40 protein-coding genes and 2 pseudogenes (1 of these 42 running past the window's edge) are annotated in these 57,671 nt (G+C 33.1%); 24 read left to right on the top strand and 18 right to left on the bottom strand.

Annotated features, from left to right (window positions below; translation table 11 throughout):
* From FOF46_RS32565 to FOF46_RS16615, 4 genes and pseudogenes are all read left to right on the top strand, one after another.
* Positions 1–113: pseudogene (locus FOF46_RS32565) on the top strand (IS982 family transposase); the annotation flags it as partial.
* Positions 103–366, top strand: a complete 264-nt coding sequence (locus FOF46_RS16605; RefSeq protein WP_143917232.1) for a MotA/TolQ/ExbB proton channel family protein — start codon at positions 103–105, stop codon at positions 364–366. The pseudogene FOF46_RS32565 and the gene FOF46_RS16605, both read left to right, overlap by 11 nt.
* A 151-nt stretch (positions 367–517) precedes the next feature.
* On the top strand, positions 518–1,405 hold the full coding sequence (locus FOF46_RS16610; RefSeq protein WP_167571866.1) for a TlpA family protein disulfide reductase: 888 nt from the start codon (positions 518–520) through the stop codon (positions 1,403–1,405).
* Positions 1,406–1,411: 6 nt separating this feature from the next.
* Entirely contained in the window at positions 1,412–2,728 is a 1,317-nt protein-coding gene (locus FOF46_RS16615; protein WP_143917234.1) for a serine hydrolase domain-containing protein, read from the top strand.
* A gap of 49 nt (positions 2,729–2,777) precedes the next feature.
* Here the strand turns inward: FOF46_RS16615 and FOF46_RS16620 are convergent, their stop codons facing one another.
* The 6 genes and pseudogenes from FOF46_RS16620 to FOF46_RS16645 form a co-directional block, all read right to left on the bottom strand.
* On the bottom strand, positions 2,778–3,017 hold the full coding sequence (locus tag FOF46_RS16620; RefSeq protein ID WP_109439133.1) for a CDGSH iron-sulfur domain-containing protein: 240 nt from the start codon (positions 3,015–3,017) through the stop codon (positions 2,778–2,780).
* 117 nt (positions 3,018–3,134) lie between these two features.
* Positions 3,135–4,508: a DUF3179 domain-containing protein gene (locus FOF46_RS16625; protein WP_143917235.1), complete on the bottom strand. Its 1,374-nt coding sequence runs from the start codon at positions 4,506–4,508 to the stop codon at positions 3,135–3,137.
* Positions 4,509–4,587: 79 nt separating this feature from the next.
* Positions 4,588–6,360: an ABC transporter ATP-binding protein gene (locus FOF46_RS16630; protein ID WP_143917236.1), complete on the bottom strand. Its 1,773-nt coding sequence runs from the start codon at positions 6,358–6,360 to the stop codon at positions 4,588–4,590.
* Positions 6,361–6,369: 9 nt separating this feature from the next.
* The gene (locus FOF46_RS16635; RefSeq protein WP_143917237.1) at positions 6,370–6,915 is read right to left on the bottom strand and encodes a metal-dependent hydrolase; all 546 of its coding nucleotides are present in this window, start codon (positions 6,913–6,915) and stop codon (positions 6,370–6,372) included.
* Between the two features lie 23 nt (positions 6,916–6,938).
* A pseudogene (locus tag FOF46_RS16640) lies at positions 6,939–7,689 on the bottom strand (NYN domain-containing protein).
* A gap of 66 nt (positions 7,690–7,755) precedes the next feature.
* Positions 7,756–9,111: a DEAD/DEAH box helicase gene (locus FOF46_RS16645; RefSeq protein ID WP_143917238.1), complete on the bottom strand. Its 1,356-nt coding sequence runs from the start codon at positions 9,109–9,111 to the stop codon at positions 7,756–7,758.
* Between the two features lie 85 nt (positions 9,112–9,196).
* Here FOF46_RS16645 and FOF46_RS16650 point away from each other — a divergent pair, with 85 nt between their 5' ends.
* Both FOF46_RS16650 and pabB read left to right on the top strand, forming a co-directional pair.
* Positions 9,197–9,733 (top strand): NADPH-dependent FMN reductase, encoded by a 537-nt coding sequence (locus FOF46_RS16650; protein WP_109439119.1) that lies wholly within the window; start codon positions 9,197–9,199, stop codon positions 9,731–9,733.
* 7 nt (positions 9,734–9,740) lie between these two features.
* Complete coding sequence (gene pabB, locus FOF46_RS16655) at positions 9,741–11,048, top strand: aminodeoxychorismate synthase component I (protein ID WP_244299639.1); 1,308 nt, start codon at positions 9,741–9,743, stop codon at positions 11,046–11,048.
* A 53-nt stretch (positions 11,049–11,101) separates the two neighbouring features.
* On the opposite strand, the gene FOF46_RS31615 is transcribed toward pabB, so the two are convergent.
* Complete coding sequence (locus FOF46_RS31615) at positions 11,102–11,266, bottom strand: hypothetical protein (RefSeq protein WP_167571867.1); 165 nt, start codon at positions 11,264–11,266, stop codon at positions 11,102–11,104.
* A gap of 131 nt (positions 11,267–11,397) precedes the next feature.
* Entirely contained in the window at positions 11,398–11,916 is a 519-nt protein-coding gene (locus tag FOF46_RS16660) for a hypothetical protein (RefSeq protein ID WP_143917239.1), read from the bottom strand.
* Positions 11,917–12,185: 269 nt separating this feature from the next.
* Here FOF46_RS16660 and FOF46_RS16665 point away from each other — a divergent pair, with 269 nt between their 5' ends.
* Positions 12,186–13,298, top strand: coding sequence for a sensor histidine kinase (locus tag FOF46_RS16665; RefSeq protein ID WP_200825181.1), 1,113 nt, complete (start codon positions 12,186–12,188; stop codon positions 13,296–13,298).
* Entirely contained in the window at positions 13,295–14,032 is a 738-nt protein-coding gene (locus FOF46_RS16670) for a LytR/AlgR family response regulator transcription factor (protein ID WP_109439117.1), read from the top strand. Before FOF46_RS16665 ends, FOF46_RS16670 begins: the two co-directional genes overlap by 4 nt.
* Before the next feature lie 38 nt (positions 14,033–14,070).
* Here the strand turns inward: FOF46_RS16670 and FOF46_RS16675 are convergent, their stop codons facing one another.
* From FOF46_RS16675 to FOF46_RS16685, 3 genes are all read right to left on the bottom strand, one after another.
* The gene (locus FOF46_RS16675; protein WP_143917240.1) at positions 14,071–15,066 is read right to left on the bottom strand and encodes a PorP/SprF family type IX secretion system membrane protein; all 996 of its coding nucleotides are present in this window, start codon (positions 15,064–15,066) and stop codon (positions 14,071–14,073) included.
* A 34-nt stretch (positions 15,067–15,100) separates the two neighbouring features.
* Entirely contained in the window at positions 15,101–19,555 is a 4,455-nt protein-coding gene (locus FOF46_RS16680; RefSeq protein ID WP_143917241.1) for a T9SS type B sorting domain-containing protein, read from the bottom strand.
* Between the two features lie 405 nt (positions 19,556–19,960).
* A complete protein-coding gene (locus FOF46_RS16685; protein WP_109439114.1) occupies positions 19,961–20,662 on the bottom strand; it encodes a hypothetical protein in 702 nt (233 codons plus the stop codon).
* 159 nt (positions 20,663–20,821) lie between these two features.
* On the opposite strand from FOF46_RS16685, the gene tilS reads away from it, so the two are divergent.
* From tilS to FOF46_RS16715, 6 genes are all read left to right on the top strand, one after another.
* Entirely contained in the window at positions 20,822–22,135 is a 1,314-nt protein-coding gene (gene tilS, locus FOF46_RS16690) for a tRNA lysidine(34) synthetase TilS (protein WP_143917242.1), read from the top strand.
* Complete coding sequence (locus FOF46_RS16695; protein WP_109439112.1) at positions 22,135–24,117, top strand: protein-disulfide reductase DsbD family protein; 1,983 nt, start codon at positions 22,135–22,137, stop codon at positions 24,115–24,117. Before tilS ends, FOF46_RS16695 begins: the two co-directional genes overlap by 1 nt.
* A gap of 90 nt (positions 24,118–24,207) precedes the next feature.
* A complete protein-coding gene (locus tag FOF46_RS16700; RefSeq protein ID WP_109439111.1) occupies positions 24,208–24,846 on the top strand; it encodes a Crp/Fnr family transcriptional regulator in 639 nt (212 codons plus the stop codon).
* A 225-nt stretch (positions 24,847–25,071) separates the two neighbouring features.
* Positions 25,072–27,432, top strand: a complete 2,361-nt coding sequence (locus FOF46_RS16705; protein ID WP_143917243.1) for a spondin domain-containing protein — start codon at positions 25,072–25,074, stop codon at positions 27,430–27,432.
* A gap of 196 nt (positions 27,433–27,628) precedes the next feature.
* Entirely contained in the window at positions 27,629–29,479 is a 1,851-nt protein-coding gene (locus FOF46_RS16710) for a CocE/NonD family hydrolase (protein WP_143917244.1), read from the top strand.
* A 24-nt stretch (positions 29,480–29,503) separates the two neighbouring features.
* Positions 29,504–31,372, top strand: a complete 1,869-nt coding sequence (locus FOF46_RS16715; protein WP_143917245.1) for a DUF885 domain-containing protein — start codon at positions 29,504–29,506, stop codon at positions 31,370–31,372.
* Positions 31,373–31,459: 87 nt separating this feature from the next.
* Here the strand turns inward: FOF46_RS16715 and FOF46_RS16720 are convergent, their stop codons facing one another.
* From FOF46_RS16720 to FOF46_RS16745, 6 genes are all read right to left on the bottom strand, one after another.
* On the bottom strand, positions 31,460–32,752 hold the full coding sequence (locus tag FOF46_RS16720; protein ID WP_109439107.1) for an HlyD family secretion protein: 1,293 nt from the start codon (positions 32,750–32,752) through the stop codon (positions 31,460–31,462).
* 53 nt (positions 32,753–32,805) lie between these two features.
* Positions 32,806–35,010, bottom strand: a complete 2,205-nt coding sequence (locus FOF46_RS16725; protein ID WP_143917246.1) for a peptidase domain-containing ABC transporter — start codon at positions 35,008–35,010, stop codon at positions 32,806–32,808.
* Positions 35,011–35,217: 207 nt separating this feature from the next.
* Positions 35,218–36,666, bottom strand: a complete 1,449-nt coding sequence (locus FOF46_RS16730) for an alpha-amylase (protein ID WP_143917247.1) — start codon at positions 36,664–36,666, stop codon at positions 35,218–35,220.
* A gap of 28 nt (positions 36,667–36,694) precedes the next feature.
* Positions 36,695–37,855 carry a SusE domain-containing protein gene (locus FOF46_RS16735; protein ID WP_109439104.1) on the bottom strand — a complete coding sequence of 387 codons (1,161 nt, stop codon included), beginning with the start codon at positions 37,853–37,855 and terminating at the stop codon, positions 36,695–36,697.
* A gap of 34 nt (positions 37,856–37,889) precedes the next feature.
* Positions 37,890–39,554 (bottom strand): RagB/SusD family nutrient uptake outer membrane protein, encoded by a 1,665-nt coding sequence (locus FOF46_RS16740; RefSeq protein ID WP_143917248.1) that lies wholly within the window; start codon positions 39,552–39,554, stop codon positions 37,890–37,892.
* An 11-nt stretch (positions 39,555–39,565) separates the two neighbouring features.
* A complete protein-coding gene (locus FOF46_RS16745) occupies positions 39,566–42,493 on the bottom strand; it encodes a SusC/RagA family TonB-linked outer membrane protein (protein ID WP_143917249.1) in 2,928 nt (975 codons plus the stop codon).
* Positions 42,494–42,715: 222 nt separating this feature from the next.
* Here FOF46_RS16745 and FOF46_RS16750 point away from each other — a divergent pair, with 222 nt between their 5' ends.
* The 10 genes from FOF46_RS16750 (at position 42,716) to FOF46_RS16795 (ending at position 56,058) form a co-directional block, all read left to right on the top strand.
* On the top strand, positions 42,716–43,759 hold the full coding sequence (locus tag FOF46_RS16750; RefSeq protein ID WP_109439101.1) for a LacI family DNA-binding transcriptional regulator: 1,044 nt from the start codon (positions 42,716–42,718) through the stop codon (positions 43,757–43,759).
* 111 nt (positions 43,760–43,870) lie between these two features.
* Positions 43,871–45,241 carry an MFS transporter gene (locus tag FOF46_RS16755; RefSeq protein WP_143917250.1) on the top strand — a complete coding sequence of 457 codons (1,371 nt, stop codon included), beginning with the start codon at positions 43,871–43,873 and terminating at the stop codon, positions 45,239–45,241.
* A gap of 8 nt (positions 45,242–45,249) precedes the next feature.
* The gene (gene pgmB, locus FOF46_RS16760) at positions 45,250–45,915 is read left to right on the top strand and encodes a beta-phosphoglucomutase (protein ID WP_109439099.1); all 666 of its coding nucleotides are present in this window, start codon (positions 45,250–45,252) and stop codon (positions 45,913–45,915) included.
* A gap of 154 nt (positions 45,916–46,069) precedes the next feature.
* Entirely contained in the window at positions 46,070–48,376 is a 2,307-nt protein-coding gene (locus FOF46_RS16765; protein WP_109439098.1) for a glycoside hydrolase family 65 protein, read from the top strand.
* A 126-nt stretch (positions 48,377–48,502) separates the two neighbouring features.
* Positions 48,503–50,359, top strand: a complete 1,857-nt coding sequence (locus FOF46_RS16770; protein ID WP_143917251.1) for a glycoside hydrolase family 13 protein — start codon at positions 48,503–48,505, stop codon at positions 50,357–50,359.
* 31 nt (positions 50,360–50,390) lie between these two features.
* On the top strand, positions 50,391–51,779 hold the full coding sequence (locus FOF46_RS16775; protein ID WP_143917252.1) for an alpha-amylase family glycosyl hydrolase: 1,389 nt from the start codon (positions 50,391–50,393) through the stop codon (positions 51,777–51,779).
* A gap of 289 nt (positions 51,780–52,068) precedes the next feature.
* On the top strand, positions 52,069–52,800 hold the full coding sequence (locus FOF46_RS16780; protein ID WP_143917253.1) for a T9SS type A sorting domain-containing protein: 732 nt from the start codon (positions 52,069–52,071) through the stop codon (positions 52,798–52,800).
* 269 nt (positions 52,801–53,069) lie between these two features.
* Positions 53,070–54,056: a 6-phosphofructokinase gene (pfkA, locus tag FOF46_RS16785; protein ID WP_143917254.1), complete on the top strand. Its 987-nt coding sequence runs from the start codon at positions 53,070–53,072 to the stop codon at positions 54,054–54,056.
* A gap of 54 nt (positions 54,057–54,110) precedes the next feature.
* Positions 54,111–55,112: a type I glyceraldehyde-3-phosphate dehydrogenase gene (gene gap / locus FOF46_RS16790; RefSeq protein ID WP_109439093.1), complete on the top strand. Its 1,002-nt coding sequence runs from the start codon at positions 54,111–54,113 to the stop codon at positions 55,110–55,112.
* Positions 55,113–55,188: 76 nt separating this feature from the next.
* Complete coding sequence (locus FOF46_RS16795; RefSeq protein ID WP_109439092.1) at positions 55,189–56,058, top strand: BadF/BadG/BcrA/BcrD ATPase family protein; 870 nt, start codon at positions 55,189–55,191, stop codon at positions 56,056–56,058.
* Positions 56,059–56,071: 13 nt separating this feature from the next.
* Here the strand turns inward: FOF46_RS16795 and FOF46_RS16800 are convergent, their stop codons facing one another.
* Positions 56,072–57,671, bottom strand: partial view of a PAS domain-containing sensor histidine kinase gene (locus FOF46_RS16800; protein WP_143917255.1) — the 3' portion only. It continues 212 nt past the right edge of the window; the window shows 1,600 of its 1,812 coding nt (coding positions 213–1,812); its start codon lies beyond the right edge, outside the window — the gene reads right to left on this strand; it ends in the stop codon at positions 56,072–56,074.

The raw sequence follows: 57,671 nt of genomic DNA on the forward strand, positions 1-57,671 counted from the left end.
AGGGATTTAAAAATAGAATCTTATCAAAGATCACAGCAATGACCATTATTCAATATATCAATAGGTTTGAATTCAACAGAAATATAAACAACCTAAAAATTAATATTAACTAAATGCACAACGGGTATTAGCTTATTAAGTTCTATTGGCCTTTTAACTCTGGTTTGGGGAATGTTAGGACAACTGATAGGTTTGGTAGAAATGTTTGATCAGGTCGAACAGATTGGAGATCTTTCTACTGGTATTTTTGCCGGAGGATTAAAAGTATCGGCACTTCCTCCCATCTTTGGTTTTTTTGTATTTATAATTTCAAGAGCTGCGATTATTGTATTTACCTGGATCGGTAAGGAAGCAGACCAAAAATAATTCCTAAAAAAATAATTTGTAAAATTCCTTTCAATTGAACCTGTATCAATTGTTAGGTGAACTTCTGAAGCGTAATGAAACTATGAATTCTAACTTTGTAGCTTCACTTTTTCAACATTAATTTTTACTAAGAAAATACAAATAAAATATGATGAAAAAAATAGTGCTAAAAATAATTTTTGGAATAGTAGCGACTATATTAATAATGATTATAGGCTTTTACTTTTTTCTATTTCTTAATCCTTTACATATTCATGAGGTAAATTTATTGAAATGGATTCCGATTTTGATAGGAGTAATTGGTATGTTTTTTAGCGGTACAATAAATAAAAAGACACCACCTAAATTTCTACCGTTTCTTTTTTTACCTTTTTTTATTTTTGATCTTTTTGGTTTTTTATATATCCCTTTTATTTTTATCCTTATCGTTATAGGCTCACTTACCTTAGCTATTACCAGAGATTCTATTAAAAAAGGATACAGATTTTTATCTGGTCTAGGAGTCTTGGGTGTTTTTTTCTATTTTTTGTTTTCCCAGCCTCTTATCGTATTAACTGAGAATTCAGATTATAATGATCATGGAGAATTAATAAACGCTAATACTCTTTGGGATTTTACGGAAAAGGGAAAGTTAATCCTTCCAGATCATACATTATATGATCAAAAAGATATTGAATTTAATTTAAAAAATATCAAAGAAAAAACATACTTGATTACGTTTTGGGCTACTTGGTGCCCACCATGTATGCATGAAAAACCAGAACTGGAAAAACTAAAAAAAGAACTAAGCAAAAATTCTAATATCGAGTTTATAGACATTTCATTTGATTCTGATATCCATAAGTGGAAACAGTTTGTAAATGATAAAAACCCAATAGGAATGCAGTTTATTTCTAAAAGAGTAAAAGAAACAAGAAGAGTATTGCAAATTAGTTCAATCCCGATGCATTTCATTGTAGGTGAAGATGGAGTATACAGCGCATATAGTTCATTTGAAATAGCAAAAAAAGAACTCAAAAGATTATCAGTTAAAAACTAAAATATTATGATAAAAAAGATATTAATTATAGCTTTTTTGATAAGCTATACCATAAATGCACAAAAGATTAATAAGGCAAAACTAGATAGTTTGTTTTCTGTGATTGATCATAAAAATAAAGGAATGGGAAGTGTTTCTGTTTTAGAGAACGGAATAGAAATCTATCAACATACTATGGGATATGCAGATCTTAAAAATAAAGTAAAGGCTAGTCATAATACCAAATATAGAATAGGTTCTATTACCAAAACATTTACAGCAACAATAATTATGCAATTGATCGAGGAAAAGAAGCTGAGTCTAGTAACTTTTCTTAGTGATTATTTTCCTAAAATTCCTAATGCTGATAAAATTACAATAAAACATCTTTTAAAACATCGCAGTGGTTTATATAATATAACTAACGATAAAGACTTTAGGAAATGGATGGTGGTTCCTAATACGAGACAACAAATGTTAGATCGAATTGAAAAAAAAGAAATTCAATTTAAACCCGATGAGAAAGGTAAATACTCTAATACAAATTATGTCTTATTGTCTTATATAGCCGAAGATATCGAAGGGAAAAGTTATGCCGAAATTCTTAAATCGAGGATAATTATTCCTTGTCATTTAAAGAATACATATTATGGAAGTAAAATAAATTCAAAGGAAAATGAAGCGTTGTCATATCACATGGATGAAGAGTGGGTGTTACAACCAGAAACAGATATGAGTGTGCCTATAGGTGCAGGAGCTATAGTTTCTACATCAAAAGATGTAGCCATTTTTTATCATAATTTGTTCTCTGATAAACTGGTGTCTAAAGAATCCTTACTTAAGATGAAAGATCTTGAAGATAGTTATGGAATGGGACTTGTTCAATTTCCTTATGACCATAAAGAAAACTTTGGTCATTCAGGAGGAATTGATGGCTTTCAATCTGTAGCGATTTATGTGCCAGAAGATAAACTGTCAATTAGTTATTTGTCTAATGGTGTAATATTAGGGTTTACTGAGATATTAGTTGGGGTCGCTAATATATATTATGACCTGGAATATAAACTTCCAGAATTTAAGCCTGCATTACATCTAAAAACCGAAGAACTTGATGCATATTTAGGGGTTTATAAAGGAGAAGAACCTCCATTTGAAATAACAATGACTAAAGAAGACGCTACACTAATCGTAAGTGCAAAAAATGGTCCGACATTTCCAGTAGAATCACATGAAAAAAACAAATTTCAATCAAATCGAGCAGGAGTACATATTGAATTTTTTCCAGAACAAAATAAGATGATCTTACAATTAGGCGGAAAAAAGGCAGAATTTAAAAGGAAGTAGGAGGAGATAATTCCTGATTCATCAAGATGAATCAGGAATTTTTCATTTTCTAATTTTTATGAGACCCATCACAATACGGTGGGTTTTTAGTTTCTTTGCAGGTGCATAAATAAGCTTCTTTAGCTTCATGGACACTAAAAATCGTTGGTGGAGTACCTCCTTCTTTTTTATGAGTACCATTACAAAAAGGCTGATCTGCACTATGTCCACAACTACACCATGCATAATTCTTATCTGCTTCTAATTGACAAGGGATAGGCGCATCACCACCTCGTATATTATTTTTCATAACTATGTTTTTATCTTTAAAAATATCAAATCCTACGTTAAGATTGGTTTTAAATAAGTGATAACAACCTTATTTATTTTGGATAAAAAAATAAATTATGATGATAATGAATAAAGCTTATTTGATCAATTTCACATTTGGAAAAGCAGCATGATAACCAAACCAAAACGCATTATGAGTAGGTAATCGTTGTAAAGTTTTACCGCTTTTAATATTTTTAATTTGATTTTCATCTAGTTCCCAAGTTTCACCATTACTGTCTTGGGCTAATGATGTTTTGTCATATGAAGTAAATTCAATCTCCTTGGTGAAATATACACGATGCGCGCCACTTTGATCTGTAAATACGGTGAAATTATTGTGATTTATTACACCTTTATAAATATGATTTTTCTTTAAAAAATTGGATGAAATGGCAATATTCTCTTCAGTTTTATCAGGGAGTCGTATGGCTAGAATTTCTTCCTTGTTTTTTAATCTGGTATCCTTTTCTTGCACTGTAAACATTAATTCATCGGTCGAAAAGTAATCTTTATAAGCAACTCCTTCATCATAATCTCTACGATGTCCTGTTTTTAACGATAAAACAGTAGTTTTTGGATGCCGTTTTTTCCATTCTCCCCAAGTTGTTGTGACCACACTAAGGTATTCTAATTCAATACCCTTGCCTACCAAAGGTCCTATAACAGGTTTTCCCCAAAGCGTATTCCAAAGCGATTGTGTTTTTTGATCGTACATTAATTTATTAGATCGATATAAAAAACCACTAGTACCCATTTGATAGCGAATTCCATCTTTTTCTGTTTTATATAAAATTACAGTTCCGCATAATGTACAATATACTCCGGCAACGGGAATATTTCCGACTTGATCGGTAAACATTTCATGCCAGGCTAAAATACGTTTTGGATATGCACGCGTATCTCCATTAATAGAAATGCCAAAAACAATATCCTTATCATCGAGATAAGTCGCATCTTTTGCATTGAGCATTTTGGGATTTCGAAGTGGCGGGATACCATCTTGTTTTACACCTCCCCAACGTACTTCATCTAATCGAATGGTAGATTGATGTTCGCGATCCAGGAAATATCTGTCAAAACGAGAATCTATAGCTTTATGTAGGATAGCTTTAAAGGTATAGTAAGCATCTGGATAAGACGATTGTTTACTCCATATGTATTCATACCATTTATCAAAATCGCGAGGATAATATTTTTTAGTTTTTTTCTGAAGAATGTTTAGAAGTTTAAGTGAAGTCGAGGGGCTTCTTAAAAAGTACATGGTTTCAACTGCCATGACTTCAAAACTTTCTTTCCAGTGATCTTCAATATATTTTAGTGCTTCTTTATGGACTTGAGTATTTCCAGAAGTAAAGAAATCCAGAAAATATTCATAGTCTTGTTTTTCTAAGGTATTATTAACCGTATTTTGAGCATTGGTCACACCAATATTGAAGATAAAAACCAAGGTAAATATAAATCGCATCATCCTAATTACTTTAGAAGTAAGTCGTATTAAGATGGTAATTTCTACACCGATAAAAGAATTTTAAGATTTTATTCTTTTACTAGATCCTTGCTTGATACGTATATAAATCAAAATACCTACCTTCTGAAGCGATGAGTTCATCATGAGTGCCACGTTCGGCAATTTTTCCTGATTCTATGACCAAAATCTGATCGGCTTTTTTAATGGTACTTAGTCTATGGGCAATCACAAAAGTGGTTCTACCTCTCATTAATTCACTAAGGCTTTTTTGAATCAATGCTTCACTTTCTGTATCTAGATTAGAAGTAGCTTCATCGAGAATGATAATTTTGGGATCTGCTAGTATTGCTCTTGCGATTGCAATTCGTTGTCGTTGTCCTCCAGATAATTTTACCCCACGTTCACCTATTAGCGTATCTAATCCTTCATCAAAACGATCTGTAAATTCATTAACGTATGCAGCTTTAACTGCTTGAAGTAATTGTTCTTCTGTAGCATCTGGTCGTGGAAATAAGATATTTTGTCGTATAGAACCCTCAAATAAGAATTCATCTTGTAAAACTACTCCAAGGTTCCTTCTGTAGCTATTTAGTTTGACTTTTGATAAATCGTGACCGTCGATAGTAATAAGACCCGATTTTGGATTTAGAAAAGTGGCTGATAGTCCAGCAATCGTAGACTTTCCTGATCCCGAACTACCTACCAAAGCAGTAACTGATCCTGAAGTAGCTTTAAAACTAATATTATGCAATACATCTTTTCCTTCCTCATAAGAAAAAGTAACATCATCAAAAATAATATTTCCATGTATATCAACTAATTCTACCGTTCGATCTTCTATTTCCTCTTCTGGAGTCATATTCATGAGCTCTTCGGTACGATCTAATCCGGCTAATGCTTCAGTCAACTGACTTCCTATATTGCTCATTTGTACTATTGGAGCAATCATAAAACCAAGTAATAATGTAAAAGAAAGAAAATCACCAACAGTAAGTTCATCAACCATAATTTTATAACCACCAATCCCCATAATTCCGGTAGAAGCAATACCTAATAGAAATGTAGACGAGCTAGTGATCAGCGCAGTAGTTGTTAAACTTTTTTTCACATTTTGAAATAAGCGATCAACTCCTTCTTCAAAAGTTCTATTTTCTTGCTCCTCTGCATTAAATCCTTTTATCACTCGAACTCCGGCAAGGGTTTCTGTTAGTCTGCCTTTAACTTCAGCATTAATAACTCCTCGTTTCCTAAAGATAGGTCTTATGTATTTAAAAGCTTTTAAGGCAACTACGCCAAATACAGATACTGGAACCAATACAAATAGAGTCATTGATGGACTAATTCGAATTAATAAAACTAATGAAATGATTGCTGTAATTGTACCTCCGACCAATTGTACTAATCCCGTGCCAATAAGGTTTCTAACGCCTTCTACATCACTCATGATACGAGATACTAGGGCTCCTGATTTGGTATTGTCAAAAAAGCTAATAGGTAGTGATAATACTTTTTTCTGTACTTGTGCTCGTAATTCTGATATTAAAAATTGAGCTTGCACACTAAGTATCCGAGTTAGAAGAAATGAAGTAATAGCCTGTATTAGAATTGAAATTCCTACTCCTGTTAATAATAACTTCAGCATTTCGTAATCTTTTTTAGCGATTACGTCATCCATGAGATATTTACTAGCTACAGGTAATACTAAACTAGCTAACCTGCTTATGACAATGAGAAGTAATCCAATAAAAACAAGATTTCTTCTTGGCCAAATAATGGTTTTAAATGCTTTTCCAATAGTTACTTTTGACTTTTTTTTGTCTTTAGAAGTAGCGGTGTTTTGAAATTCTCTCATGCTTGTTGTTCAGTTTGATTGAATCTTACGTTTTTTGACATAATACATCGTTAATATATAAATACCACCTGGAATTCCGACCCAAATCAATTCACTTAACAATACTTTAATGCCCCAAATGCTAAAAAAATTACTAGCTCCAATGGGAGAAACTTTAATGGGCCTCCACGGAAAAAAATAGCGTGTATCATCAAAAGGAGAAAAAAAAGCAATACCCAAACCTCCTGTAGTCATAGCATCCAAAATACCATGTGATGCTGTACAAACTGAAAAATAAGTAATTAATATTAAGCCAGTTTTAGTCATTAGCTTCTTACGATAAAAAATAGAGGTCATGGTTATTCCGAAAAATAAAGCAAAGACTAATGAATGAGAAAATCCTCGATGTCCCCAAAAATCTTCATATGCTATATTGAATTTAAAACCGATAACATCAGCATCGGGCATAATAGCGCAAAGGATTCCGAGGAACCAGAATTTCCAATTGATAACTTCTTTTGAAAAACTTTTACCAAAAGCAAAAGCAGTAAATCCGTGAGCAAAGATGGATGCCATAATTAGAGTAGTCTAAGTGTCTTTTAATGTTTATTCCGGTTTTGCTTTTTGTTTCTAACGTAAATTAGTTTAGATCTCCCCTTTGTAGTTTCACGTTGTTCTATTTCAAAACTTTTAATGGATTGAATTAGCGGAGTTAGTTTTTGAAAACCATAGTTTCTAGAGTCAAAGTTGGGTTGTTTCTTTTGTAAAAGACTTCCTACATCACCAAGAAAAGCCCAGCCATCATCGTCTGCCAAATCAGATATTGTATATGAAATTAATCTGATATCTTTTTGCGTTATTTTATCTACATTACTCTTAGATATAGGTTTACTATCTGTAGATTCAGATTCATTCTCTTCGGCTTCATGTTTTAGTATTTCAAGATAATTTATCACAAGCAACAATAAAAGGATTAGGGGTTTTCTTTTCTCCAATTCCAAAAACTTTCATTCCTGCTTCTCTAAGTCGAGTAGCTAAACGGGTAAAATCACTATCGCTGGATACCAGGCAAAACCCATTTACTTTTTCTGAATATAAAATATCCATAGCATCAATAATCATAGCAGAATCAGTTGCATTTTTTCCTTTGGTGTAACCATATTGTTGAATAGGAGTTATAGCATTTTCAAGAAGAATTTTCTTCCATTTGGTAAGATCCGGTTTGGTCCAATCGCCATAAATTCTTTTTATGGTGGGATTACCATATTTAGCTATCTCTTCCATCATTTCTTTGATATAGGTAGATGGTATATTATCACCGTCGATTAGTACTGCAAGATTTAAATCCATATAAAATGATTAAGGTATACTATCAGGATAATGTATAAAATAGCGGGATAGTATTGACTTTAAACGCTATCTTTTTTTCTTCTTATTCTTTAAATTATAGGTTTTATCACCTTTTGTCTTAGGTTTTTTGTATTTCTTTTTAATTTCACGTTGATATGATCCTCCCAGGTTTACTTTTCTATTTTTTTCTTTTTTCTCGTGAAAAGCTGGTCCAACTTCATCATTAGGACGTTTATGAGGATTATTAATCTCTTTTACAACAGGTTGTTCTTCAGGAGTAAGTTGATCAGAAATTTCTACGCCTACTGGCATATCCAGTTGCTCGATTTTCATTTCCATTAAATTCTCGATACGGTCAAGATGTTCTTGTTCTTTTTCGGTAGTAAGCACAAAAGAAACTCCTTCTTTTTCTGCACGACCTGTTCTACCAATACGATGCATGTAATTTTCAGGATATTCTGGAGTGTCAAGGTTGATTACCTGACTTACATTTTCTATATCCAAACCTCTAGCCATAACATCTGTAGCAATTAGAATACGATTTTCTCCTTGTCTAAATTGCTCAATACTACGTAGTCTATAATTCTGAGTTTTGTTAGAATGAATAATGCAAATTTCATCGGCATATTGTTTTTCTAACTGTTCGAATAGTCGATCTGCTATTTTTTTAAAACCGACAAAAATTAAGGTTTTATGAAACGTTTCTTTATCTGAAAGTAAATGTTCTAGTAAATTAACCTTAGTATAAAAGTTTGGAACCTTATATCCAAACTGTTTAATGTTTTCTAAAGGAGTTCCACTTTTTGCAACAGATATTTTTTGAGGTTTGACAAATGTTTCTGAAATCATTTTATCTACTTCATCGGTCATAGTAGCAGAAAACATAATATTTTGTCGTTGCCGAGGAAGGATATCAAAAATATTCATCAATTGATGCCTAAAACCAAGGTCTAACATTACATCAACTTCATCGATTACTATTTTTTGAATAGATTTTAATTGTAACACTCTACTCACAGCTAGATCATATAAGCGTCCCGGAGTAGCTACAATGATATCTAATCCTTGAGAAACAGCTTGTTTTTGAGTATTTATATTTGTCCCTCCATATACTCCTGTAATTCTTACATTGATATATGTGGATAGTTTTTCAATTTCATCAACTACCTGAACTACTAATTCTCTTGTAGGAACCAACACTAATACTCTTGGGTTTTGTTGTACAGAATACTTTAGCATTCTTAAAATAGGAAGCATATAAGCATATGTTTTTCCTGTACCTGTTTGTGCAATACCTACTACATCTTTTCCAGACATTACTACAGAAAAAGCTTGCTCTTGGATAGGAGTGGGGGTCTCAAACCCTAAATCGTCAAGGGCATTAAGAAGTTGCGTGCTTAAATTTAAATCTTGAAAAGTCAATTGATTTGTTTTTTGATGATACAAAGGTAGCCTTATTTTGTGACTGTTTTGATTTTAGTTACTTTTGGTTTCTTAAGATATAGCAATGAAAAACATTATCGCCTTTGCAGGTTCTAATAGCAGTACTTCTATCAATCATAAACTTGTAGAATTTGTAGCATCAAAAATAGAAGGACATAAGGTTAAAATTGTCAATTTAACAAATTATAATATGCCAATGTATAGTGAAGATGAGGAAAGAAATAATAGTTTTCCCGGGATGGCAATGGGACTTAGACAGGAAATATCTGATACAGATGCATTGATAATTTCAGTAAATGAACATAATGGTAGTTGGGGAGCCTTTTTTAAAAATATAATAGATTGGTTATCCCGTTTGGACCGTAATTTTTTAGAAGGCAAAAAAATTCTTTTAATGAGTACTTCTCCTGGAAAAAGAGGAGGAGTAAGTTCTTTAGAATATGCCAAAAATGTATTTCCAAGATTTGGAGCAGAAATTATAGAAAGCTTTAGTTTTCCTTCTTTTTATGATAATTTTTCGGTAGAGTCCAATACCGTAACAGATGAGACACTTTTATTGGGATTAAATCAGGTTATAAGTACTTTTGCACATCAAATTTAATGAGTAGGTGCGAAGTATCAAAAAATATACATTAGAAAACCCATCAGAATTTAAACTCAAACTCTTACAATGGGCACAACAGTTTGATGAAATCACCTGGATGGACTCTAATGATTTTACTCAACAATATTCTAGTTTTGATGGTATTTTGGCTGTTGAGGCTTTTACCGCAATTAAGACAGATTATCATAATGGATTTGATAGCTTAAAAGAATATCAAGAACAATCGGGAGATTGGATTTTTGGATATCTCTCCTATGAGCTTAAAAATGATACAGAAGAACTTGTTTCTAGAAATAAAGACGAATTAGAATTTCCAGATTTATATTTCTTTCAACCCAAAAAATTATTTTTTTTTATTGGAGATGTATTAGAAATGCATTACTTAAGAATGGTTGATGATGAAATTGAAGAGGATTTTAAAACCATTTCTACCACTTTATTGACAACACAAAATAAAGCTGAAGAATCTCCTTGTGGTAAGATTAAGATAAGTCTTAGGATAACCAAAGATATATATAAAGAAAAAGTCAATGCTATGTTGACTCATATTTATAGAGGGGATATTTATGAAGCCAATTTTTGTCAGGAGTTTTTTGCAAAAGAGAGTTGTATTAATCCTTTGCAGACTTATCATCACCTTAACGCTATTTCACGACCTCCTTTTGCTACATTTTTAAAAATAGATAAACACTATTTATTGTCAGCTTCTCCCGAACGCTATTTGCGTAAAGAAGGACAGAAAATTATTTCTCAACCGATTAAAGGGACTGCAAAAAGATCTAAGAATAGAGTAGAAGATGAAAAATTAGTATCAGCTTTAAAAAATGATCCAAAAGAACTTTCTGAAAATGTAATGATAGTAGATTTGGTTCGTAATGATTTATCAAGAACCGCTGTAAAAGGTTCTGTTACTGTTGAAGAACTTTGTAAAGTATATTCATTTAATCAAGTCCATCAGATGATATCTACTGTAGTTTCAAAAATAGATGAAACCACTTCACCTGTAGATATTATTAAAACTACATTCCCTATGGGAAGTATGACCGGAGCGCCTAAAATTTCAGCAATGCAGATTATTGAAGATTTAGAAGAATCTAAACGAGGCTTGTATAGTGGAGCCGTTGGATATTTTACTCCCACGGGAGATTTTGATTTTAATGTAGTGATTAGAAGTATACTCTATAATGAAGAAAAAAAATATATCTCATATACCGTAGGTGGCGCAATAACAGCAGAATCAGATCCAGATAAAGAATACGAGGAGTGTTTACTAAAAGCTAAAGCAATGCGTGAAGTTCTAGAAACTTCATAGTTTAAACTAAATATGTAAAAAAGCTGTCTTAGAAGACAGCTTTTTTATAATTTTCAAGGATCTAAGCAAACATCAGAAGGCTCTTCCTTAGGAATACAAAATCCACAGGAAACATGATGTCCAGGAGAACAAGGGTCTTCGGTGCCTCCGTTAATTTTACTTTGCTCTGATTTCTTTAGTACCCTAATATTTACAGGGTTTAGAAAGTGATTTAACATAATGATTAGGTTTTAAGATTAAAAGTAATTGGATGATGTTAATTACATTCTGATTTAAACATTTTTAAGGTACTATTTTTTTTAGATTATTTACCATTCATTTTTGATAGTTTTACTATGTATTAGGCTAACTAATATATAGTATCAATGTTAAGCTGTACACTCTTGTTTAGATACCTTTTTTTTAATTGTACTTCATATAAAATTTTAAGGAGTTTATTTCTGTGATAAGAAACAGAATATATATTGCCAGTTACTGTCCATCCTCTATGTTTGTTATAAATAAATTGTATCACATGTTTTGGTAAAGCTATATTTTTGAACTCTTCTTCTGCAGCTATTAGTTTTCCATTTTTGTCATAAGTTACAGCGATTTGCCCTTTGTCGGATTTAAAAGTAGCATTAAATGATTTTTTAGGTTTATCATATTTAGATACTTGTTGTATACCCCATTGTGAAGCTAAGTTTTCAAAATGTTTTGCATGATTGGGCGTATTTCTGTTTTGGACTTCTTTGATAAAATGTGGGATTACATTCTTATTTGATCTAACTTTATATGTTGTGTTTTCTAACTCAGCATTTAGATTTTGAGCATAACTTATAGTCGTTATACTTATTGTTATTAAAAGATGTATGATTAATGTTTTCATGTTTTTTGATTTAATAAATTAATGTGTTACAAATCAATAGCAAATGAGAATGATGGTAAAATCAAATTGATTACAGGTCGTTTATACTTGATTAAACAACTATTTTGCTCTATTAATTCCCTATCATGTCCAATTCATATTAAATAGACATCTTATCAATAAAAGTTAGCATCTTGTCAATAAAACTAAACTGTTGATAATGAGTGATGGAATGTTTTTATTAAAATATTGTAAGTTTGATTTTCATTGGTTTAAAAAACAGAAAGCTGTTGAATGCGATAAAGTCTATATATGATTGGGTAATTAAATACAAGATTTACCATCTTGTATTTTGGTTTGCATATCATTTTACCTGGTGGATAGTTTTTAAAGGAGGTTTTATTAAAGTTTTTGATCAAATTAGTCAACCTTCAGTTTTTATTTGGTTTTTCTCTTTTGTGATTTTTCAAGCTATAGGAGTATATTTTTGTTTATATTTTCTCATTCCCAAGTATTTAGAGAAATCAAAATATTTGAAGTATATCGTACTGGTTATCATTACTATTATAACAATGGCTATACTTATTCTTACCCCAAATATCATGGGTTATTATTTTTTTCCTGAACTACAAATTTCTTTGTCAGGATTATACAAGATTTTTCTGCAGAATACACTCCCTTCTTCCATAGGTTCAATGACGCTTGGTATGAGTATCAAACTGTCTAAAAATTGGCTGTCATCACAAAAACAACAACGAGTATTGGAAAAAGAGAAATTAGAAACTGAACTAAAGTTTTTGAAATCACAATTTAATCCACATTTTCTGTTTAATACAATCAATTCTATTTTTGTGCTAATTAATAAGAATACAGTTATGGCAACTGAGTCGTTAGCTAAATTTTCGGATCTACTACGGTATCAATTATATGAATGTAATGAACATCAAATTTTGTTGGATAAAGAATTATCCTATTTAAGAAGTTTTATAGAATTAGAAGAACTAAGGCAGAATGATAACTTTGTGATTACGGCAGACCTACCAAACTCGTCATCAGGAAATCTTGCCGTAGCTCCATTTTTACTAATGCCTTTCATAGAAAATGCTTTCAAACATATATCTCAACATAACAATAAACCTAACCGTATAGAGATCAAGGTACGTTTGGTGGATAATCAATTTATGTTTAAAATATCGAATACAGTAGCACAAAATGAAAAAATCTCGAGAGACGCAGTTACCTATGGCGGACTTGGTTTAAAAAATGTAAAGCGAAGATTAGAGTTACTATACCCTAATAATTATACATTAGAACTAAATCAGGAGAACGACAAATATATTGTTGTACTAAAATTAAATCTAGAAGAGCATATCTCTCCTCAATTAAAACCATACCAGTTATGATAAAATGTGTCGTTATTGATGATGAACCTTTGGCAAGAGAATGTATTAATAATTATATAGCTGAAATAGGTTTTTTGGAACAAGTAGGTGAGGGGAATAGTCCTGTTGAATTAACCAATATACTGAATCAGAAAAAAGTAGATCTTATTTTTTTAGACATTCAGATGCCTGTGATTAATGGAATAGATTTTCTGAAAATAACGTCAAATCTTCCTATGGTTATTCTAACTACTGCGTATCCTAGTTATGCCTTAGAAGGTTTTGATCTGGATGTATTGGATTATTTATTAAAACCTGTTACATTAAAACGTTTTATAAAAGCAGCAAATAAAGCTAACGATTTTTTTCAATTACAAAATACATCAGGTCAATTGGTTTCTGATAAGTACACAGAAGACTATTTTTTTATAAAGTGTGATCATAAATTTGAAAAAATTTATTTTAGAGATATACTTTTTGTTCAAGCGCTACAGAATTATGTAAGTATTCATACATATGATAGAAAATACATATCCTTATTACCACTAAAAAGTGTTGAGGAAAAATTAAAAGATAAGAATTTCATAAGAACTCATAAATCCTATATTGTATCTATTCCTAAAATCGATTCTATCGAAAGTCATGAGGTTTTGATTGGTTCTGATAGTATTCCTATTAGTCGAAATTATCGTAAAGAAGTTAAAGAAAAAGTACTATCAGATAAACTATGGAAAAATGATACAAACAACTATTAAAAGAAATAAGAATTACTTTTACATCAATACTATAACGCCTAATTTACAGCAGGACAATAACAAGCATAGCGTTTCTTTCTGCATGAAAAATCAATTCCTAAAGTGATTTGATGAAATCCTCCGTTATTAAATACTACTGGGTTTGATTGATATGAATAGGTATAAGCAAATACATATTTTCCATAATTTACGCCAATAAATGGAGTAATATAATTTAGAGTTTGAGTTTTTAACTCGGTACCATCTGCAAAATCTATTTTGTCCAGACTGGTTCTGTATGATAATCCTCCCCAAATTTTTCCAACGCTTACATTGCGATAAAATTTAAGATTTAAATCGATATTAGATTGCTTAACACCATCTCTGTATGAGTATAATATGGATGGTTCAAACGACCAGTTTTTATTACCTCTTTCAAAAACATACCCGACAGATATTAATAGATTTCTAAGATTAGGTGTAGCTTGAAAATCAGAATTAACTCCGGAGTTTTCCAATACATTTTTCATGGTCACATGTGTATAGAAATTGTATAGATTATATGATAATCCAAAATCGATATTAAACTCTGCAGAACTTAAAGACCCTGCGGATATTAAGGGGTCTCCGTTTGAAATAAAACTACTTTGATCAAGTCTATATTGAATAACTCCAGCGCTTAATCCAAACGATAACATGTTTAGGTCCAATTCACTCCTCGAAAACATTAAATGATGCGCATAGGTAAGAAAACCTCCTGTTTGTGAAAAAAAACCATTTTCATCGTTGTATACGGTAGCACCAATTGCAGACTGATCTGTTAGTCTTCCATTAAAAGCAGCCGTAAAAAGCCCTGGGGTATCCTTTTCTCCTACCCAATTTCTTCTACCGGTTAATCGTATTTGTGAACATTGTGAAGCACCAGCCATTGATGGATGTATAAGATAATAGTTATCGGTAAGATAATCCGAGTATATTGGTAATCCTTCCTGAGCGATGCCAATTTTTGTACATAACATCAATATTCCGAGAAGGGAAATGCTAATGAGTTTCATATGATTTGTATTGATATAAAAAATGAGATCACGGCTATCGCTTTAAAGTAAAATGACTACGATAAGTTTCTGAACCATCTTTAAATTGAGCGGCAAACCAATAATCTGTTGAAGGTAAAGTTCGCCCATTATAAATACCATCCCATCCAGGTCCATTGGGATTAAGTTGACTTAAAAGCTTACCATATCTATCGAATATATAAATTATCATTTCTGGTAAATTTTCGTCAGCAATTACATTCCAGGTATCATTAATGCCATCGTTATTAGGAGTGAAAAAGTTAGGGAAACCCATGACGAAAATTTCTTTAGATAGGTTTCCACAACCATAAATATCTCTAACCGTGACTTCATGTAATCCCAAGGCAACATTCCTAAAAATATTTTCAGTTTGAAAAGATCCATTATCCAGACTAAATTCATATTCACTATTACCAGCTACTGTGGCAATAATATCATTATGATCTGCAAAAGTTCCTAACGATAAAGAAAGATCTAACCTTTGCGGACCTTCTATAGCATTTATGGTGACGCTTGAAGTATCTGAGCACATTGAAACCTTATCAGTATATTGTACTGTATAAGTACCTGGTAACAAGGTTTCAATACCAGAAGAATTTTGTCCGGGAATTACTGTGCCCTCAAAACTCCATATAAATGTAAAATCTGTAGTATTTAAAAAAGTATCAATAAAGGGAAAATCATTAGTAGGTAAAGGTACTCCATCTTCAGAAACACATATCGCACTGTCACTAGATAATGTTATCTCAGGAGCAGTTACAATATCAAAAAATACAGGTATTCGATCACTTGGGCATTTTTCGTTGTTATCAAAAGCTTCTACAGAATAGGTATAGGTCCCGATAGCAGTTTCTATTGGAGTATACGTAGTAGTATTTGCAACTAAAAGAGTGCCGTCTTGAGTATACCAATTTGCTGTTTGATCTGTCAAAACTGTTACAGACAATACAGGATTAGTATCACCAGCACAAATTCGTTGATGAATAGGGTTAGTGGGTTCTGTAATATCAGGACAGGTGCAATCAGGAGCAATGATATTTAAAGTATCTTCACAAGTAGTATTAGCTGGGTTTGTGGCAGTAATTATGATATTGGTATCACTAGCAATACCTGTAATCATAGAATTTGTAACATCTATGATACCGGCATTAGGTGGATCAATGGTTATAGACCATGTTTCGTTAGAAGTAAATGATACACTATAACTATTGCGATCATCAGAACAAGTAGTTTTATCAAAAGAAATACTTGGTGTTGTTTCAATCACCACGGTGATTTTAGCAATATCTGGTATTGTACATTTTCCAGTAGAAACAGTATAGGTATAATCTCCAGATAGGGTAGTTGTTGCTGACGGGTCTATTATTCCTTGATCGGTTGTTCCGAAAGGATTTCCATTTGGATCTGTCCATGATCCACCGATGTTTGGCGAACCACCTAAACTATCAAATAAATTCATAGTTGTATCAGTAGAACAAAAAGAAACCTTATTATCTTCACCTGCATTAGCTGCAGGATTAATAGTTACGGTTATCGTTGCTGTATTATTACACGCTATTGTTCCTGTGGTATAAGTATATGTTCCGGCAGCATCGCTAGCCGGGTTAAACTCTCCTTTATCATTAGTTCCAAAAGTTGCTCCCCCAGGCCCTGTCCATGTTCCTCCTGTTGTTGGAGCCCCCCGAAGGCTATCAAACAAATTAATAGCAGAAGCATTGGTACAGATTTCTAACGATGAGTTAGTTCCTGGGTTTGGAGCAATTTCTATGGTTACTGTAACTATAGCAGTGTCCTGAATAGGACAAGTCGTTGCAGAAACGGTATAAATATAATCACCCGATAATGTAGTTGTAAGTGATGGATCCAACACTCCTTGATCGGTTGTTCCGAAAGGATTTCCATTAGGGTCAATCCATGATCCTCCTGTGTCTGGAGTACCTTCAAGACTATCAAATAAATTGATGCTACTTTGTGTAGAACAGAATGATACTTTATTATCTAGTCCTGCGTTAGCTCCAGGGTTTATAGTAACCTCTACGTTAGCACTACTACTACAACCTGTTGTTCCTATAGTATATACATAAGTACCTTGTAGTGTGCCAGTAGCAGAGGGGTTAAGTACTCCTTGATCAGTGGTTCCAAAAGGATTTCCGTTTGGATCTGTCCATGATCCTCCAGTATCTGGCGTACCTCCTAAGCTATCAAACAAATTAATAGGTGTTGTGACCAATACGCATGTATTCAATGTTCCATTTGTTCCTGGATCTGATGTACTTATAATAGATACTTTAACTTCTCCTTTTCTGGATGGACACAACCCAATTGTTGGAAGTGTATATGTATATGTTCCTGCTACATTGGTAGTTGCATTAAATGTTCCTGATTCACCTCCTGTTAAAACACTAGGTCCTGACCAAGTTCCACCCGGAATTGCAGCATCCACCAGACTATCAAATAGATTAATAGTTGGTATTCCGCTTGCACATCCGCCAGCGGTTTTCTTTTCATCTACTTTTTTAAATTCTTCTCTAAAATCAACATCTCCCCCAATGTTATGATTGTTTGGTAAGTCGGTAGGTAATTCACCATTATCTGTGGGGTTTGTAATAGCTGTGAGTGCATCTAATATTACAATGTCAAAGGCATTATCCATACCATCATTGTCAGTATCTGTTCCAATAGCGGTGATGTCAGAAATACCATCTAGGTTAAGATCATATGCTTCTACAGTATCATTTAAGCAATCATCATCAGAATTTAGGTCTAAATAATCGGGTAAAGTATCTGTATCCGTATTTACAGGAGTAATTGAACCAACACCTTCATATGCATCATCAACTCCATTTTTATTCAGATCATTTCCACTTGGGGCTATATAAGTTAATGTAGCTTGTCCTTCAATATTATCCTGTATACCATCATTATCAGCATCGATATCTAAATAATCAGGGAGTCCATCTCCATCACTACTTATTGGAGTTAACCCTCCAGATGCTGCTATAGGAACACCATTTACATCAACTCCAACATCAGCGATTCCATCTCCATCTGTATCGCGAATTCCATCGACAATTCCATCACCGTTGGTATCTAAATCAGAACGACCAGCTTCGATAATATCAAAAATACCGTCATTATCACAATCAAGATCTAGAAAGTTTGGGACTTCATCTCTGTCAGAATCACATTCTAAAGGAGCAAAACGAATATTGTCAATTCCGATATCATTTCCATTACTCCCTTGCAACTGTTGATTTCGTATACGTAATGTCAATAAGGTATTTGTAGGAACCGTAATATCGTCTAATAATGTTCTCCAAATATCATCATTGGCAACTCCCAGAGCTGCAGAAGTAGTAGAAAGTATTGTATTTCCTGTTGTTTGATCTATGATTTCCAGGTCTAATGCTGGAACATCTGCGCACCCTCTATCACATAGTCCAACCATGTCAATTCTAAAATTGTATTGTATTCCGGCAGAAATAGGAATGTCTTTTAGCTCATATAATACTTTATTTCCGAAGTTTGAAGCAATATTGACCGCTAAAAATCGACCATTAACGTCTCCGTTTCCATCAGAATGTGGTACTGGATTTGTATCTGTCGTTATAAACCATACATCAAAATTGGCAGAATTAAACATGTATAAAGAATTTGCTACATTATAGAATCCATCATCCGGCCAATTAGGATTATGTTGGTGTCCTTGTATATTAGGATCTGTAGTAGGAGTATTGCCTGTTCCAAAATCTATATCTACGACAGGACTCGATTCAGTTAAAGTAGCAGAAGTACAAGCAGAGTTTTCTACGGAATCTAGGATTCCGTCATTATCATCATCTAAATCATCTTTGTTGTTAACTCCATCATTATCAAAATCATCATTAAAACACTCTTTTACTACTACACGAGATTCGCTATCAGAACAGGGAGCTGTTGCCGATATCATATATCGATATATCCCTGGAGTATCAGTACCAATGGTAAAAGTACCTCTATCTCCATTGGCCAATGGAGGATCCCAAGTTCCTCCTCTGTCAGGGTTTCCTTGAAGTAATGTAAACAAATCAATATCTCCTGTTTTATTACATAAAAGGAGGTTACCTTCTGTACCTGGGTTTGCAGGCTGTTGCACTATAATGTCAATGGTCTGTGATAGGTTTCCTCCTGTTCCGCCAAAAGCTTCAACTCTTATGGTGCTATTTGTGAGAAGTCTATCTACACCAGTAAAAAGATGAAATGTTCCGGCATTGCCATTTACACTTTTAATAAATTGACCAGTAGTTACATTTGTCCAATTATATCCACTGGCTCCATTTGGAGGAGTTATATTTACATCAACCTGAATAATATCTCCTCTACAAATGGTATTTGAAGGCGCATTTGAGGTTAATGTCATTGTTTGTGCGAATAAGCCCTTTGATATAGTCAAAAGAATGACTACAATCAAATATGTCTTTTTGTTCACGGTGAGTTGGGTTTGTGTTAGGTTTTATTCTTTCTATAATTTTGAATGGATTTGATTAGTTAAGTCTTTTTAATTGCCATTCTATTATAAAAACAACTCAACAAATGAATATCCTTTTAAAAACATTATTTTTCTTTTTAGTTTAAAACAGATAGATAAGTCTTACCGTAATTAAGATTTTGAAAAAATAAAGTTTTGTTTCTAAGTGTTTTTTGGATAAAAAAGGAGAGGAATCCAGGGCTTTGTATGGAGAATTTTAAAACAATAAACCTTGTATTAAATAAAGTCTACTATAGTCAATAGACCTTATCTTAACCACAGGCTTAAAATGAGATATAAAGTGATTTGATATAATAGATCAATATCAATTATAGAAGGGTGTTTCCTATATGTGAAATCTCATAATCATATTAGATTACGTCTAAAACTTTTTCTAACATCAATAATAGTTTCTTTAACTTCTTTTGCCGTAATACCTTTAATAATAGCTATTTCTTCAAAATTTAATCTACCAAAGACAAAAAGATCAATTATTTTAGAGGCTTCCATTGGTAACCAACTATAGAACTTACCAAGTAGTTTTTGTTTTCTGAAATCTGATGAGGGCTCTGAATTTATAACCTTAAGAATAGCAGAATCTTTATCATTATAAATAAAGTTTTGTTTATCTTCTGTATTTTGATGATAACAAATATCATCTAATTCTTCTTTCATGACCAATTCATTATCTGCTTCTGCAGTAAAGTTTTCTTCTAGTTTTTCTAATTCTTCTTTTAAGAAATGACTTGTGCTAATATTTCTTTGATGCCAGCCTTCTCGTATGTGTAATTCGTCGATAAGTTCGTCTGCTATTTTAAAAAGTTTTAGTTCTAGAGATAATGTATTTATCTCAAAGTCAATTTCATCATGATGTAGTTTTACAATAGCGTCGTCAATAATACCATTGGAACAATACATATTTTGTGGGAGGATACCGACGCTTTCGGCAATATATAATCTATGTTTTACATAGGGATGTAAGTGAGGAACAATTGATAATAACTTCTTGCTGAATTCTCTTTGATCATCAGCCTCATTAAATTTTGATAATTCATGCGTCCTATTCATTGGTAAATGATTTAAGAGTTGTTTCCTAAAAATAACGAAAACAAATCAATTTAGGTGTTAAAAACTTGATAATCAATGATTGAATCTGTTTTTAAGAAGAATTGCAATAGCAATTCAAAATCGTATATTTGAAAAACTAAAAAGTTAATCGAGAATCCGTTGTTACAAGCGTTCAAAGATCATATTACAACCAAGCTCTCATTTCTTTCAGGAAGCAAATTATTAATTGCCTGTAGCGGGGGGTTAGATAGCGTTGTGCTTATCGCCCTTTGTAGATTAATAAACCTCGAATTTGATATTGCGCATTGCAATTTTAATTTGAGAGGTAAAGAGAGCGATGAAGATGAGAAGTTTGTAAAGGCATTGGCAGATTATATTCATGCTACTTTTTTAATAACCAGCTTTGATTCATCGAGTTATGCCAATAAACAAAATATATCGATTCAGATGGCGGCGAGGGAGTTGAGGTATGATTGGTTTAAAGAACTCGCATTAGAACATCAGTTTGATTATATTCTTACAGCCCATCATGCAGATGATAATCTCGAAACTTTTTTGATTAATCTATCTAGAGGAACAGGAATAGAAGGATTAACAGGTATACCTGAAGTTAATGATATTTTTGTTCGCCCACTTTTACCATTTTCAAGAGATCAAATTTTAGAATTTGCGAAGAAAAGCAAATTAGAGTGGAGAGAAGATAGTAGTAATAGCAGTACAAAGTATTTAAGAAATGCTATTAGACATAAAGTGGTGCCCGAATTAAAGTTAGTGAATCCTCAGTTTTTGCAAAATTTCATGACAACTTTAGAACATCTTAAGCAAAGTAATGAATTTATAAAGAGTCAGGTGTTTCGGTTAAAAAATGAGCTATTTGAAATTCGTGAAACAGATTGTATCAAAATACCGATACATAGATTACGAGAATTTGGAAATCCAAGAACATGTCTTTACTTTTTGTTAAAACCATATGGGTTTAAGGCTTGGGATGACATTGAGCAAATGATAGTGGCGCAATCAGGAAAGCAAGTGTTTTCAGAGACGCATAGATTAGTAAAAGATCGTGCTTATTTACTGTTAAGCCCCATAATCGAAGATATTTCGGATCGCACTTATAAAATCTCTGAAGCAGAGAGTATGCTAATGATTCCTTCTGGGACACTAAAATTTAAGATTGTAGAAGAAATCTCTGAAGTAGACCTTAAAACTATTTATGTAGATAAAGAAAAGTTAAAGTACCCTTTATCTGTAAGGAAATGGAAAGAAGGCGACTATTTTTATCCACTTGGAATGAAAGGTAAAAAGAAACTTAGTAAATATTTTAAAGACGAAAAATTATCTTTACTTGCCAAGGAAAGAGTATGGTTACTGTGCTCTGGAAAAGAAATTGTCTGGATTATAAATTATAGAGCAGATAATAGATTTAAAATAATGCCCCAAACTAAACAACTACTAAAAATTACAATAACCTGATGCGTTACTTCCTAATTTTACTGACCACATTATTATTTTCAACGACACTTTTTTCTCAGACGCTTGACCCCATTAAATGGAAAGCAAGCGTAGAAAAAGAGACAGATGACTCTTATACATTATATTTTGAGGCTACCCTGGATGAAGGTTGGCATTTATACTCACAAAATGAGGCAGATTCGGATGAAATAGCACCTACACCAACAGAATTTGGATATAATAATACTCCAGAGACATATGAACTTATTGGCGAGACTATAGAGCCAAAAGGAATAGAGAAATACGATAATATATTCGAGATGGATGTTAAGTATTTTGAAGATAAGGTTACATTTTCTCAAAAGATAAAGCGTATTGATAAAAACTTAAAGTCTATTAAGGCAGAAGTATTCTTTTCTGTATGTGATGATGAAAAATGTTTGGCTCCCGAGACTATAGAATTTGATATCAGTCTTTCTGGTGAAGCAACAGAGAATAAAGGAGATTTGTCGGCAATTACTGCAGAAGATCAAAATAAATCAGATGCATTATATATCGATATTAAAGGTAAAGATGTTTTTCCTTCAGAAGAGGTAGAAAAGAAAAGTTACTTCAATATATTTATTTTAGGTTTTTTAGGTGGATTAATAGCATTGTTGACACCTTGTGTATTTCCTATGATACCACTTACCGTATCGTTTTTTACAAAGGGAGCAAAAGATCGTAAGAAAGGGTTATTTAATGCAGTACTTTATGGATTTTTTATCTTTTTTATCTATGTACTTTTAAGTCTTCCATTTCATCTTTTGGATTCTGTAGATCCAGAAATATTGAATAATATTTCAACAAATGTTACACTTAACGTTATCTTTTTTGTCATTTTTATTATTTTTTCAATATCCTTTTTTGGATATTTTGAAATCACATTACCCGCATCCTGGAGTACAAAGCTGGATAGTAAAGCTACAAGTATAGGAGGAGTAGTGGGGATCTTTTTTATGGCATTAACATTAGCATTGGTATCATTTTCATGTACTGGTCCAATTTTGGGATCTTTGTTAGGAGGTTCTCTTAGTAGTGATGGTGGAGCAATGCAATTAAGTTTTGGAATGGGTGGTTTTGGATTGGCATTGGCATTGCCATTTGCATTATTTGCATTATTTCCAAACTGGTTAAATTCGTTACCAAAGAGTGGAGGTTGGTTAAATGCTGTAAAAGTCGTTCTTGGATTTATAGAACTTGCACTGGCATTTAAATTTTTATCTAATGCCGATCTTGTAGAACATTGGGGAGTTTTAAAACGTGAAGTATTTATTGCAATTTGGATATTAGTAGGAATAGGAATGGTATTATATCTTTTTGGAAAAATACGTTTTCCTCATGATAGCCCAATACAAAAACTAAGTGTAGGAAGGAAAACACTGGGAATACTGACTCTTATATTTGTACTATATTTAATACCGGGATTAACCAATACGGCATACGCTAACTTAAAACTACTTAGTGGTTTTCCACCACCGTTATTTTATAGTATTTATGAAAAGGAAGCACATGGTCCTTTAGGCCTAAATGCCTATACAGATTTTGAAGAAGGAGTTAAGGCAGCAAAGGCTCAGAATAAACCAATTATAGTTGATTTTACGGGCTGGGCCTGTGTAAATTGCCGTAAGATGGAAGAACAGGTATGGAGTTATCCTGAGGTTATAGATATTCTCAAAAATAAATACGTATTAATCTCCTTATATGTAGATGATCGTAAAGAATTACCTGAAGAATCTCAATTCAAATTTTTAAAACCAGATGGAAGAGTTAAAAATATTCGAACAATAGGGGATAAATGGGCAACTTTTCAAACCTTAAATTTTCAAAATAATTCTCAACCTTATTATGTGTTACTAGATACAAGTATGAATCTTCTAAACCATACTACTGCGTATACTCCTGATGCAATTGAATATCTAAAGTGGCTCCAAACTGGTTTAAAGAATAATAATAAAAAATAGTCACTTATAACTGTATAGATTTTTGTTATAATAAAATTGTAAGGATGAGATATATTATCGACTTCTTGTATGTATTAAAACTAATAATCTATGTCGGTCGAACAAATAGAACTTTCTCAATGTTTTCCTTTTATCGAAAAAGAACTTGAAGACGAAATAATTTCTTCTGGTGCATTTAAAAAAATCCCTAAAGGCGAATATGTTGTAAAACAAGGAAGCTACATGAATTTTTTACCGATCATTTTGGATGGTTTAATTAAAATGTATGCAGAAGAAGATGAAGTAGAGTTTCTGTTGTACTACATACATCCAAATGAGTGTTGTATTCTTAGTTTTAATCATTTATTTAACCAGGAAGCGGTTCGGTTTTCTGCTAAAACAGAAAAAGATACTAAAGTTCTTTGTTTACCAATAGAAAAAGTAAAAGAATGGTTTGTAAAATACCCATCTTTTATTAGAATTATATTAAAAGATTTTCAACGCAATTACGAAGATTTACTAAATACAACTAAGCAAGTTGTCTGTTATAAAATTGAAGATAGGTTGGTAAATTATTTGAATGAAAAGGCAAAACTTCAAAATTGTAATATGATTCAAATGTCTCATCAACAAATAGCATCTGATTTAGGAACTTCGAGAGAAGTGGTATCGAGGATAACAAAAAAACTACAATCGACAAATTTATTGATTCAACATAAAAGACATATAGAACTTTTAGCCAGCAATTAGATGTAAAAAAATAACAGATATTATATAAAAAAACAGAACAAAAAACCATGCTTTTTAAGTATTGGTTTTTTGTTCTGTTTTTTTTATTTTAAATAATTGATATTCAGGTATTTGAGCGCTTATTTTTTAATCTTTTTTTAACGTTTTTCAGTAACTTTTGTCACCAAATTTAGTGGTTTTGTGCTTTTACATTTGTACCAAATAAATGAATAAAAAAATAAAATCATGAAAAAGAAATTAACGTATTTAATTATGGCTATGGTCGTTTTCGCTTCGTGTAGCGATGATGATGATGTAGTAACACCAGATGGTGGATCAACAGAAATTGATGTGGTACTAAACGAAGTAAAGTACCAAGGAACAGACTGGGTCGAAATCTTTAACAAAGGAACTGAAGAGGCTGATATTAGCGACTATTGGTTATGCCTTGGACCAGGAACTTATGTGCAATTAAGTGATGTAACTCCATTAAGTGGAACTACTACAATTCCAGCAGGAGGATATTTGGTAGTACCTTATGAACTAAATGATACTAGCGGAGGTCTGGGATTATATTCAACCGATCAATTCGCAAGTGCTGATGCTATTGTAGATTTTGTTCAATATGGAGAAGCAGGAAGTGCAAGAGAAAATGTAGCCGTTGCAGCAGGAATATGGACCGAGGGAGAATTTGTCCCAACAGTGAGGAACGAGGATAATAGTATTGTGTTTGATGGAGATGGTAATGGTGCTGCTAATTGGGCAGAAACGACTACGGTTACTCTTGGAGAAGAAAATGTTCTTACAATGCCTAACAATGATGTGCGGTCTATTGTGATCAATGAAGTTAACTATGGAGAAGGTAAACAAATAGAATTATGGAATAATGGTACTGTTGCTGTAGATTTGGCACCATATTGGTTATGTCTTGGACCAGGTAGATATGTGCAAATTGAGAATGCTACTGTAATTAGTGGTACGGCACAACTAGCTGCTGGAGAATTTTTGGTTGTAAACTGGGATCAATTAGGCGATAGTGAAGGTTTAGGGTTATATTCTTCGAATAGCTTTGCAAGCGCTGATGCTATTATTGATTTTGTACAATGGGGAGCTGCAGGAAGCGCAAGAGAAAATGTAGCAGTGACAGCAGGAATATGGACTGAAGGAGAATTTGTTCAATCCGTAAGATTGCCTAGTTATAGTATCGCATATGATGGAGAAGGAAACGCTGCTTCTGATTGGTCTGAAGTAATTAATCCAACATTCGGAATGGGAAATGCAACTCCTATTAATAGTACTACGTTTTCTATAACAATTAAGAATACAATTAACTATCTTAATGTACATACCTTTACTACTCCTGTTGGAGCAGGAAGTCCAGGTCCATTAGCGACTAATAATGCACAGTATCAGATATCTTTTAAAGCTGTTCCTGGGACCAAATTTACACCAGTAACTATGATGGGGAATAGTAATGACTGGTTTCTTGCACCAACAGACCTTGCAGGAATTGATTTATTCCCTGGAGGTACAGCACTTAATGGTGTTGATATTGCAGATCAACTTTCTTTATATGACCTAGGAACAGAGGCAGATGGTGATCCGGCTACTTTTCCTACAGCAGGAGAAAATGTAGGACCAGCAGATTCAAATACATCAGTACGTTTGGTACCAGGAAGAGGTACAGGAGATATATATATGACGGCGATATTAAATTATGCAGCAAGCGGAGGAAATGAAGCTGGAACGTTTACATTAACTATTACTGCAATTAATGCTCCAGATGCTGGCATGCCGGCAAGTCAGAATAATGGATTTGTAATTACTCCGGGAATTGTAGTATTGCATGCTCAGTCAGATCCATTATTTACTTTGGGAGAAGTAGATAGAGGAGTAGGTCTCGAAGGTATCGCAGAAGATGGTATGCCAGGAGCATTGTACGATTGGTTCACAGAAACAGGATCTCAAGGAACACCTTTACGTTTATCTTCTTCATTAACGCCTTTCTCTCCAGCCTTAATATATGCTTTTAATACAGAAAAAGATCCATGGTTTACGCAAGGAGATGCGGCCAAAGGAGCAAGTGGTATAGAAGAAATAGCTGAAGACGGAAACAGAATGGTTGCTTATAATTATTTAAAAGACTTCGGAATTCCTGTAGCTCTGCCAGCAGAGAATGGACCAATTGGCCCAGGTGGATCTTATACTTTTACAATTGAAGTGCCACAAGGACAAAATTATAAACTTGGATTCGGGACTATGTTTGTAAAATCTAATGACTGGTTTATAAGTAACAATAATGTTGGTTTGACATTATTTAATGAAGATGGAAGTGCGTTTTCAGGTAACAGCATAAGTTCGAATACATATTTATATGATGCGGGAACAGAAGAAGACCAGCCAGTTGGATTTGGAGATAATCAGGTAATGAATCAGGGATCTGATAATATGGGGCCAGCAGATGCAAATACTATGATTAGAAGAGTATCATCATTAGATGATGTGCAATTTGGTAAAAGAGTTATTAATAGCGCCCCAGGGGTAACTTGGTCTGGAGATCCAAGAGGAGGATATAATATAATAGATATAAATATCCAACCACAATAAGATATACCCTTCCTTAGAACTAAACCATTTATATTGGGGGATATAAATGTTCGTAACCTAAGATGATAAACCTTTGACTTCACAGTCAAAGGTTTTCTTTTCTTTTATAACCTGTATTTAGGTGTTAAAATCTCCTTAAAACTATCTCACCGAGATTCCAATTTTTTATCTTCAGCCATAAACTAAACTCAAACCAATGCGATCAGTCAGATTTATTCTTTTAAGAAGCATATGCTTTTTTTATTTTATCACTGGGTTTTCTCAGGAAACTGCCTCTTATGATGTAAAGAGTCAATATACTAAACAGGAAGTAGATATTGTTATGAGAGATGGGGTCAAGCTTCACACTACAATTTATTCTCCAAAAGATACGTCCAAAAAGTACCCTATTTTAATGCAAAGAACGCCATATAGCTCCAAGCCATATGGAGAAGATAAGTTTAGATCTAAAATAGGTCCAAACGAATTTCTTATGAAAGAAGGTAATATTATTGTTTATCAGGATGTTCGAGGGCGTTGGATGAGTGAAGGAGTATATGATAATATGAGAGCGTATATTCCTAATAAAAAAGGAAAACAATTTGATGAAGCTAGCGACACTTATGATACCATAGACTGGCTGGTTAAAAACGTAGCCAATACTAATAAAAAAGTAGGGATATGGGGTATTTCTTATCCAGGGTTTTATGCAACATATTCATTACTAGATGCTCATCCGGCTCTTAAAGCAGTATCTCCACAAGCATGTATAGGGGATTTCTTTTTTGATGATTTTCATCATAATGGAGCCTATTTGCTAAGTTATTGGAGAGTCACTGCATTATTTGGTCATGAAAAGACACAACCTGTATCTGAAGCCTGGTATAAATTTGCAAAATTGCCAAGTGAGGATCAGTATCAATTTTTTTTAGATGCAGGACCTCTAAGTAATTTGGATACCTATTACAAGGAAGATAATGTATTTTGGACTCAGTTGAAAGAACATCCTAACTATGATGAGTTTTGGAAAAAGAGAGGTATTATTCAACATTTAGAAAAAATAAAACCAGCTGTTATGGTCGTTGGAGGGTTATTTGATGCAGAAGATTTATATGGCCCATTTGAGACGTATGAGAATATAGAGAAACGAAGTGATAACTATAATATCATGGTTTTTGGTCCCTGGAGTCATGGGGATTGGTCTAGACCTAAAAAACGTCAGGCGGTTAGTAATGTGTATTTTGGAGATGATCTTTCAATAAACTATCAAAAAAATGTAGAAACTAAGTTTTTTAATCATTTCCTTAAAGGGGCTGCAGATGGAAAAACAGGTTTACCAGAAATTCAAATTTTCGACACTGGGAAAAAAGAATGGAATTCTTTTGAAAAATGGCCACCTTCAAATACAGAAAAGAAAACTTTATATCTTTCAGAAAATGAAAAACTATCAAATTCGTCAAGAGGAGGTGCCATAGAATTTGTAAGCGACCCTAAAAAGCCCGTTCCATATTCTGAGGATATTAAAATGGTATTCACTCCTAGAAAATATATGGCAGATGACCAACGATTTGCTGCTCGACGCCCCGATGTATTAGTTTTTGAAACCCCGGTTCTTACAGAGGATATGACACTATCGGGAGAAATTTTAGCAAAGCTAAAAGTTGCTACTACAGGTACAGATGCCGATTGGGTGGTGAAATTGGTAGATGTTTATCCTAATGATGTAAAGGACACAGAAGAGACTCAAAAATACCTAAAAATGGGGAATTACCATATGATGGTACGTAGTGAAGTAATGAGAGGGCGGTTTAGAAACGATTTCAGCAAACCAGAACCTTTTATAGCAAATAAGAAAACTGATGTGAATATAAAATTACAGGATATACATCATACTTTCAAAAAAGGACATAAAATTCAAATTCAAGTTCAGAGTACCTGGTTTCCTTTAATAGATTTAAATCCTCAAAAATATGTTCCTAATATTTTTAAGGCAGAAGCCTCAGATTTCACTAAACAAACTCATAAGGTATATTATGATTCTGCAATAGAAATCTCAATTTTAAAGTAACTAATTAACCCTAATAATTATATTATGAATAAATTGAAAGTCAGTGTATTACTGTTTTCTTTACTTTTTGTAGTAATTGGCTGTAAACAAGAAGCAAAAGAATCAAACATGGATGTAGTTTCTTCAGAAGAAATAATTGAAGAACATTCTAAACATCTAAATGATTGGTTCGAAACGCAATTCAAAGAAGAAGTAGCCAACTCTCCCATGACACAAACATACTTAGGAATAAAAACAGATTATGGTAAATGGGATGATATTTCATCTAAGCAGGATGCGAAAGATCTGGAACGAGCAAAGAGAAGGCTTGTGTATCTAAAAGATTCTATTGATGTATCTAAACTAAATGCTGCAACTGCGCTTAGCTATAAATTGATGAAACAAGATCTTGAGAATGAGATAGACGATTTTAAATATCGTTTTTATGACTATCCTGTAAATCAGATGCATGGAATGCAAGCAGAAATACCTGCTTTTATGATTAATATGCACAGGATAGAAAATAAAAGTGATGCAGAAGCTTACATTTCTCGACTTAATGGTATGAATGATATGTTTGCACAGGCTGTAGAAAATATGAAAATCAGAGAAAAAAATGGTATTCTTCCTCCGAAGTTTGTATTTGCAAAGGTTCTGGATGATAGTCGTAATATAATAACTGGACGACCATTTGATAAATCTAACCAAGAAAGTACATTGTTTTCTGATTTTAAAGGTAAAATTGAAAAAATTGAAATTACTCCAGAAGAAAGACAAGAATTAATTGCCAATGCAGAAAAAGCATTATTAGAAGGAGTAAAACCAGCTTTTGATAACCTGGTTAAATTATTAAGTGACCAACAGAAAAGAGCAACGACAGATGATGGAGTTTGGAAATTTCCTAAGGGAAATGCATTCTATAATAATGCCTTACAACGAACTACAACGACTAATATGACTGCAGATCAGATTCATGAACTTGGCTTAAAAGAGGTAGACCGAATTCATAATGAAATGCGGGATATCATGAAACAAGTTAAATATGAAGGGACGTTACAGGATTTCTTTACATACATGAAAGAGGATTCAAAATTCTATTTTGCTAATGACGATGCAGGAAAAGCTGCTTATCTTGAGCAAGCTGTTGGATTAATAGATACAATGAAATCAAGGATGGATGAACTTTTTATAACCAAACCTAAAGCAGATATTATAGTAAAGGCAGTCGAATCCTTTAGAGAAAAAAGTGCAGGAAAAGCCTTTTATCAAAGAGGTACTCCTGATGGATCAAGACCAGGAACATACTATGCAAATCTATATGATATGACAGCGATGCCAAAGTATCAAATGGAAGCTTTGGCATACCATGAAGGTATTCCAGGTCATCATATGCAAATTTCTATAGCTCAGGAATTACAAAATATTCCTAAGTTTAGAAAATTTGGCGGCTATACGGCTTATGTAGAAGGTTGGGGTTTGTATAATGAGTTATTACCCAAAGAAATAGGAATGTATAGTGATCCATACTCAGACTTTGGCAGATTAGCAATGGAACTTTGGAGAGCATGCAGATTAGTAGTAGATACAGGAATTCATAGTAAAAAGTGGAGTAGAGAACAAGGGATTAAATATTATACAGATAACACTCCAAATGCAGAGAGCGATGCTATAAAAATGGTAGAAAGACACATTGTAATGCCTAGTCAAGCAACGGCATATAAAATAGGAATGAATAAAATCCTTGAATTACGTGAAAATGCAAAGGAAAAACTTGGAGATAAATTTGATATACGAGAGTTTCATGATGTGGTATTAACTAATGGTGCTGTACCACTTACCATATTAGAAGAATTAGTAGAGCAATGGATTGCAAATACAATTTCTAATGAAACTAAAGAATCGAAAAGTTCTTAGAGTTTGTCTTTATCAAGATAACAAAAGTGCTTCCTAAATCTCTTAGGAAGCACTTTTATTATTAGATGATATTATTTTGTTTATTACTTATTTATCCATAAGATTTCTAAACTGATAAAAGAAACGTTCCATAAGGCGTAGGTCTTCTGTTATGATCTCTACTACGCCTCTCATCTCTTGTTTAAAAGGAATTTCTTTATTATAAGTAGTGATAAGTTTATCTGGCAGAGCCACATCAATTAAGTATAAACCGTCTTTATCAGGAAGTAGAGATATGTGATTTACTTTACCTTTCAGAGTTCCAAATTCATCATCAGGAAAATTCTCTAATCTAATGTTAGCAATTTGTCCAATTTTTATTTTTCCAGAGTTTTGAGAAGGTGCTTTGATTTTTGCTAAATATGAAGAATCTTCTGATGGAATAACAATGAAGACAAGATCTCCTACAGATACCGTCTGATTTTCTACCCAAAAATTTAAGAAAGATACACGTCCTTCTAAATCTGATTTAAGGACATATTGTAACTCCCAGTCTTTAATACTTTTTTTTAATTGATCAAAGGACTGTAATACTTTTTTAAATAGATTAATTTCTTCTTTTCTTTTATTAATTTCTGTACCCTTAGATGTTTTGTTGGCATTGCTAATACTCTCATTGATTTGGGATATCTGAACGTCATTATTTTCATAAGTACGTTTAGCTTGAAGATAATCGAGTTCTTTACTTTCATATTCTTGAGCAGAGATAACTCCTTTTTCAAATAGGTTCTTTTGGCGCTGAAGTTCTTTTCGTTTAAACTCAAGTTCAGTTTTACCAAGTCTTTTTTGTGCTTTAAGACTTTCAAGCCTTCTATAAAGTTCAGAAAGAGATACTTGATTTGCTATTGCTTCATTAGAAAAAGGTTGAAGCTCTTTGTTTAAAATATACTCAGAATAACTATTTTCAAATAAAGCAAAACTAGTTTCAATATCTCCCAGAAACAAAACAGGTAGGTTTTCTATAGGAAAACTAAACGATTTATTATTTATTTTAATAGTATCTATAATAGATTTAAGCAAGAACACATCTTTATAGTTTGCACTACTTTCTAATATTGCAAGAGGAGTATCCTTTGGAACAATCTGGTTGTCTTCAACTAGGATCGATTCAATTTTTCCGCTCACTTTGGCATATTCCTTTTGTGGTGGTATTCTGGTGGTTATAATAGCTTCTGCAGGTATTACATCAGGGTATTTAACCAACCAGGAAAGAAATAAAAGCATAAGCACTAAGGCCAAAATTAAAAGATTACCCCACCTGATCATCCAATGTGGAACCCTTGTTAAAATCTCTTGTACTTCTTCACTACGTAATTGTATATCGTCTAATGTATCTGGCATAATATCTAGTTACGAATCAATAAATTTCTAATTAATAATTCTTAATTCATGTATTACTTTCCTAATTCGAGTTGATTTTTTACTAAATTATAGTAATTACCCTTCTTTTCGATTAAAGTTTCATGATTTCCTACTTCTACAATTTCACCTTTGTCCAGGACGACAATCTGATGTGCATTTTTAACAGTACTTAATCGGTGGGCTATTACCATAACGGTTTTATCTTTGAAAAAGGTATCTAATTTTTCCATAATTACCTTTTCATTGTTCGCATCGAGGGCAGAAGTTGCTTCATCAAAAAACAAATATTTTGGATTTTTATATACCGAGCGAGCAATAAAAAGACGTTGTTTTTGACCGGTACTTAATCCTACACCTTCCATTCCTATTTTAGTATTATAAGAAAGCGGAAGAGATTCGATAAAATCTTTAATATTTGCTACATCCACAGCATGTGCTAATTTTTTCTTGTCCACATAATCTTCTCCTACAGCAATATTATTTGCAATGGTATCATTAAAAATATACCCTTCTTGCATTACCACACCAAATTGATCTCTCCATGATCTTTGGGATACATTTTTTAAATCATGGGAACCGATAAAAATTTGTCCTTCATCAGGTTCGTAAAACTTTAGTAAGAGTTTCATCAAGGTGGTTTTTCCACTTCCGCTAACTCCAACAATAGCAGTAATTTTATTGGCAGGAATAGATAGGTCAAGATTTTCTAATACAGGTTTATCAGATCCTACATATCTAAAAAGGAGATTTTTGATTTCAAAACCAGAATTTTCTGCTATTTCTTTTATTTTCTCTTGTCCAGCTTGTTCCTCATCTTCCTTGTTATGTATTTCTCCCAGACGCTCTAATGAAATTTGTGCATCCTGAAGTTCTCTTAGGAAATTAATCAACTGAGAAATAGGAGCGTTTAACTGTCCTACAATAGCCGTTATTGCCAGCATCATACCTAATGTGATATCTCCATCAATAACTAATTTGGCAGAGAAAACGGTAATTAGAATATTTTTTAATTCATTTATAAAAGAAGATCCAACACTTTGGTATTGCTCTAATGCCAGGTTTTCTATTGATATTCTAAATAGTTTGGCTTGTACAAATTCCCAATTCCAACGTTTTCTTTTTTCGGCATTATGGAGTTTTATCTCCTGCATACCGTTAACTAATTCTATCACTTTACTTTGTTCTTCACTTATTTGAGAAAAGCGCTTATAATCAAGTTTTTTACGTTTCTTAAAGAACACGAGTATCCATGCAAAATAAAAAGTACTACCAATAGCAAAAATACCAAAAATCGGAATGCTATAATAAATCAAAACGATGCTAAACACAATAAGATTTACCATTGAAAACAACACGTTGAGTGATGACATGGTTAATATTTGTTCTATTCGCTTATGATCGTTAATCCTCTGTAAAAGATCTCCTGTCATTTTTACATCAAAGTAGGAGATAGGTAAATTCATAAGTTTGATAAAGAAATCAGATATCAGTGAAATATTTATTCGAGTACTTAGGTGAAGTAAAATCCAACTTCTTAGAACATCAATTAAAGTTCTACCTATAAAAAGAGAAAGCATTGCAATGAGAACAAGGTAAACAAAATTAAGGTCTTGATTTTTTATACCTACATCAACAATACTTTGTGTTAAAAAGGGAGTGATAAGTTGCAGCAAACTTCCGGCACCGAGCCCTAAGGCTAATTGAAAAAGGAAGGCTTTATATTTGAATATATATTTAGAGATAAATTTAAAACCAAATTTTTGATCTTCTTCATCCAGGTTGTCACTGTAAAATTTTGGTGTTGGTTCTACCAATAGCGCTACACCTTCTTCTGTGTTTTCGTCTGCATTATTACCTATCCATGCTTTTATAAATTCCTCTTTTGTATACGTTATCAATCCATGTGCCGGGTCAGAAACGTATATTGTCATTTGGCCTTTACGAGTAGTTTTGATTTTATATACAACTACATAATGAACTTTATTCCAATGAACAATACATGGTAATGGTACTTCGTCTAATTTTTTTAATGAAAGTTTTACTCCCAGAGACCTAAATCCAATTTCTTCTACAGCATCGCTTAGTCCTAAAAGAGAACTTCCTTCTCGAGTTGTTTCGCTCAATGTTCTTAATTTTTGAGTATTAAGAACTCTTCCATAATGCTTAGCGATAATTTTAATACAAGTAGGTCCGCAATCTTTAGATTCAGCTTGTTTGTAGAAAGGAAATTTTGGCATTAAGTGTTATTATTAAGTTGATTTTGTGTGATAAGATATCTTACAAAGAAAAGTAATTCTTTTTGATTATACTATCGAAATTATAATACTAAAATTATCAACCATTTTATTGACTCTTTTTTGGGTTTACTTTAACGGAATAAAAAAAGAGTGCTAAAAAGCACTCTTTAATTGTTATTGGCTAACACTATAAAATTATATGTTTTATTATTCTTTAGTAATAGACCAGATAGAATAACTACCCGGGGGGGCTTGAATAGTAGCGTTACCTTCTGCATCTGCGGTAGGCGTTGCTCTAGAGTTATCGGTGTAGTCTACTAGAGTTTTACCCGCCCAATTGGTTTTTACAACACGTTGTTTTGTCTGTTTACTAATATTCATGTAAAGAATTAGACCAGGGTTATCACCACTACCACTTCTTTTCATTATATACTCATCTTTATTAGCTTCAATGATCTCGACATCACCAACAGCCAAAGTATTGTAAATCTGTATTAATGTTTTTAACTGTCCTTTAAAAGCTTCGTAGTCGAGGTAGAAAATTGTAGGATACCCATCATGCGTAAGAATGTAAGAATATGCTAATAATTTATTTCCATAACTAATTCTATTATCAGGGTTTTCATCTTTTTCGGTATCATGATTGGCAACAAATGTAACCGCCATATTTGGATCCAGTTTTCTTAACATATTATCTGCTTCTCCCAATGGAGTAAGATCTTGTGCTCTGTCAAGTGTTTCGTCCAATCTATAGAAACATGCAAAATCAAATGCTGGTGACCCAGATGCATCAACCCAGTCCTTTAATACTTGTTGGTTTCCATCAAAATTTTCTCCAACAGAAAACCCTCCAATTTTATCATTCCATGCTTTTACCCATTTTGGAGCAAAACTTTTTACATAATCAAAACGCCATCCATCAAATCCTAAAGATTTATAAAATTCTCCTACAGAATCATCCCTGCCCCATAACCATTCTTGTACATAAGGTACTGCGTGGCTAAGATCTGTTTCAGCAAAAAACAGTGCTTCTTCATCAGAATCAACAATTGCATTAGGGTGAAAATGTTCAAAATTTCTATTGAATTTACCAGAAGCATTTCCATTTTCTTCATTAAATAGGCTAAATACCTCTGCATCTCTATATGGATTATATTGTAACCCGCCACCAGAGTTATGACCCATAACAACATCTGCGATAACTTCAATATCATTTGCATGGGATTTTTGGATCAAATCCTCTAATTCTTGTCGTGATCCGAAACGAGTTTCAACATTATCTTCACCACGTTGACTAAATTCACCTACGTCAAAATAGTCCATCGGGTCGTACCCCATAGAAAATGATCCTGAAGCACCTTTACTTGGAGAAGGTAGCCAGATTCTATTTATACCAGAATCGGCCCAATCCTCAACTTTTTCGCCTACTACATTATACCAATCTCCTATAGGTTCAACATCCCAATAGAAAGCTTGCATAAAAACACCTGCGTCTTCTTTTTCAAATTGTGAAAGGTCCATTTTTAATGATTGACTAGTAATAACAGCTTCACTATTATTTCCAGAATCATCATCTTCAGAACACCCTGTCAATCCAAGAACCAACCCTCCTAAAAGGAGGATTGCTTTGGTTGATATATTTGCTATTTTTTTCATTTCAACTTTTTAAGTTTGTTAAATTCACTTATTCTACAGGAACTAATAAATAACGTCCATCAAGGTCATTAAACCAGATGTCATATGTACCTGCAGTCACAGGTATTGCTGGTGGATCACCATCTGTAATTCCAACACCTGCAAATTCAGTTGTTCCTCCCCAGTTTCCAGGCCAGTCATCACTATGTCTGAATTTTAAAGGTCCATCAAATAAAGTTTGCCCTTCTAAATACCAAATATGCGGGTTAAAAGGAGATTGAGTCATATCTGTGTCAGGAGTATTCCATCCGCTATCATCACCAGTTCTTGAAGCACCAATAATACCAATAGTAGTATATGTAGGTTCAGTAGTAATAGTGAAAGGCGTAAAAGAGTGAGTTAAATCATCAATATTCACTGTCAAATCATAATACCCAGATGCTGGAACTGTAAATGCACCAGGATCACCTCCAAGAATATCACTGCTGGTAAATCCACCACCATCTAATCCCCATTGTGGTTGCCACGACCCTTGAGTTTCTAACAATTTAAATTCATTTTCTCCTGGATCAACTTCAAAGTATCCTCTAAAATGAAAAATATTAGGATCATCTGCATCTCTAAATATGTAAGTGTTTATAGAACTAGGATTGGTACCATTTTCCCAATCATCATTATCAGCAGCACCACTTTTGTTAGTATCAACGGTATTTCCAACTAAAAATAAGTTTTTCACAGGAAGTATTGTGGAGTAAGGAGTAACTGTTACAGAAATCACATTAGATTTTATAGCACTGCCTCCATTTGTTCCAAGTGAAGAGACAACACGTAATTCTATTGAAGCTTCTTCATCAGGCAATAAACCAACTAGTATTGCCATAGTATTTAATTCTTTTACTGTCCAGCTATAAAAGCGGTCAGTAGTAGAAGCAATTGTTTCTGGAGTTTCAAAATCTGTACCTGCACGGGCAGCTTCTATTGTATATGTAATCGGAGAATTAATATTATATCCAGCGTCTTCCCAAACAAAGGTAAAGGCTTGATCGTTTTCGATATCTTTGTTAAGAGTAACAGATGAATTAGCAGTTACAATTAGTGGTCCTTCTGATTGTTCTTCTTGTATAACAAATGTAGGCTCATCATCTTCCACACATGCATTAAAACATAGTGCTGCTACAAATGCAAACAATAGTATTGATATTTTTTTCATGACTGTATAAATTAAATTTGTTGTATTGTTTTTTTTAGAATCCTCTGTTCTGACCAAGATTTGGGTTAGCAGATCTACTAGAAGCAGGGATAGGGAATAGTTTAAAATTATCAGAAATTGAAGATCCGTTTTGTGGTCCACCTTTGTATGACCAATTGTAGGTTCCTCCTGTATATCTTTCAAATCGTATTAAGTCCTGTCTTCTATGACCTTCCCAATATAATTCTCTTGCTCGTTCATCTATAATAAAATCTAAAGTAAGATCACCTATCTCAATATTACCAGTGTCATCACCAAATGCTCTTTCTCTTAAAGCATTTACATATCCAAGTGCTATATTAGGGTCACCACCTCCACCATTGAGATGAGCTTCTGCATACATTAAATATACATCTGCAAGTCTGAAAAGAGGAAAATCTGTATCTACAAAAGTGGCATCCTTACCGGGTTGTCCACCAGAAGTAATATTAGAAAATTTTGAAATAAGGTATCCACCAGATGTATCACTGATGTCTGCAATTTCTATAGGACGATCTTCTTCGGTAATAATATTTCCTTCGTCATCCAATTCTATATCTTTAGAAACTACGGTGTTTCTATGATCATTAACAAAGAGTGGGTCATTCACAAATAACTCTGCAAATTCTTTTCTTGTTCTATAAAGGTTACCAAAACCTCCAACACCCAAAGACTCTGGAGTTGGTTGAAAACCGGCTCTAGCATTTTGTTGCCCTTGAATTAAAATTCCGGCACCACCAAAATTTCTTACAGAAGCTCCATCTGATACAATAGGAAAAATAACTTCATTTTGCGCACCATTAGAATCATTATCAGCATTGAAATTATTTAAGTAGTTTGCAGTGAGAGAGTATCCACTATTAATAATTTCCTGACAAGTGTTAAGACAATCTGCAAAACGTTCATTTTCTTCTCCTAAATATACACCGGCATTTAGATAGAGTTTAGCAAGAATCATTTTTGCTACTCCTTTATTTGCACGCCCGTAGAGTGAAGCATTACCAGGAGCTACGTCTAATAAATCAGTATCAACAGCAAGCAATTCAGCTTCTATATAATCGAATAACTCCTGATCTTTGATTTCTGGTACTCTGGTAAATCCAACAGCATCATTTTCGGTAGCAAAAGGAGCTCTTCGAAAAAGATCTAATAGATGATAATTTGCTAATGCACGAAGTACACGAGCCTCTGCTCTATAAGTCCTAACTTCGTTTCTTAATTCCCCAGAAACCCCTCTACCATCTAATTTATCATCGGTAGTTTGACGTAAAAATTCGTTAGCCAAAGAAATTTGAAAAGTAGCTCTTGCAAAGAAACCAAGAACTACCACATTATTAGCATTCCAAGAATTTCTTTGTATTTCACGAATACCAGGGTCATTTTCAAATGTAAAAATCATCTCATCTGTAGCCAAGTTTTGTAGGCTAAACAAACCTCTTACGTATTGTCCGGTTCCTGCATCTATTCCTGCAATGTTTGATGTTCCAGGAGCATCCAAACCTACCACAGAAAAGTTTGCATAAACCCCAGCTATTGCTCGTTCATAAGCATCAGGACTACTAAATACGTCCTCAGCGAGTAAGTCATCATCATCTTCTAACTCGATATTTAAGTCATCTTCACAAGACGCAAATATACCGATGAAAAGAAATGCGTATAAAAAAATCTTATATAGTTTCATTCCTTATTTTTTTAGTATTTATAGTTAATTCCTAATAACAAAGTGCGTCCTCTTGGAAAGATTGTGTTATCCACACCGTTATTTTGGATTTCAGGATCTAATCCAGAATAATCCGTAATAACGAATGCGTTCTGGACCCCGGCCCATATACGTAAGCTTGATATCCCTTTCATTAGGTCTCGCATTGTATATCCTACTGTAATATTATCCATTCTTACAAATGATGCATCTTCTACATAGTAATCTGATAAAATCACATCAGAAGTATTTTGGAAATTAGTATCTAATACACTTACTGGAGTATTATTAAATACATTTCTAAATACATTTCCAAGTTGTGCGTTTGATGAAGCTACATTGTTGTAGATTTCGTTTCCAATACTAGCTCTCATGTTAAAGCTAAAGTCAAAATTCTTATAATTGAAACTTGATTGAAGTCCCATTGTGATATCTGCAGTTGCATCACCAGAAACATATCTGTCATCGTTGTTTATGACACCATCTCCATTTAAATCTGCATAAGCTCCTTCTATTGGTCTACCATTAGAATCATAAAGCTGAGCAAATGTAAAGAAAGAAAAAGGGGCTTCTCCTTGTCTTTGAATTTGGATAGTATTACCTGTACCACCTCCAATACCAGTAGTTAATATGTCTTGTCCAAATGCTAACTCTTCAATTTCTCTATTAATATAAGTAGCATTATAACTAACATTCCAATTTAAGTCATTGGTTTTAATGATATCAGCACTGATAGAAAATTCTAATCCTTCTGTAACAAACTTACCGATGTTTTGAAATCCTTGATTAGAAAAGTTCGCACCATCTGGTACAGGGGCTTGAGAAAGTAAATCATCAGATTCTTTTCTAAACACATCTACAGAACCACTGATTCGATCATTCCAGAGACCATAGTCTAAACCGATATTATATTCAGTTATCTTTTCCCATTCGATTTCTTCATTTCTAAATTGAGCCTGAACAATATTTACAACTTCTCCATTAAGGATATATTGAGTATTTGGCCCACTACCTCTGTAACGTTCTAAGTAATCATTTGCAGAAGGAATATCTTGTTGTCCGGTAATACCATAACCTAATCTTAATCTTAGATTACTTACTAAAGATGAGTTTTTAAGAAAATCTTCTTCATTAATTTGCCATCCAAAAGATGCTGAAGGGAAATAACCAAACCTGTTATCTTCACTAAATCTAGAAGTACCATCTCGACGTATAGATCCAGTTAAAAAGTACTTGTCATTAAATTTTAAATTTGTTCTTAAGAAATATGCTAATAATACTACATCGGCATTGATAGTTTCTTCAGGTTCTATATTTGGATCTCGTTGATCTCCTGTTAGCAATTCTTCTACTTCAAATTTTTGATAAGAATATCCTCCAGTTGCTTCGATATCTAAACCGCCAACTTTTTTGTTATATACCAAATATGTATCCAATAATTTGTTTTTAGCAATAAAGTCCGTATCAGATTTATAACCATTGAATTCTCCTTGAGCAGCATTAAATGTATTTGCACTTTCTGTAGAGCGTTCTTCAAATCTATCTGTTTCACTAGTATCTAACCCAAGGTTTACTACAGCTCTTAGATCTGGAAAAAAATGTAGTTGATAATCGAATTTAGCATTACCATAATACCTTCTCACATTTGCAACATCTCTGGTTTGGAGTAATTGAGCAACTGGATTTAGTTGCACATTTGCTCTTGCAAAACCAGTACTAGGATCTAGGTACTCAAAGAAACCTCCATATTGCGAGCCTGGCTCGAGTACTGGTTGAGTAGGATCGAATGTAATAGCAGATCCCTCTACATTGGGAGCAAATCTATTTTTCTCAAAATTAAGATTTGCATTAACATCTATCTTTAAATGATTATTGAAAAGTCTAGGGTTTAAAGAAAGAGAGGTTGTTGTTCTTTCAAATTTTGAAGTTTTTCTAAGACCTTCTTGATCTGATCTGCCTAGGGTCAGCCTGGTAGGTAATACTTGTAATATAGAACCACTAACAGATAAATTGTGATCTGAAGAAAAAGCATCTCTATAAATCTCATCTTGCCAGTCTGTATTAGCAGAACCTAAATCGTCAACTCGAGAAGGGAAGTTTTCTGCTATAAACGTTCTGTATTGACTAGGAGAGAATACGTCTACCACATCGGTTACAGAATTTATACCAGTTTTGGAATCCAAGCTTATTTGTAAATTCTTTTTACCTTTTTTGGTTGTAATGATAATTACTCCATTTGCTCCACGGTTACCATAGATGGCTGCCGCTGAAGCATCCTTTAAGATAGAGAATGATTCAATATCATTTGGGTTGATGGCAGAAAGAACAGATCTAGAGCCGTTATCAGTATCTCCAGGATCATTTAATGGTAGACCATCAACAACTATTAGGGGGTTGTTGGAGGCGTTTAATGACGCTCCTCCTCGAATTCTAATTTCAGAATTTCCTGCAGGACCACCGTTGGTATTAATGTTTACCCCAGCTACTCGACCATTAAATAGAGTTTCTGCGGTAATGTTATTACCAGTATTAAAATCCTCTGAAGTTATCAGAGCAACAGATCCTGTTAAATCCTTTTTTCTGGTAGTACCGTAACCAATTACAACTACTTGCTCTAATTCGGCGGCATCCTCTTCTAATACAATGTCTATTGTGGCTTGACCACTGTATGCCATTTCCTGAGGTAAAAATCCAACATAAGAGAATACAATAATATCCCCATCGTTAACATTGCTTAAAGTATAATTTCCATCAAAATCAGAAGTTGTTCCGTTTGTAGATCCTTTAAGAATGATATTTACACCAGGAATGGGTTGACCATTTCCTGCGTCAGTAACTGTTCCATTAACAGTCGACTGTGCAAAAAAGCTCATTGGTATCAACCACAATAAAAACAATGCGCTTTTAGTAAATGTTTTCATAAAATTAAATTAGTTTTTGATTGTTTTAAGTCTTATATTTTCGCTTTCCGCAACCAAAGTATGTAAATTTTGTGTTAAATTTTAAGTAGGGTTTAACCATAACCTTACGCAAACGTTTGCGTGTGGAAAACTTTTGAAATTCCGTTAAAATTTTAAGTTTAATTCTGTCCATATGACATATTTTCGCTTCAAAATTTGACTTTTAACCAAAATTATTAGGGAATGAAACAAAAAGTTACGTTAAAACAGATTGCAAAAGAATTGGATGTTTCTATTTCTACAGTATCAAAAGCGCTAAAAGATAGCGTAGAAATAAGCTTGGATACACGACAAAAGGTAAAAGCATTTGCAAAGCTTTATAATTATAAACCTAACAATATAGCTTTAAGCCTTAAAAATCGTAAAACGAAAACCATTGGTGTTATTATCCCAGAGATTGTACATCACTTTTTTACTACGGTTATTGGTGGAGTAGAGAAAGTAGCAAATGAAAAAGGATATAATGTAATTATATGTTCATCTAATAACTCATTTGATAAAGAAGTGATCAATCTTGAGATGTTAGCTAGTGGCAGTGCCGATGGATTTATTTTATCTGTGGCAAAAGAGACTCAACTTAAAAAAGATTATCACCATATTGAGGAAACCATGAGTCAGGGAATGCCTGTGGTTCTTTTTGATAGAATTATAGATGAAGTGGTTTGTGATAAAGTGATTATTGATGATACTAAAGGAGCACAAACCGCTACAAATCATTTGCTCTCTATAGGTTGTAAGAAAATCGCAATACTCACTACCGTAGATTACATAAGTGTTGGGAAATTAAGAACTAATGGGTATTTAAGAGCACTAAGAGCATACGATATTACCGAAAAAGAAGAGTTTATACTTAAGATAGAAGATATAGATAATTGTGAAGCTGAAATCTCTGAGTTTTTAAAAGATAAAGATATTGATGCTATTTTTGCAGTAAATGAATTATTTGCTGTTACTGCTGTCAAAGTCCTTGATGTACAAGGAAAGAAAGTGCCTGATGATGTTTCTGTTATAGGTTTTACCGATGGGATATTATCAAAGCATTTTATTCCTAGTTTAACAACAGTTAGTCAACATGGAGAAGATATGGGCATAAGAGCTGCGAAGCTTCTCATAGATAAATTAGAAGGAGATGATGAGGTGACAGAAGAGTATAGGACGGTAATTATTGATACTAGCTTAATCCAAAGAAAATCTACAAAAAAAATAGGGAGTGATCCTAATAATTGAAAAATTATAATATCTTTGGCCTCTATTCAAAACTTATATTTTCGCTTTCTACTAAAATAAGTTTTGATAAGTAGTTTCGCTTATCAGAGTAATAATTAAATTTTTTACTTGATGAACAAGCGTAAATTAAGTTTCTGGGAAATTTGGAACATGAGTTTCGGTTTTCTAGGAATTCAATTCGGTTTTGCTTTGCAAGGCGGATTTATGTCTAGAATTTTTCAAACCTTAGGTGCAGAAAAAGATGCAATACCATTATTATGGATTGCTGCTCCTTTAACAGGTTTGTTGGTTCAGCCTATAATAGGATATTTAAGTGATCGTACCTGGAGCCCAAGGTGGGGTAGAAGAAGGCCTTATTTTCTAATAGGAGCTATATTAAGCTCTATAGCTTTGTTTTTGGTACCTCATTCTCCAACATTATGGGTTGCAGCAGGATTTTTATGGATTTTAGATGCTTCTATTAATATTTCAATGGAACCATTTAGGGCTCTGGTAGCTGATAAATTACCTGAATCTCAAAGATCATATGGTTTTGTTACACAAACACTAATTATTGGAATAGGAACTTGGGTAGCAAGTAATTTACCTTGGGTGATTTCTCAAATAGGAGTAAGCGATTCTGCTCCAAATGGTGTTATTCCTATGTCAGTAAAAATAGCTTTTGCTATTGGAGCTTTTATATTTCTTATAAGTATTCTATATACAGTATTTACAACCTCCGAATATCCTCCAGAAAGTATGGAAGAATTCGAAAAAGAGAAAAAGAAAAAAAACCAATTCATTCCTGATATATTAAATAATATAGGAAGTATGCCACTTACTATGAAGAAACTGGGATTGATTCAGTTTTTCAGTTGGTTTGCTTTTTTTACAATGTGGAGCCTTGCTAATCCTGCATTAACAGAACATGTTTTTAAAACACCAGTTCCCACCGAATCCTCATTTGATATGAGTATCCCCAAATCCAAAGAAGCATTTGAATTAGCAAATACAGCATTTCAAAAATCATCTAATGAGGTTGGTAGATATATGGGTACCTATGGACTGTCATCAATGGCTTTTGCTCTAATATTAACCTTCTATACATCCAGAAAAAGGATTAATAGAAAGTTAGTTCATATGGGGTCACTATTATTAGGAGGTATAGGATTTGTATCTATGTATTTCATCCCTTCTCCTGATTGGTTGTTCCTTTCTTTTACACTAATAGGATTTGCCTGGGGTAGTATTCTATCAATGCCATATGCGATGTTGTCAAGCTCTGTCGATCCAAAGAAAATGGGAGTTATAATGGGTATATTTAATATGTTCATTGTGATACCACAGATTGTAGCGGCTGTAGGAGGAGTTAATTTTGCTTATAAACTTATTGGAAACGAAACAATTTATGCCATGGTAATAGCAGGAATGAGTTTGACAATAGCAGCTTTTTGTAACCTGCTAATAACTAATAAAGACGCCATAACCTATAACCCAAAATAAGTAGTAGAATAATGAAGAAAGCATTTATATTTGATTTAGATGGTGTTATTGTGGACACCGCTAAATATCACTTTTTAGCATGGCAAAATCTTGCCACTAGTTTAGAAATTTCTTTTTCAGAAGAACAAAACGAACAACTTAAAGGAGTTAGTAGAGTTCGTTCTTTAGAAAAAATATTAGAGTGGGGAGGTAAAACGATATCAGAAGAAAGATTTACCAAACTAATGTCTGAAAAGAATGAAGAATATCTAAACTACATATCTAGAATGGATACTAGTGAAATTCTACCAGATGTACCAAGAATTTTAGATTATTTAATATCAAAAGAACAAGGCGTAGCCTTAGGTTCTGCCAGTAAAAATGCCAGAATTATTTTAGAGAAAGTAGAGCTCTATGACAAATTTCATAGCATAGTAGATGGTACTAATGTTTCAAAAGCAAAACCTGATCCAGAAGTATTTCTTATAGGTGCAGAAGCACTAGGGGTTTCCCCAGAGAATTGTGTGGTGTTTGAAGACTCTGTAGCAGGTATTCAAGCCGCTAATAGCGCCAATATGATCAGTATTGGTATTGGTAATCCTAGTGTGTTACATGAAGCAGATTACATTTTTAAAGATTTTACAGAAATAAAAGAAGAGTTTATAGATACGTTAGTTACAACTCAAAAAGTTTAACAGTTTATAGTATGAAATGAGCCATAAGATCAAATGTAAAGAAAATGTCTTGAAGACATTTTTAGAGAAGAGACCAGCTAGTGCGTTGGTTGATACTTATATAGTTGATGTAGTGGCAAATTCCATCTGACATCTAAAAAAATATTAAAAGCAGATGAATCAGGATTATATAAAACCAGATAACTGGTCAATAATTGAAGAAGGATTTGATGTAGAACGAGTTAAATCCTCAGAGAGCCTTTTTAGTATAGGCAATGGAGCAATGGGACAACGAGCCAATTTTGAAGAGGCGTATTCAGGTCCTACTTTTCAGGGAAGTTATGTTGCAGGAGTATATTATCCTGATAAAACCCGAGTAGGTTGGTGGAAAAATGGATACCCAGAATATTTTGCCAAAGTTCTTAATGCACCAAATTGGATCGGTATCAATGTAGAAATAAATGGAGAGAAACTCGATTTATATAGATGTAGATCGATCACTAATTTCAGAAGAGAATTAAATATGAAGGAAGGCTGGTATCAGCGTTCTTTTGATATTACTTTATTAAACGGTATTGAAGTATCGGTTAAATCTGTACGGTTCCTAAGTCTTGATTTGGATGAGGTTGGTGCTATTAAATACGAAGTGACTCCTATAAATCATGATGCTACCGTTGTGTTTACGCCCTATCTTGATTCGGGAATTACAAATGAAGATACAAATTGGGATGATAAATTCTGGGATACTTATGATTTATCACAACAAGGAGATTCAGCATATATTTTGTCAAAAACAATGAAGACCGAATTTCATGTGTGTACAGGAATGTTGAATCAAATCTTTCTTGAAGGAGAACAAAAAAATATCTATCCCAAAGTAGAAACAAATAGTACATATGTCAAATTAAACTATTCGATTGTTATACCTAAAGGAAAAACAGCAGGTATAGTAAAGTTTGGTGGATATACGGTATCACTTAATCACAAAGAAAAAGATTTAGCTTCCGCTAGTACTACGGTACTTAAACAGGCCTCAGAATCAGGATTTGATGCATTATTAGATTTGCAAAAGAAAGCCTGGTCAAGAATTTGGGAAATGGCAGATATCACAATTGAAGGTGACGTAAAAGCACAACAAGGAATACGCTTTAACATCTTTCAACTGAATCAGACTTACCTGGGCAAAGATGCCAGACTCAATATAGGACCAAAAGGATTTACAGGCGAAAAATATGGAGGTAGTACGTATTGGGATACAGAAGCATATTGTATTCCTTTTTATATGGCAACCAAAGATCAGGTTGTAGCACGTAATTTGTTAACCTATCGTTATAACCATTTAGAAAGGGCTATAGAGAATGCCGAAAAACTTGGTTTTACTAATGGAGCAGCGTTATATCCTATGGTAACTATGAATGGAGAAGAATGTCATAATGAATGGGAAATTACGTTTGAAGAAATACATCGTAATGGAGCTATGACATTTGCTATCTATAATTATCATCGTTATACCGGGGATTATAGTTATATACCAGAAAAAGGTCTTGAAGTTATGATAGGGGTTGCCCGCTTTTGGCATCAGAGAGCTACATTATCAACAGATAAAAATAAGTATGTCATTCTAGGAGTTACTGGACCTAATGAATATGAAAACAATGTCAACAACAATTGGTATACTAACTATTTAGCAAAATGGAGTATAGAATATTGTATTGAAAACATCAATAAAGTAAAAGCAGAATACAAAAGTGACTATACCAGGATTATAGAAAAAACGAATCTAAAACAAGAAGAGATTAATGCAATGTCTGAAGTTGCAGAAAAAATGTATTTCCCATTTTCAGAAAAGCATAAAGTGTATTTACAACAGGATGGATTTCTGGATAAAGAATTAATAAGTGTTTCTGATTTAGATTCATCACAACGACCAATTAACCAAAAGTGGAGTTGGGATCGAATATTACGCTCTCCTTATATTAAGCAGGCAGATGTGCTTCAAGGATTCTATATGTTTGAGGACCAGTTTACCAAAGAAGAATTAGCACTTCACTTTGATTTTTATGAACCGTTTACAGTACATGAATCTTCATTGTCTCCTTGCGTTCATAGTATTCAGGCTGCGGCATTGGATAGAATGGATCAAGCATATACATTCTACTTGAGAACTTCTAGATTAGACCTTGATGATTATAATAAAGAAGTAGAAGAAGGATTGCATATCACTAGTATGGCAGGTACCTGGATGAGTATCGTAGAGGGGTTTGGAGGACTTAGAATTAAAAACGATACTTTGTCTTTTGCTCCTAAAATTCCTAAAGAATGGAAAGGATATACTTTTAATGTCAATTTCAGGAATCAAATTCTAAAAGTTAATGTTTCTCAAGAAGGAACATCTTTTAATCTTGAGGGTGACCATGAACTATTAATTTATGTTGATGATAAGGAGTTTAAAATTTCTCCTAATAGTCTAATTACAATATAAATTTTAGTGTTGATTAAGGATAAAATACCCCAAAGACGCTCGATGTTTTTGGGGTATTTATTTCTGTACCGAAATACTTTTAAAGTATTGATTTTACATAATAATTTATTTAATAAAAATATAAAAATGAAGAGTACATTAATAACCCTATTTTTCTGCTTTGTTTTTTCTTTAACTCATGCACAAATAGAAAGAATTGAACCTCCATTTTGGTGGAGTGATATGAACATAGGAGAGTTGCAAATACTTTGCTATGGAAAAGATATTGCTAAATATGATCTTCATATAAAAGATATTACTATTAGTGATGTTACCAGAACCGAAAACCCTAATTATTTGTTTGTTACAATAGATACTAAAGGAGTGAAGACCGGAACAATTTCTATTGACTTTACAGAAAATGATAAAGTAGTGTTTTCACAACCTTATGAGTTTAGGTCCAGAAAAGAAAACTCTGCTAAAAGAAAAGGGTTTGATAGTAGCGATGTGATGTATCTTATTATGCCAGATCGTTTTGCAAATGGAAACCTTAAAAATGATTCACATAAAGATACGGCCGAGAAAGCAGATCGCTCTAATCCGGGAGGGCGTCATGGAGGTGATATTCAGGGAGTAATTGATCATCTTGATTATTTAAAAGATCTTGGAGCTACCGCATTATGGAGTACACCATTATTGGAAGATAATGAACCAGCATATTCATATCATACCTATGCACAAAGTGATTTTTATAAGATTGATCCTAGATATGGAACAAATGAAGATTATAAAAGATTAGCATCAGAGATGCATAAGAAAGATATGAAACTGATTATGGATTATGTTACTAATCATTGGGGGTCCAAGCATTGGATGATTACAGATTTGCCAACCAAAGATTGGATACATCAGTGGCCAGAAGGATTTAAGCGTAGTAATTATCGTATGACGACACAGTTTGATACAAATGCTTCACAAGTTGATAGTAAGGGCTGTATGGATGGATGGTTTGATACTACCATGCCTGATATGAATCAAAGTAACCCATTATTACTCAAATATATCACTCAAAATGCAATTTGGTGGATCGAATATGCCGATTTAGATGGATTTAGAGTGGATACCTATTCTTATAATGATAAGATAGGGATTGCCAAATGGACTAAAGCAATTATGGATGAATATCCTAACTTCAATATTGTTGGAGAAGTCTGGATGCATGATCAGGCTCAAATGGCGTATTGGCAAAAAGATAGTAAAATAGGAGCTATCGATAATTATAATTCTCATTTACCATCAGTCATGGATTTTACACTCCATGATGCAATTACAGTAATGTTTAATGAGGATGAAAATGCTTGGGATAAAGGAATGATACGGGCATATGATAATTTTACAAATGACTTTTTATACCCTGATATTAATAATATTCTTCTATTTTCAGGAAACCATGATACCAACCGTATCAATGAAATTTACCAGGAAGATATCAATACATATAAAATGGTAATGACATTGATACTCACTACTCGCGGTATTCCTCAGCTATATTATGGGGATGAAATAGGGATGTTGGGAAATAAAGATAAGAAAGGTGATGGAGATATTCGTAGAGATTTTCCGGGAGGATGGCCAGAAGATACGCAAAATGCATTTTTATCTTCAGATCAAAAAAACGGAAGAACAGAAGATCAGGAAGCTTTTCATGCTTTTACAAAGAAAGTATTACAATGGAGGAAAAATACCAAGGTGATTCATACAGGAAAGCTATTGCAGTTTATTCCTTTTGATAATGTATACGTATACTTTAGACATAATGCAGAGAAAAGCGTTATGGTGGTCATTAATAATAGTTTAAAAAATCAAGAATTAGATATTAATAGGTTTAGAGAAGGGTTAAAAAGCTTTAAGATTGGAACAGATATTATTACAGATTCTAATATAAATGTAACAGAGAATTTTGGCGTGGCGGCAAAAACCTCAATGATAATCGAATTAAAATAAACGAATACTTACAGATATAAAATTTTTTGAAATGAAGAAAATAATACTAAGTTTTATCGCAATAGGAATTCTATTTTCTTGCGGAAAAACAAAAGAAGAGAATGTTATAGCAGAGGCTGAAACTGAAATTAAGGAAGAGGTAAAAGAAGAACTTCAACCAATTAGTGATACCGTGATGGAAAATGCTATTATCTATGAAGCAAATATCCGTCAATATTCTGAAGAAGGTTCATTTAATGCGTTTACAAAAGATATTCCTGTTCTTAAAGAACTTGGAGTAAAAGTATTATGGTTAATGCCTATCTATCCAATTTCGACAACCAAAAGTAAAGGTTCTTTAGGAAGCTATTATGCAATATCAGATTATACAAAAGTAAATCCAGAATTTGGAACTATCGAGGATTTTAGAACACTGGTAAAAACTGCTCATGATAACGATATTTATGTAATTCTAGACTGGGTAGCAAATCATACAGGTTGGGATCATATTTGGTTAAAAGAACACCCAGAATACTATACCAAAGATACTGAAGGTAATATTACCCATACTGTGGATACAGATTGGACAGATGTAGCTGACCTCAATTATGACAATACCGCCATGCGGGAGCAGATGAAAAACGATATGATATATTGGTTAAAAGAAGAAGGAGTAGATGGTTTTCGTTGCGATGTAGCAGGAATGGTTCCTGTAGATTTTTGGAATAGGACGGTTACCGAACTTAAGAAAATTAAACCAGTATTTATGTTAGCTGAAGGATGGGAGCCAGAATTATTAGAAAATGCTTTTGATATGGGATATGGATGGGATACACATCATAAGATGAATGATATCGCTCAAGGTAAAAGTAATGTTAGTGAATGGGATAAAAGAATGGTACAAATAGACACTATGTATGCCAAAGATGATATTCTTATGAATTTTACTTCGAACCATGATGAAAACTCCTGGAACGGAACAGTAAAAGAAAGAATGGGAGATGCAGCAGAAGTATTCGCGGCACTGTCATATGTTGCTCCGGGAATGCCGCTAATCTATTCTGGACAAGAATATGATATGGATAAGCGCTTATTGTTCTTTGAAAAAGATACAATTATTAAAAAGAAAAATAAGTTCTTTCCTTTATATAAGAAGTTAGGAAAACTTAAAAATACTAATCCTGCCTTACATGGAGGTAAAAATGCAGCTTCTTATACTCGTATTATAACTTCAGATGACAATAAAGTATTAGCATTTGCAAGGAAAAAAGACAATCATGAAGTTGTTTTTGTGGCTAATTTGACTAAGGAACCAGTAAAATTTACAACAGAATATAAAGGAGAATTTACAAATTATCTTTCAGGAGATAATTTTGAAATAAAACCCGGACAAGAATATGAACTTGCAGCTTGGGACTATTGGATCTTGATTAAAAAATAAAATTGTAATAATTTATATATCACAATTAAATTAAGGGAAATAATCTGTTAATTATTTATTAATTAGCATGATATTAGAAGATTGCTTCTTTAATGATTTTTGTTTTTAAATTTCATGTAATCAATGGGTTATGTGTTTTTTAAGACAAAACATCAGGAGAGTCAATCTTTTTTTTGTTGTTATTCCATAATAAGTTTTTTGAGGTTTATGGTATCTTAGGAAAGCTTTAAAGTTGACTAAATCGGTATACCAAAACAACTAACTTTTTAATTCTTAAAACCTTTTAATCATGAAATCTCTTAAAACACTAGTATTAACAATTCTTACAGTATTTAGTTTTATCATTATTCAAGCTCAGGTAAAAATAGGCCAGGGAGTAACCTCTCCAGATGACTGGGTAGATTATAATACAACAGGTATTTATGTGGATATTAATACCTCGGCTTGTGGCTTTAATACTACTCCTCATTATCTGGTAACCTTAGAATCCACAACTAATAAAGGCTTTCACTGGTATATTTCAGGTACTCCGTCTTTATATAATGTTACGCCTACAGGATTTAGAGTATATCTAAGATGGACAGATGCTCCTTCTGATTTGCCAACGGTAGGATCTTTAAATTTTGCAAATCCATTAAGAGCAAGTACAGCAAAGAATAGAGATTGGGTTATAAGATGGACAGGAATCGAAATGCAGCATTGTGCCCAGACAGTACCGGCAAGTACTGTAAGCCAAATATTTTCTGGACCAAATGGCCCAGAAAGAGATGTGCAAACTCCTAACATCGAAAAGGAACGTTCTATTCAAAACTTAAAGATTTACCCAAACCCAGGTAATGAAGAAATTAAAGTACAGTATTCTGGAAATATTATAAAAAGCGAAATTTATGATCTAAATTCTAGGTTGTTAGGTGTTTCAAATACGAATACCATAAATATTGAAAAATTATCAAAGGGAAATTATATCGTAAAAGTATATGTAGAGGATGATAAAGTGATTACTAAACAGTTTATTAAATAAGAGTATATTATAAAATAATCAAAAACAAAAGCAATATTTTATAAAAGCGACTTGTCTCGACAGGTCGTTTTTATGTTTTATATAATCTATTATGATATTATAATATTTAAAATTTGTGATTTAATATATTGTTTTATTCTTAACGAAAAGTATGAAAATGTGTTAAAATAATGTCTTTTTTGTCGGTAAATACTGAATTTATCAACCGAAAACGTTTTAGTTTTTTAGCAAATTAGGTTATTACTTCCAATAACGATAGATTTGGCTCGATGACAAAAAAAGTTAAAAATATAGCTGTGCTAACTTCTGGGGGAGATGCTCCTGGAATGAATGCTGCCATTCGAGCTGTGGTCCGTGCGTGTAGTTATTATAAAATAAATTGTTTTGGTGTTTATAAAGGATATGAAGGCCTGATACATAATGAGATTGAAGAGCTAAATGCACGTTCTGTTCGTAATATTATAAATAAAGGAGGAACCTTTCTTAAATCTGCTAGATCCAAAGATTTTAGAACTGTAGAAGGCAGAAAAAAAGCATATGAAAACCTAATTAAGAATAATGTTGATGCATTAGTTGTAATTGGTGGAGATGGAAGTTTTACAGGCGCGCTAAAATTATCAGAAGAATTTAATTTTCCTGTTGTAGGTATTCCTGGTACTATTGATAATGATATTAATGGTACAGATTATACTATTGGATATGATACTGCATTAAATACAGTGGTTGAAGCAATCGATAAGATTAGAGATACTGCAAGTTCGCATAACCGATTATTTCTTATTGAGGTTATGGGTCGTGATGCAGGAGATATTGCACTTAATGCAGGTATTGGAGCAGGAGCAGAGGAGATATTAATCCCAGAGGAGGATATGGGTGTAGAACGACTTTTGGATTCTCTTAGAAAAAGTAAGAAAACAGGAAAAACGTCAAGTATAATTGTCGTTGCAGAAGGAGATAAATCAGGAAAAAATATTTTTGAACTTGGAGAGTATGTTGAAGAAAACCTTGATGATTACGAAGTACGAGTATCGGTACTAGGGCATATACAAAGAGGCGGACCACCAAGTTGTTATGACAGAGTGCTGGCAAGTAAATTAGGAGTAGGCGCTGTAGAAGCACTTTTAGAAGGAAAGAGTGAAGTAATGATTGGTATTGTTCATAAGGTGGTTACTATTGTGCCTCTTAAGACAGCATTAGACACAAGATTACATAAGCATGACGGATTAATAAAAGTTGCAGATATCACCTCGGTGTAAAGTTTATATTATAACCACATTTTATTTAAATCAAAAACAACTAAAATTTTAGATATGAGTACGTTAAAAATTGGAATTAACGGTTTCGGAAGAATTGGAAGAATTGCATTTAGAATTGCTTCTAAACGTGATAATGTAGAGATTGTAGCAATCAATGATCTATTAAATGTAGAACATTTAGCTTATTTATTAGAATATGATTCCGTACATGGAAGATTTGACGGTACAATAGAAGTTGCAAATGGAAACCTTGTAGTAAATGGAAAAGAAATCCGTGTGACTGCAGAGCGTAACCCAGAAGAGTTAAAATGGGATGCTGCTGGAGTGGATGTTGTAATGGATTGTACAGGGATTTTCACAACTTTAGATAAAGCTAATGCTCACTTAGTAGCAGGAGCAAAAAAGGTGGTAATCTCAGCTCCGTCTGCAGATGCTCCTATGTTTGTAATGGGAGTTAACCATACTCAGGCAAAAGCAACAGATACTATTGTTTCTAATGCTTCTTGTACAACAAATTGTTTAGCTCCACTAGCTAAAGTGATTGATGATAATTTTGGAATTGAAGAAGGATTAATGACCACTGTTCATGCAGCTACTGCAACACAAGCTGTTGTGGATGCTCCATCTAAAAAAGATTTTAGAGGAGGTCGTTCTGCATTGAATAATATCATACCATCATCAACAGGAGCAGCAAAGGCTGTAGGTAAGGTAATCCCTGAACTAAATGGGAAACTTACAGGTATGGCATTTAGAGTCCCAACGGCAGATGTTTCAGTAGTAGATCTTACGGTAAGAACTAAAAAATCAGTATCTTATGATGACGTAAAAGCTGTGCTTAAAAATGCTTCTGAAAATGAACTTAAAGGAGTTTTAGCATATACTGATGAAGATGTAGTATCCCAGGATTTTGTTGGAGAAGCACATACATCTACTTTTGATGCAGGAGCTAGTATTGCATTAAACGATAATTTCTTTAAACTAGTTTCTTGGTATGATAATGAATATGGGTATTCCTCTAAGTTAGTTGATTTATCAGAGTACGTAGGTAACCTATAAGAAGACTATATAATTTTGGCCCCGAGGCTTTTTTCGGGGCTTTTTTCCCTTTTGTAAACAACAAATAAATTTTCAAATGATTTTATTAGCTGACGGTGGTTCTACTAAATGCGATTGGATTCTTCTAGATAACTCTGGAGAAATCGTTTTTAAAACCCGAACAGAGGGGTTAAATCCTGCTGTATTTGGAAAATCTTTACTAGAAGAAAGAATAAGAGCCAACGAAGAACTTTCTTCTTATAGAGAAAAAATAGATATCGTCAAGTTTTATGGAGCAGGGTGTGGTACACCAAAACCGGCTGCAATGCTAAAGAAAATTTTTGAAGATTATTTCGAAAATGCAGAGGTTGATGTACAAGAGGATATGGTAGCTGCAGTTTATGCTGCTACAACAGAACCTGGTATTGTTTGTATTTTGGGTACAGGATCTAATAGTTGCTACTATGATGGTGATGATATTCATATGACTGTGGATTCTTTAGGGTATATTCTTATGGATGAAGCAAGTGGTAATTATTTTGGGAAACGTTTAATACGTGATTACTATTACAAAAGAATGCCTCCTGAAGTAGCATCAGAATTTGAAAAACGTTTTGACCTTTCTTCAGATACGATCAAAGAAAATTTGTACAAAAAAGATAATCCCAATACGTATTTAGCTTCTTTTGCTGAATTTATCTTTACCAGCGAACGTAATGGATATTTTTATAAAATTGTAACTGAAGGTATTCAGGAGTTTGTAGAGAATAGAGTATTGTGTTTTTCTGAAGCGCAAAATGTACCTATTCATTTTATTGGCTCAATAGCACATTTTAGTGAGGATATTATTAGAGCTGCAGTATGGCCATATAACCTTACTGTTGGAAATATAGTGAGAAGACCTATAGATGGCATTATTGATTATTACCGTAATGAAATTATAAAAGGTAAGAAAGATAAAGTGTAAAGAAATCTTATCGCTAAATAGAGTAATTTAAAGTAATTCGACTTCCCTCACCTGGGATAGAGTTAATAAATATTCTGCCATCAATATAATTCATACGTTCTTTCATAAAGAATAAACCCATGCCACCTTCGGCGTTGTTTTTAGGTTTAGAAGGAATACTATCAATGTCAAATCCATCACCATTATCATCAATAATGATGCTAAGTATCGAATTAGAATGATTTACTGAAATCATAACATAATCAGAATTGGCATATTTAATAGCATTGTTAACGGCTTCCTGAGTGACCCTATACAAGTTGGTTTCGACTAAAGTGTCAAACCTTTGTTCAAAATTTGATTTGTTTTCAAAAATGATGTTCTTTCCTGTCAATTTAGAAAGCTCCCTAGCCATTTTCTGCAGAGCGATAGGTATTCCGTAGTCTTTTAATTCTGGTGGAGTAAGATTAAAAGTTGCCATTCTAATTCCTTGAATTAAATCTTTAGAAACTTTCTTTAAACCTTCAATTTTTTGCCCTGCCTTTTCAATATTCTTTAGATTTATAGATTCTATATTAAATTTAAGAGCGGTTAGCATTTGACCAATACTGTCATGAATCTCTTTTGCGATGCGTTTTCGTTCTTCTTCTTGGGCTTCTACTATTTGACTGGCGTTAGATTTTTGTAATTCTTCTTTTTCTTTGTATTGTTTAGCATTTAGTCGTTCAACTTCATTTTGAGCTTCTTTTCGCTTAGAAATATCAGAACATAATACAAGTCGTTCAGATTTTCCTGATTCTTTAAATACAGTGTATATAGATACGTCCAACCAGATTTTTTGGTTAGCAACGATTTGTAGTTCAAATTCTTCGTTAAAAACACCTCCTTTATTTTGTGAAATAAGCTCAAGTAATCTACTTTTTTGAACTTCATTAAGTCTCATAAGGTCAGCAAGGCTTTTTTGCTTGTTATCTTGGTCAACTTGAAGCAGTTTTCCAAAGCGCTCACCTAAATCGATAACTAAGCCTGCTTTATCCACTCTGGCATACAAAAGAGTTTGATTGATTGCTTTAGTAAGTGTAAGTAATTCCTGTACGTTTTCTTCTTGTATTTTTCTCAATACTTCTGTTCTCGAAGCCATGCTTTCAGCTTTTTCCTGAGAAATTAATAGGTTTGAAATTGTCTTTTTAATACGTATTGCCGCTGGTCTAAATAATAAAAAGAATTCAGAAACCAGAATTAAAATTATAATACAAAAAAGTAAATATTCAATTCTTTTTAAGCTTGAGACTTTTTGTTTTGCATCTTTATCATATTGAAAAACAACTGCATTCATTTGTTCTAAAAACAAAGGTTCATTGAGAAGTACAGTATCAAGATTTGTTTTTAAAGCTATAGCATCAATAGAATCGTTTTTCACAAGATTAAGGACTTCGGTGCTACTTTGTAGAATGTTTTGAAAATAGGGTTCCAGAACAGAAAACATTTTTCTTATTTCACTACTATCACGATTTTTTTTCTGTACAGATTCGTTATATTGAAGAAGTACTTCATGAGATTCTTTCCAGAGATCAAGGGTAGATTCTAAATCACTAGCGTATTGTATTTTTGATTCTTCATCTTCTAGATGGCAC

This window comes from Aquimarina algiphila (assembly GCF_007489275.1).
In the GTDB taxonomy this organism is placed as follows: Bacteria; Bacteroidota; Bacteroidia; order Flavobacteriales; family Flavobacteriaceae; genus Aquimarina; species Aquimarina algiphila.

Excerpts from the sequence above, each read along its gene's own strand:
- FOF46_RS16610 (WP_167571866.1), top strand. The coding sequence starts at position 518 with ATGAAAAAAATAGTGCTAAAAATAATTTTTGGAATAGTAGCGACTATA.
- FOF46_RS16615 (WP_143917234.1), top strand. The coding sequence starts at position 1,412 with ATGATAAAAAAGATATTAATTATAGCTTTTTTGATAAGCTATACCATA.
- FOF46_RS16620 (WP_109439133.1), bottom strand. The coding sequence starts at position 3,017 with ATGAAAAATAATATACGAGGTGGTGATGCGCCTATCCCTTGTCAATTA.
- FOF46_RS16625 (WP_143917235.1), bottom strand. The coding sequence starts at position 4,508 with ATGATGCGATTTATATTTACCTTGGTTTTTATCTTCAATATTGGTGTG.
- FOF46_RS16630 (WP_143917236.1), bottom strand. The coding sequence starts at position 6,360 with ATGAGAGAATTTCAAAACACCGCTACTTCTAAAGACAAAAAAAAGTCA.
- FOF46_RS16635 (WP_143917237.1), bottom strand. The coding sequence starts at position 6,915 with ATGGCATCCATCTTTGCTCACGGATTTACTGCTTTTGCTTTTGGTAAA.
- FOF46_RS16650 (WP_109439119.1), top strand. The coding sequence starts at position 9,197 with ATGAAAAACATTATCGCCTTTGCAGGTTCTAATAGCAGTACTTCTATC.
- FOF46_RS31615 (WP_167571867.1), bottom strand. The coding sequence starts at position 11,266 with ATGTTAAATCACTTTCTAAACCCTGTAAATATTAGGGTACTAAAGAAA.
- FOF46_RS16660 (WP_143917239.1), bottom strand. The coding sequence starts at position 11,916 with ATGAAAACATTAATCATACATCTTTTAATAACAATAAGTATAACGACT.
- FOF46_RS16670 (WP_109439117.1), top strand. The coding sequence starts at position 13,295 with ATGATAAAATGTGTCGTTATTGATGATGAACCTTTGGCAAGAGAATGT.
- FOF46_RS16675 (WP_143917240.1), bottom strand. The coding sequence starts at position 15,066 with ATGAAACTCATTAGCATTTCCCTTCTCGGAATATTGATGTTATGTACA.
- FOF46_RS16685 (WP_109439114.1), bottom strand. The coding sequence starts at position 20,662 with ATGAATAGGACGCATGAATTATCAAAATTTAATGAGGCTGATGATCAA.
- FOF46_RS16695 (WP_109439112.1), top strand. The coding sequence starts at position 22,135 with ATGCGTTACTTCCTAATTTTACTGACCACATTATTATTTTCAACGACA.
- FOF46_RS16700 (WP_109439111.1), top strand. The coding sequence starts at position 24,208 with ATGTCGGTCGAACAAATAGAACTTTCTCAATGTTTTCCTTTTATCGAA.
- FOF46_RS16705 (WP_143917243.1), top strand. The coding sequence starts at position 25,072 with ATGAAAAAGAAATTAACGTATTTAATTATGGCTATGGTCGTTTTCGCT.
- FOF46_RS16710 (WP_143917244.1), top strand. The coding sequence starts at position 27,629 with ATGCGATCAGTCAGATTTATTCTTTTAAGAAGCATATGCTTTTTTTAT.
- FOF46_RS16715 (WP_143917245.1), top strand. The coding sequence starts at position 29,504 with ATGAATAAATTGAAAGTCAGTGTATTACTGTTTTCTTTACTTTTTGTA.
- FOF46_RS16720 (WP_109439107.1), bottom strand. The coding sequence starts at position 32,752 with ATGCCAGATACATTAGACGATATACAATTACGTAGTGAAGAAGTACAA.
- FOF46_RS16725 (WP_143917246.1), bottom strand. The coding sequence starts at position 35,010 with ATGCCAAAATTTCCTTTCTACAAACAAGCTGAATCTAAAGATTGCGGA.
- FOF46_RS16730 (WP_143917247.1), bottom strand. The coding sequence starts at position 36,666 with ATGAAAAAAATAGCAAATATATCAACCAAAGCAATCCTCCTTTTAGGA.
- FOF46_RS16735 (WP_109439104.1), bottom strand. The coding sequence starts at position 37,855 with ATGAAAAAAATATCAATACTATTGTTTGCATTTGTAGCAGCACTATGT.
- FOF46_RS16740 (WP_143917248.1), bottom strand. The coding sequence starts at position 39,554 with ATGAAACTATATAAGATTTTTTTATACGCATTTCTTTTCATCGGTATA.
- FOF46_RS16745 (WP_143917249.1), bottom strand. The coding sequence starts at position 42,493 with ATGAAAACATTTACTAAAAGCGCATTGTTTTTATTGTGGTTGATACCA.
- FOF46_RS16750 (WP_109439101.1), top strand. The coding sequence starts at position 42,716 with ATGAAACAAAAAGTTACGTTAAAACAGATTGCAAAAGAATTGGATGTT.
- FOF46_RS16755 (WP_143917250.1), top strand. The coding sequence starts at position 43,871 with ATGAACAAGCGTAAATTAAGTTTCTGGGAAATTTGGAACATGAGTTTC.
- FOF46_RS16765 (WP_109439098.1), top strand. The coding sequence starts at position 46,070 with ATGAATCAGGATTATATAAAACCAGATAACTGGTCAATAATTGAAGAA.
- FOF46_RS16770 (WP_143917251.1), top strand. The coding sequence starts at position 48,503 with ATGAAGAGTACATTAATAACCCTATTTTTCTGCTTTGTTTTTTCTTTA.
- FOF46_RS16775 (WP_143917252.1), top strand. The coding sequence starts at position 50,391 with ATGAAGAAAATAATACTAAGTTTTATCGCAATAGGAATTCTATTTTCT.
- FOF46_RS16780 (WP_143917253.1), top strand. The coding sequence starts at position 52,069 with ATGAAATCTCTTAAAACACTAGTATTAACAATTCTTACAGTATTTAGT.
- pfkA (WP_143917254.1), top strand. The coding sequence starts at position 53,070 with ATGACAAAAAAAGTTAAAAATATAGCTGTGCTAACTTCTGGGGGAGAT.
- gap (WP_109439093.1), top strand. The coding sequence starts at position 54,111 with ATGAGTACGTTAAAAATTGGAATTAACGGTTTCGGAAGAATTGGAAGA.
- FOF46_RS16795 (WP_109439092.1), top strand. The coding sequence starts at position 55,189 with ATGATTTTATTAGCTGACGGTGGTTCTACTAAATGCGATTGGATTCTT.